Raw genomic sequence first — 57671 nt, 5'->3', positions numbered from 1 at the left:
ATAATATTATTTTAAAGACTTGAGCTTTTAAATTTAAATAAAAAAGACTGCCTTTTTAAAGACAGTCTTTTTTATTGTTATGGAAGAGGGCACAAGGGACTCGTTCCATTTGGACAAGTTTCTGTACATAGGATATAAGATGGATTGTCTGGACAATATCCGTAAGTCGGGCCTTCAGGATTTCCTCCCGGGCCACCTAAACAAGGATCACCAGGTGGAATTTTACATGGACATCCAATCGGTCCTATATCACATTTTCCAACACCTCCTCCCCCTTGGATTTCTCTTAAATCCGTACGATTTAATTTTTTAAGATTTTTTAGCATGATTTATAGTTTTGATTTGCTTTTCGAAGATATGCAATAAAATTATACAAAAGCACTAATTAACGCACATTAACAATTGATTTAATATTTTATGTTAAATAAATAACAAAATATTCTATTTTTATTTTACATTTGATATCAAATCATCAATCATGAAAATAATAAAATTCATTTTATGCTTACTGTTCGGTCTTATGTTTATTAATGCCGGATTAAACAAGTTTTTTAACTATATGCCTATGGAGAAACCTACTCCGGAGCAAATGAAACTCTTCTCTGCTTTCGGAGAAATCAGCTGGCTGATGCCATTAGTGGGTATCGTAGAAGTCATTGGCGGATTACTGTTTATTTTCCCAAAAACAAGAGCATTGGGAGCTATTGTTATTTTACCAGTGATGGTAGGAATTGTTACCCATGTTTTCACTATGGACAAATCTCCAATGGGAATGGGTATTGCCGGGGTGATGTTCCTGATCAACCTTTGGATGATTATTGACAACAAAGAGAAGTATAAACATTTAGTTTCTTAAGATGGCAGATAATAGGTTGCAGGTTGCAGCACCAGTAGTCTTTACTACCTATAACCTATTATCTGCTACCTGCTATACAAAAGCACTGAAACCTGTAATAGAACGCCCTACAATCAATGAATTGATCTCTTTCGTTCCTTCATAGGAATAAATAGCTTCTGCATCTGCAACAAATCTGGCTACATCGTACTCCAGCAAAATTCCGTTTCCTCCCATTACTTCTCTTGCTCTGGAAACAATATCTCTGGTTCTGAGCGTACAGAAAACTTTAGCCAAAGAGGCGTGTTCATCTTTCAAAATTCCTTCATCTTGCATTTCGGACAACCGGAACACCATCGTTTGCATCGCAGTAAGATTGGACAGCATTTCTACCAAATGCCCCTGAATCATTTGAAATGAAGCAATAGGTCTTCCAAACTGTTCTCTTTTTCTGGTATAATCCAAAGCACTTTCATAAGCTCCTCGTGCACAGCCTGTGGCCATCCATGCTACTCCTGCTCTGGTCATTCTCAGTACTTTTCCGGTATCTTTAAATGAGTTGGCATTCTGAAGACGATTTTCTTCTGTTACAATACAGTCTTTTAAAGTAATTAATCCGTTCTGGACAATCCTTAGAGCCATTTTTCCTTTAATCTTTTCTACAGAAAATCCCGGATTATCTTTTTCCACAATAAATCCTTTCACCTCTCCGCTATCCAGATCTCTTGCCCAGATAATAATGATATCAGCAAAAGTCGCATTTCCTATCCATTTTTTCTGACCGTTCAGAACCCAGCCTTCAGGTGTTTTTTTACAGGTTACAGTGAGGCCGCCTGCTGCTCCGGAACCTACTTCCGGTTCTGTAAGCCCGAAAGCACCTATTTTTTCAAATTTCTGCATTTGCGGAAGCCACTTTTGCTTCTGTTCTTCAGACCCGCAGATATAAATAGAACCCATTGCCAGCCCGGATTGTACTCCAAAAAATGTCGCAATGGAGGCATCCACTCTTGCCATTTCCATCGCAATGACTCCTTCCATCAGAAAAGGCATTCCCGGACAGCCATAACCTTCGTAAGTAACACCGCAGATATCCAGTTTCTGGAATTTTGGAATCAATTCAAACGGAAATTCGTCCCTTAGCCAGTAATGGTTTACCAGAGGTTTTACTTCTTTTTCCATGAAAGCTCTTACTTTAAGCTGAATTTCACGTTGTTCGAGAGTAAGGGTATGGTATATATCATAAAAGTCACCATCAATAGGTGGTAATTCTTTCTTTTTCTTTCCCGGATCAAGCATTTTCATAAGCCCGGAAAGCTGTTTATCATCCAGTTTTGAGAAATTATGCATCAGTTTCGGAAGATCCACTTTTTGAGAAATGGCACTCAGCTGATCAAAATCTATGGAGGTGAATAGTCCTATTGCGTTTCTGATTTTGGAAAAGGTATTTGACATAGTGATAGATTATAATTTTGGTTTGTAAAAGATAAGCAAAAATTGCTCCGAAAGCAAAGCACGAAGCCCTTTATTATTTTACAAAACACTTAATTTCAACCAATTAAAATAGAATATTCCGTTTACAAGTTTTTTACTTTTGATTTTCAAGCGTTACAAAACATTCTGACTGAACTTTGACTCAAGGAAAACAACAAAAATCAACGCTATGAAAACGACTTACATTAAATTATCTCTATCTGCTGTGCTTTTATTAGGAATTTATTCATGTAAAAAAGGTGAAGTTGCTGAAACAGATCTTAATGCTTATGCTACAACAGATTCAGCTTCTGCTATTGTTTCAGACAGCATTTCATCTGTTGCCGATATGAAGGTAAAAGACAAACAGTTCATCAAGACAGCAGATGTCAGCATGGAAGTGAAAGATGTATATAACGCAACCATCGCCATTGAAAAATCGGTTCAGGAACTTGGAGGTTTTGTTACCAACAGTAATCTTCAAAGCAATGTAATTTCTGAAGACACTTACAACACTTCCAACGAAGAAGCTATGTTAGTTAAAAAGTACCAGTCGGAAAATAGAATGCAGGTACGTATTCCTACTGAAAAGCTTGGCGAACTTTTAACAGCAATCAATTCAAACAAATTATTTCTTAATTCAAGATCCATCAATGCGGAAGATGTGACGGCCAACATCAAGTATTCTGAACTGGAAGGAAAAAGAAATCAAAAGACTTCTGAGAACATCAACAAATTAAAGACAAATAAAGATAAAGTAACGCTGGATGATGAGAATATGTCTGAAGGAAACCTTCAAAAGCTGGCAAGTATGAATATGACAGACGACCTGAAATACAGCACTATTGATATTTACATCAAAGAACCTCAATTGCGTATCGCTGAAATTGCCGTTGCCAATACCACAAGCATTGATAATAAATATAAATACAATTTCATCTATGATGCAAAAGATGGTTTTGTCTATGGTTTTTATCTGATACAGAGAATTATAGTTGCCCTTATCAATATCTGGCCAATTCTATTAATTGCAGCGGCTCTGATCTATTTCTTAAGAAAAAGAAAAATTTCAAAACCTGAGCAACCGAAAATCCAACAATAAAAAAACTCTACTAACCAATTGGTTATCATCATAATTTTAGATTTTACAACCTCCTGTTTTCGGGAGGTTTTTATTTTTTTTGAAAAAAAACTGTAACGATTGTAATACCTGCTTTACCTACTGTTTAAAAGAACAGAAAATCAAAAAAATTAATATTATGAAAAATTTAGTAAAACTTGGATTCGCAGCGTTATTATCATTGAGTTCTATGACTGCCAATGCACAAAGCAACACCAACAGCAAAGATAACAGCCTGCTTTGGGAGGTTTCCGGAAATGGTCTTTCCAAGCCTTCTTATATTACCGGGACTTTTCATATCTTATGCAGTAAAGATTTTGAAATAAAACCTAAGGTATTAAAAGCTCTGGAGAAATCTGACAACTTTGTTATGGAAATCAATTATACAGATCCTGCTGAAATGATGTCACTACAAAAAATGTATCAAAAAACGGATAAAAAAATTTCTGACCAGCTTTCTCCGGAAGAAGCCAGAGAACTGAATACTATTCTCACCAATTACGGAACGGATCTGAAAAGCGTAGATTCTTCAAATCCTCAGACACTCTATGCACTGCTTTCTACCAAGGCTATTCCTTGTCCCCAGACCGAAGTAAAGCTTTACGAAATGGAACTTCTTCAAAAAGCAATAAAAGATAAAAAAAGTATTAAAGGTCTTGAAAAAGTAGATGATCAGATGAAATCCATCAACGAAGCCTATGATCTGAAAAGCACCATAGCTCAACTAAAAATGGGTAAAGAATATGAAATCCTCTTCAGACAGATGATTGAAGCTTTCAAAAATGAAAATGTACAATCTCTTTACAGTCTTTTTAAAGATGAAAGATTCATGAATGCAAGACAGGAAAAAGCAATGCTGACCAACAGAAATCAAAATTGGGTAAAAATAATGCCGGAAATAATGAAAAAAGAAAGCTCCTTCTTTGCGGTAGGCGGTTCTCATCTGATGGGTGAAAATGGTATTATTCCACTTCTTCAGTCAAAGGGCTATACAGTAAAACCTGTGACGAGTTTATAACAATAACCTAACTATGAAATTATAGTGAGTAATCCAACTGAAACTGCCTTTTTAAAGCTTGTCAACCAGCACAAAGGTATTTTATACAAAGCCTCGCGGATCTATGCAGATTCTGTAGAAGACCGGGAAGATCTGCAGCAAGAAATCCTTATCCAGCTTTGGAAGTCCTATCAGAATTTCAAAGGGAACAGCGAGTTCTCCACCTGGATGTATCGGGTTGCCATCAATACTGCGATTACGTTTTTAAAAAAGGAAAAACAGAGATCCAATAATCATACAGATGCTTCTCATCATTTTGAGGTACTGCAGGAAGATTATAATCCCACAAAAGACAGGCAGCTGGAAATTTTCTACAGCGCAGTTCAGGAGCTGAATTCCTTAGAAAAAGCCGTCATATTTTATTTCATGGAAGGAATGTCACACAAAGAAATCGGAAATAATCTAGGGCTCAGCGAAGGCAATGCCCGCGTAAAACTCAACAGAACAAAAGAAAAAATACAGCAAATCATAAAAAAATCAGGCTATGAATTTTGATCAATTAAAAGAACAATGGAATAAAGAAGACAGTGATGTCCATATTCCTGACACTATAAAGCAATTAAAGGAAAGCAAACACCCTATAGAAAAAATCCAGAAAAATATGAAAAGAGAATTCCCTATGCAGATTCTAGCGATTATTCTCATGGCTTTTTTCCCCCTTCAGTTTCAGTTTCCTTCTTCACAATACATTATTTATTATGTATCCTATACCATGATGGTTGTAATATCTTCATATTATCTCTTTGGATTTTATAAGTTTTACAAACAGACGGAGCTTTACACAGGAAACACCAAAAACAGTCTTTGGAAAATATATCATGAGCTTCGTCTGAATATGGAACGATACCAGTCTTTCGGATTTTTATTGCTTCCTCATTTCCTGGTAACAATAGGACTTATCATCTATAACACAATGGAAGAGCACGGAAAATCTTTGACAGAGCTTACCGCTTCTCATCAGCAGGGATTAATCATCGCCGTACTGCTAGGGACTTTAGGGGTTATCACAAGTATCGTTCTATGGACAAAATATATTTATGGAGGAAGCGCCAAAAAACTGGAAAATATTCTGAACGAAATGGACGAATAAGATCTTAAATTCTTATCACCAAACACTTTTTATACAACCTCAGATGAACTCTGAGGTTTTGTTTTTTAAAAAAATGTTATTTATCGTCTTCAAATTTATCTGAGGTTTTATTTTTCCGTAAATTTGCAAATCAGAAATAAATCATTATGGATTATGAACTATTTTCATCCGATATATGACTTTCTGAACGATAAAAATTCTGTAATATGCTATCAAAAATAAATCCAACACAAACTAATAGCTGGAAAGCACTTGACGAACACTTCGGTGGAAATGACTTTGATCTTAGAAGCCTTTTTCATTACAATCCGAACCGTTTTAATGAGTTTTCCCTGCAAAAGGACAACTATCTTTTTGATTATTCTAAAAATTTAATCGATTCAAGAACGAAGGATCTTTTATTACAACTGGCTGAAGAAAGCCAGCTAAAGGATGCCATTTCCAGAATGTTCTCCGGTGATAAAATAAATGAAACAGAAGGAAGAGCAGTTCTTCATACAGCACTGAGAGATTTCTCAGACCGCGAAATTCTTGTGGATGGCGAAAATATCAAGCCACAGATCAAAAGAGTTCTTGATCATATGAAATCTTTTTCTGAAAAAATCATTTCAGGAGAACATAAAGGTTTCAGTGGAAAAGAGATTACAGATGTAGTAAACATCGGGATCGGTGGATCAGATTTGGGTCCTGTAATGGTTTGTTCTGCTTTAAAACATTTTAAAACAAGATTAAATGTTCACTTTGTTTCCAATGTGGACGGAAATCATATTGCAGAAGTGGTGAAAAACTTAAATCCTGAAACCACTTTATTCATCATTGCTTCCAAGACTTTTACGACTCAGGAAACAATGACGAATGCAAATTCAGCAAAGGACTGGTTCCTTAAGGCTGGAAAGCAAGAAGATGTAGCAAAGCATTTTGTAGCTTTATCTACTAATATTGAAGAAGTTAAGAAGTTCGGAATCGCAGAAGAAAATATTTTTGAGTTCTGGGATTGGGTAGGCGGAAGATATTCTCTTTGGAGTGCTATCGGATTAAGTATCGTACTTTCTGTAGGATATGAAAACTTTGAGCAGCTTCTTAAAGGTGCTTTTGATACTGACCAACACTTCCAGACTGCCGATTTCTCTGAAAACGTCCCCGTATTAATGGGACTTCTTGGAATCTGGTACCGTAATTTCTATGCAGCAACTACTTATGCTATCTTACCTTATTCTCAATATCTGGACAGATTCGCAGCGTATCTTCAACAGGGAGATATGGAAAGTAACGGAAAATGTGTAGACAGAAACGGTGAATTTGTAGAATATGAAACGGGACCAATTATCTGGGGAGAGCCAGGTACAAATGGTCAGCATGCTTTTTACCAACTTATCCACCAAGGTACAGAATTGATTCCGGCAGACTTTATTGCTTATACAAAAAGTCCAAACAAAGTTTCGGATCACCAGGATAAATTATTAGCGAACTTTTTCGCTCAGACTGAAGCACTTGCCTTCGGAAAACTGGAGGAAGAAGTTGAAGAGGAACTTAGAAATGCTGGAAAGTCTGATGAAGAAATAGACAGACTGATCAATTTCAAGGTCTTCCATGGAAACACACCCACTAACTCTATATTATTCAAAGAATTAACTCCTTTTTCATTGGGTCAGCTGATTGCTTTATATGAACATAAGATCTTCGTTCAGGGAGTTATCTGGAATATTTTCAGCTTTGACCAGTTTGGAGTGGAATTAGGAAAAGTATTAGCCAACAAAATCCTTCCTGAGCTTGAAAATAATGAAGCAATAAGCTCTCATGACAGCTCTACCAACGGGTTGATCAATTACTATAAAGAAAATAAATAGTAAGTAAAAAGAAAGTAAAAGTAAATCTATAAAGTAAAAAAGTAAAAATGGCAGAAATTCTTGACGGACTTAAAGTATCCAAGGAAATTAAAGCAGAGATCAAGGTTGAAGTAGAAAAGATTCTCGCAAGCAAAAAAAGAGCTCCACATTTGGTAGCTATTCTTGTAGGGAATAATGGAGCTAGCAAGGCCTATGTAAACTCAAAAGTAAAAGACTGTGAAGAAGTAGGATTTCAATCCAGCTTAATCAAATTCCCAAGCACAGTTTCGGAATCTGAACTATTGGAAAAAATTGACGAGCTTAATAAGTCTAAAGCAGTTGACGGGTTTATCGTTCAGTTGCCTTTACCGGACCAGATAGATCAGGAAAAGATCATCAACGCAATTGATCCAAGAAAAGACGTGGATGGTTTCCACCCTGAAAACTTCGGAAAAATGGCGCTTGAAATGGATACTTTCTTGCCAGCAACTCCTTTCGGTATTTTAACATTACTGGAAAGATACAATATTGAAACTAAAGGGAAAGACTGTGTAATTATTGGAAGAAGTAAAATTGTAGGAAGACCTATGAGTATCCTGATGGGTAGAAAAGATTTCCCTGGAAACTCTACCGTTACCCTTACACACTCTTATACGAAAGACATTGAAGAATATACAAGAAAAGCAGACATCGTAATTACCGCTTTGGGAGATCCTCACTTCTTAAAAGGGGATATGATCAAAGAAGGAGCTGTAATTGTTGACGTGGGTATTACAAGAGTAGACAATGACTCTCCAAAAGGATATTACCTTGCAGGTGACGTAGATTTTGACAGCTGTGCAGCTAAAGCAAGCTGGATTACTCCGGTACCTGGAGGAGTAGGCCCAATGACAAGAGCGATGTTGATGAAAAATACCATCATTGCTTACAAAACTTCGGTCTATAACGACTAATTTTAAAATGAATAAAGAAGAAGATATTTTATTAAAAGAAGGTAAAATGCTCCCTGTAATGGAGCATTTTTACACTTTACAGGGAGAAGGAGCACACACCGGAAAAGCCGCCTACTTTATCAGGCTGGGAGGTTGTGATGTAGGATGTCACTGGTGTGATGTAAAAGAAAGCTGGGATCCGGAACTCCATCCTCTGATGAATGCAGCAGAAATTGCAGAAACAGCTGCAAAACATTGTAAAACAATCGTTCTGACCGGTGGTGAACCTCTGATGTGGAACTTAGACATACTGACTTCCAGATTGAAAGAGCTGGGATGCACAGTGCATATTGAAACTTCAGGAGCTTATCCTATGAGCGGACAGCTGGACTGGATCACCCTTTCGCCAAAGAAAACAGGACTGCCTAAAGAAGAGATCTATCAAAAAGCTCATGAACTTAAGGTGATCATTTTCAATCAGCATGACTTTACGTTTGCACAGGAACAGGCCTCAAAAGTTTCTGAAAATTGTAAGCTCTATCTTCAAAGTGAATGGAGTAAAAGAGATGAGATGTATCCTAAGATCACAGATTTCATCCTGGAACACCCGGAATGGCAGGCTTCAGTTCAGACTCACAAATATCTGAATATCCCGTAAAAAAGCTTAAATTAGCTGGGCTTATCCGCTATAATACCGATAGATGCAGAGAATTCGATACTCTAGATACCTGAAATCGATCATTATGTTGCTTGACCTCATGGTTATTGCATCTATCTTCATATTCTTTTTTATAAGCAGAAACGAAAGTTTAAAATACCATAAAGAAACCTGGTATCAGAATATTTTTTCTCTGATTCTGTTGTTTTTGTTCTGGGTGCTTCTTAGCGGTAGGACAAAAATATACAACATTCCGAGAAACCTTACGTATACCTTGTTTCTTGAACGCCTTTTAATCCACTTCCTCTTTTTTATACTTGGCGTACTGCTTATAGGAAAGGTAAGTAACAATGTATTTTTCAATTCAGATATATACTGGCTCTCGCTTTACCTTTTCATTTTCATTTTTCTTGTAAAATCATTGGTCTATTTTGCGATCAAGTACTTACGTTCCCTTGGAGCTAATTACAGGAATGTGATGTTTTTAGGAGATAATCATTCCACAGAAATTCTAAAGAATATTTTTACAGACCGTAAAGACTACGGATACAGAATATTTGAATACGAAAATTCTGAGATCAATAGTAATGAGCTGGTTACTTTCTGGAAAAAGAATGGGATTCATACCTTATTCTTATCTATGGAAAATTCCTATGGTGAATGGATTCAGAATGAGATTTTTAAATTGGCAGAAGATAATAAGATTCATATTTCACTTATTCCAAGTATCACACAAAGCGATTTTTTCTTGTATGATCTTGGATATATACAAACTCAGCCGGTCCTTAACCAGGCAAGATATCCTCTAGATTATTATTCTAATTTTATAATGAAAAGGACGTTTGATATTTTGTTTTCTGTTGTTATACTGGTTTTCATCTGTTCGTGGGTGTTCCCGATTATTGCGGTTTTAATCAAGGCAACTTCCAAAGGTCCCGTATTTTTTCTTCAGAAAAGGTATGGTTTCCATGAAGAGGTTTTCAATTGTTTTAAATTCAGAACAATGGTTGTAAATGATGAATCAACAACCAAAACCACATCAATAAATGATTCAAGGATTACCAAAGTAGGTAAGTTTTTAAGAAAAACCAGTCTTGATGAGCTTCCGCAGTTTATCAATGTACTGAAAGGGGAAATGTCTGTAGTAGGTCCGCGTCCTCATATGCTTGCCGTAGATAATTATTATAAGCCAAAAATAGGGAGATACAGCTTAAGAAGTGTGGTAAATCCCGGTATCACAGGATTGGCACAGGTAAATGGACTTCGCGGCGACTTCGGAGATGTGGAAGTAGAGATGAAAAAACGAGTTCTGGCCGATGCTTTCTATGTAAGAAACTGGAGTTTTATCCTTGATCTGGTGATTATTTTAAAAACCGTTTTCCTGGTGATAGGCGGAGATAAAAATGCAAAATAAAGAACAGGACCAGACCAATATTGAAATAATTTTAACACAAAACCAGGCTTTAGTCTTCTTCCCGACTGTAGCCCAATTAAATAAAAAAGTCTAATTTAGCAGTATGTTAAAAAAGTTTTTCACAGCAGTAGGGGAATACATGATCCTCTTGGGAAAATCCCTGCAGAAGCCTCAGAAAATGAGGGTTTTCTGGAAGCTGTTCATGAGAGAAATTAATGATTTGGGAGTAAATTCTTTCGGACTTGTCATCTTCACATCCATATTCGTTGGAGCGGTAGTGGCTATTCAGATGTTCAACAACTTTGATGCTTCTTCCTTTCCTATTCCGCCTTCATTTGTAGGATATGCTACGAAAGCGGTTTTGGTTTTGGAATTTGCGCCTACCATTATCAGTCTTATTCTGGCAGGTAAGGTAGGTTCCTATATTGCGTCAAGTATCGGAACAATGAGAGTTTCCGAACAGATTGATGCATTGGATATCATGGGAGTAAACTCACCCAATTTTCTGATATTTCCTAAAATTATTGCCTGTATGCTGTTTAATCCCCTTCTTATTGCTATCAGTATCGTATTTGGTATTGGTGGTGGATATATTGCCGGGATTTTAACCGGAAACTGGACAGAAAATGATTATATCGTTGGTATTCAAATGTATATGCCGAATTTATTTATTTACTATGCATTTACCAAAACTATAGTTTTCGCTTTTATCATTGCAACGGTTCCTTCTTATTTCGGATACAATGTAAAAGGAGGATCACTGGAAGTAGGTAGAGCGAGTACGCAGGCGGTGGTATGGACAATGGTATTCATTATCATTTCTGAATTAATTTTAACCCAATTAATATTAAGCTGATGATTGAGGTAAAAGATCTTAAGAAAAGTTTTGATGATGTTGAAGTATTGAAGGGAATTTCAACTTCATTTGATAAAGGAAAAGTAAACTTAATCATTGGGCAGAGTGGTTCCGGTAAAACCGTTTTTTTAAAAAGTTTATTGAATGTTTATATGCCATCTTCCGGAGAAATTTTATTCGATGGCAGAAATGTCAATACCATGAACAGGGAAGAAAAACAACATCTCCGTTCAGAAATCGGAACCGTTTTCCAGGGAAGTGCATTATTTGACTCCTTAACTGTTGAAGAGAATATTATGTTTCCTCTTGATATGTTTACCAATCTTACCTACAGAGAAAAAAAGAAAAGGGTTTTTGAAGTTATAGGAAGAGTGCATCTTGATAAGGCAGATAAAAAATACCCTTCAGAGATCTCAGGAGGAATGCAGAAAAGAGTTGCTATTGCCCGGGCGATTGTCAACAATCCCAAATACCTGTTCTGTGATGAGCCCAATTCCGGACTGGATCCGTATACTTCAAAGATCATTGATGATCTTCTTTACGAGATCACCAAAGAATATAATACCACAACCATCATCAATACTCACGACATGAACTCTGTAATGACGATTGGCGAGAAAATTGTATACCTAAGACTGGGAATCAAAGAATGGGAAGGGAATAAAGATATCCTGATTACAGCAGGCAATAAAAATCTGATTGATTTCGTTTATTCTTCAGAACTGTTTAAAGAGCTGAGAGAATATTTACTTGAGAATAATAAAACGATTGAAACTACAAATACAAAAATAGACGATAATGAAAAAGGTACTTAGTATAGCGTTAATAGGATTTTCAATGTGGGCTTCTGCACAGATTTCACTGGCAGGTAAGGCTAACTTAATTTTTCCTACCGGCTCTCCTTCCTGGTCTAATATTAAAGGAACAGTGAATGATGCCATTGACGGAACGGGTAAAAACAATGTAGGTTTCAATGTAGGACTTTCATTAAAAGTGGGCCTTCCTACTTCATTGTTTGTGATGCCGGAAATCTATTATACTCACTTTAAAAATGAGTTTACTACAGAGAACACTACTTTTGATGTTAAAAGCAACCGTATTGATGTTCCGGTTCTGTTAGGATACAACCTATTGGGGAATATGTTAGGTGTTTTTGTAGGACCTGTTGGAAGTTTTAATTTAAATAAAGACAATACTTACAACGATTTCAAAGAAAATGCTAAAAATGATTTTACCGTTGGCTATCAGTTTGGAGCACAGCTTGAAATCAAAAAGCTTATTGTAAATGCAAGATATGAAGGAGCTTTCAGTAAGGATGAAAGAAACTTTATCAACAGAGTTTCCGGTTCGGAAATCAGATATGATAACAGACCTAACCTTTTTATGGTAGGTTTAGGATATAAATTCTAATTTAATATCGAAAATAACAACTTTAAACCCTCAAATTAAATTTGAGGGTTTTTATTTTGTTCTTCAAGTTCAGCCTGACGTTTTGCAATATCTGCAGCCTGTTTTTCAAGCTCTTCTTTGTCTTTCTGCAGCTGTTTGAATTCCTTTTTCTTCTGTTCTGCTTTTATAGCGCTTCCTTTACTTACATACCCTACCATTCCTCCAATGATAAGCCCTATTCCTACTCCTGCCATTACTCCCATAATATGAGAGATTTTTATTTGTTCTACGGCAAAATCAGTAGTTAAATAGAAAAGTAATGCAGAAACAGCCAAAAGTATAAGTCCGGTAATTGATAAACTCTTCATAATATTGTGTTTAGGTGGTTACATAAAAAAGCCTTATCAAATTTACTAAAAATTTAATAAGGCCTTATTCAAGATTAAAATTCTAATTATAATTTTCCTCCCGCAGCCTTATAATATTCTAAAGCTTTCGGAAGATCTTTGTTAATATCTGAAATTCTTGTTTCCGGATTCGGGTGGGTGGATAAGAATTCCGGTTGTCTTGCTCCTGTAGAAGCCGCTTCCATTCTGTTCCAGAAAGGGATTGCCGCTCTCGGATCATATCCTGCCATAGACATCAGGTAAAGCCCCATTTCATCTGCTTCAGATTCCTGACCTCTTCCGTATTTCAATAAAGCTACCTGTGAACCAATAGGATAAACCTTCTGGAAAACACTCGCCCATTGTGAATTTGAGATTGTTCCTCCCAGGATAGCACCTCCGTACTGGGCTACCATTGCCTGAGAAATTCTTTCGTTACCGTGGCCTGCCAGCGCATGGGAAACCTCATGTCCCAGTACTACTGCAAGTCCGTTATCGTCTTTTGTAACCGGTAATATTCCGGTATAAACGGCTACTTTACCACCAGGCATACACCAGGCATTCAGTTCATTGCTTTGCAGAAGATTAAATTCCCAGCTATAGCTCGCAAGATCTGCTGATCTTCCAATACTCTGATAATACCTTTCTGCTGCACTTTTAATTCTGTTTCCTACATTTACCACTCTCTTTGCATCTGCCGTACCGGTAATTACTTTACCTTTAGACAATGTCGTCTTGTATTCCTGCGAAGACATTGTTAAAATTTCCGAGTTGTTGGCCAGCTGTAAAGACGATCTTCCGGTAATCGGGTTTGTAGTACAGGCAACAGCCGACAGAGCAATAGCTCCCATTCCTAATAGATGTGTAACTTTCATAGTTTGAGTGTTAATAATTCAACCTTAACAATTTTTATTCCAAAATATTTCAGAAAGAATATATTTGCATACATTTTGCTGTTTAAATTTAATAATTATCTCATTATGAAAAAGTATATTTCTTTACTAATGATTTTTGGATTCCTGTTCTTTTTTCAGAGCTGTGCATCACAGGGCTCATTAGACTCGAAAACAGTGGACACATTAATTGATTCCCAGGAATTTACATTCCACGCAGAAAGAGCCAATCCTACAAATTATGATGTTATCAATGTCATGAACTCAATGCCAAATGCTACTGCAACGAGAATGCTTAATTTGAATGGCGATTATACTATTGATGTGAGTAAAAACACGCTGGACGTAGTGTTGCCATATTTCGGAAGATTATTCAATCCAACTTATGGAAATACAAGTGATAACAGCTACAGATTTACTTCAAAAGATTTTACAGTAACTAAAACTCAGAATAAAAAGGGAAAATGGACTTTAAAGTTTAAGCCAAAAGATGTAAGAACCGTTGAAGAAATGAATATTGAGATCTTTAAAAACGGTAAAGCTTTCGTCTCAATGAGAAGTAATGACAGACAGCCAATCAGTTATGACGGATATGTTTCAAAAACTGAAGTGAAACAGGAAAAAGAGAAACCTTAATCCCTGTTTTCATTCGATAAAAATTTTTCAACAAATAATTTTGCTTCAGTACTTGGATTGGAAACCATCGCTGAAGCATTTTTTTTGTGCATATGATAGGCTTCTTCTACAGCATTGCTCTTTTTCATCAGGGATAAAATATATTCCTGAACCCAATATTCAAATCGCTTCTCTGCCTGCTGAACACGGATTTCTTCAAAACGACCGCTCTTCTTTTTCAGATCAATAAACTCGAAAATTTTATCATAAACGTCCTGTAACCCTTCGTTATGTAGAGCTGATCCTAATAAAACAGGAATTTTCCAGCCTTTTTCTTTAGGTGGAATAAAATCCAGAGCTCTTTTCAGTTCCAGTCTTGTATTTTTTGCTTTCTGAAGATTGTCCTGATCTACTTTATTGATGAAAATAAGGTCTACCATTTCCATGATTCCGCGCTTTATTCCCTGAAGTTCGTCTCCGCCTCCAATGATTTTAAGGAATAAGAAAACATCGGTAATATCAGCAACAAGCACTTCTGACTGCCCTACTCCAACTGTTTCGATCAAAATATAATCGTACCCTGCTGCTTCACAGATCATCATGGTTTCAAAAGTAGTATTGGCTACTCCGCCCAGAAAACCTGAACTTGGGGAAGGACGAATGAAAGCATTTTCTTCTTTGGCTAGTTCTTCCATTCTGGTTTTATCTCCCAGAATGCTTCCTTTATTAATTGCTGAACTTGGGTCGATAGCCAGAACAGCTACTTTTTTACCCTGTGCAATCGCCAATCGTCCAAAGTTTTCTATAAAGGTAGATTTTCCGGCTCCCGGAACTCCTGTCACTCCTACTCTCACAGAATTTCCGGTAAGAGGCATAATCTTCTTCAGAAGGTCTTCTGCCTGTACCCTGTGTTCTGCTTTTTTACTTTCAACCAATGTAATAGCTTTTGCAATCAGGCGTTTGTTTCCTGACTGTATTCCGTCTATTAGCTCTTCTGTAGAAAATTTCATTGATTCAAAATTAATAATTAAAATGGGAATGGTCAATAGCCGGCTTACAATGATGAGACAAAAGGCTTAAATTATCTTCATTCGGGATTACCGATTTCACGTGAATTTAATTTTTATTTCTTCTAAATTAAAACTAGAAAGCCCTGTATCAACGGCTTAAGGAATTTATTACATTTGTTATATATCAAAAAGAAGAAACATGAAAAAACTCATCGCTGCGGCTTCGTTTACTGGTATTTTGCTGGTTTCCTGTACGCCGAAAGCTGCTACATCCACTGCTACTGCAGGTACTTCAACATCTACTGCGGAACAGATCGCTCAGGGGAAAACTATTTTTGAAAACTCTTGTGGAAGATGTCATAAATTACCTGATCCTGCTTCACATAACCCTGTGCAATGGGTAGGAATCATGAATTCTATGGCTCCAAAGGCAAAATTAACGGATGAACAGCACCAATGGGTTTATGATTATATTGTTTCTGTAAAGAAGTAATCATCAAACAAAAATAGGATATGAAAAAATTCATCTTAACTGGTATCGCAGCATCAGCATTTCTGGTATCCTGCGGACCAAAAAGTGTGGCTGTAACAGGGCCAAAGTATACCTCATCTGAGCAGCTGGCACAAGGAAAAACCATTTTTGAAAATTCCTGTGCAAAATGCCATAAGCTGCCAGAACCAACGAAACATGACGACAAGGGATGGATCAACACGTTAAGCAGAATGGCTCCAAAGGCTAAACTGAGTGATGACCAACATCAAATGGTGTATGATTATCTGATCTCTGTTAACAAAAAATAAGACTGCCTCAAAATTGTCATTCTGAACGAAATGGAATGGAGTGAAGAATCTCACGCTTATGATTATCAATGAGATTCTTCCTTCGTCAGAATGACAGAAGTCAAATGATTTGACTCTTGAGACAGTCATACTATTTTTATTATAAGTTAAAAAACAGATTATTCCGTCTTTTTTATAGTTCTGTTTCTGGTTACTTTTCCTTTGACAAGTTTCTCTCTATCTTCAAGTATTTCGAGAGCTGCACGGTTGTAAGCAAATTTTTTGGCTTCTTTAAGTGTTCCTAAGGCCTGTTTATACTCAAAGTTTCTTTCATGAAGAAGGGAGAGACAGTTCAGAATTTCTGATTTGTCAATTCCTTTCAATTTCAGAGCGAATTCAATTAATTTTTCGGCTTCCTTATAATCTTCATTATTCAAAAGACATTCAATGTAATATTTGGGCGTATTGATATTTCCTATGTTACTCTGCATGGCTTCATCAAAGTATTTCTTTGCGGTTTCATAATCTTTCAGTTCTTCGGAATATACTCTTCCCATCAGGCAAAGACTGTCTGCGTCTTCTGGCTCGTAGGATAACGCATAGTTCAGTGCATCCATGCATTCAGAAAGGTTGAATGGAAAGTAGTCTAGTGCTTCAAAATAATATTTACTTTTAGTTAAGGTCATTGTTGTAGTTTTTAAGTTCATTTTTCAAGGCATTCCTTTGTTTTTTGAATGTCTTGTCTTCGTAATTCTTTTTAAAATCTGTTCCTGAAAATGTCCGGACAGGATTCCCGCGTTCTACCTGCATCTGAAGAGACCAGGTTTCTTTCAGTTTTCTTTCCAGCTGTTGGATATAAGCTGCCATTACTTTTTCTTTTAATCTGATAACAGAAAGTTTTTTATTCTCCAGCTGGGAACGTGAGTCCTGTACAAACACTGTTTCTTTGGTCAGAATATGAGTAGCACGAACAGCTGTATTCACTTTGTTTACATTCTGTCCCCCACTTCCCTGACTTCTCGCTGTTTGAAATCTGATATCTTTTTCATTGAAATCAACCATTTTTACATTTTCTAATTCAAAAATTCCAATAAACCAATTACTTCTTTTATGGAGTTTTCTGAATGTGCTTTTTCCTATCCAGCAAATAGTTCCCAACCAGTTTTTAAGGAACAGGTTTATGTCTTTTCCTTTTAAAAGCAGGGTTACTGATTTTAATGTCAGGTTTTCATCACCGTTTTCACGATGAATGATTTCGTACTCTATTGTATTTTGTTTGGCCTCTTCAAGAAAGGTCTTCAGAACCTTTGCGGCTACCCACTGACATTCTAAAGGTCCTCTTCCTGAAGTAATCTGTATTAATTTTTCCATTTTTTTTTGCATTTTACTAAACCTTATAGGTTTTTGAAGCCTATAAGGTTGTAAAGTATTAGATTAATTACCTGTCCATTCTCACAATTCTCGGTTGGAATGTTCCCAGAATATCTACCAGTTCACTCTGTGCATTCATTACTTCATTGATGTCTTTATAGGCCATTGGTGCTTCTTCTGCATTTCCGCCCATCAGTGTGACATTTTTAAGTTTTAATTCTTTTTTGATATCATGCTGAGTGAAAAGGGTTCTGCATTCTCCTCTGGAGTGCGCTCTTCCTGCGCCATGAGATGCTGAATTCAGGGAATCCGGGTTTCCTTTTCCACGAACGATAAATCCTTTCGCTGTCATGGATCCGGGAATCATTCCCAGTTCATTCTCATTGGCAGGTGTTGCTCCTTTTCGGTGAACAATCACTTCTTTTCCGTTATGGATTTCTTTCCATGCAAAATTGTGGTGGTTCTCAATTCTGGCTTTTACTCTTCCGCCGACCGCTTTAACGAGCCTTCTGTGAATATCATCATGACAGGCTGAAGCATAATCTCCGGCGAGATTCATTGCCGTCCAGTATTCCAATCCCAGGTGTGTGCTAAGATCCAGCCAGGCAAAGTTTTGGGCTTCTTTTGGTAACGGACACTGTTCTGCCGCAACTCTTGAGTAATATTGGGCAATTTCTGCTCCAAGGCCTCTTGAGCCACTGTGAGAAAGTATTCCCAGATATTTTCCTTTCGGCAGGCCAATCTGCTCATCTTCTTCGGTGATTTCTACTTCTCCGAATTCGACAAAGTGATTTCCTCCGCCTGAGGAACCCATCTGTTTAATGGCTTTTCCCTTTAATCTTCTTAAGATCGGGATCATATCGAATGTATCTCTTTCAAAAATCTCATGGTCTATGTGAGACTTGTGCGTTTCATACATCCCAAATTTTGTATGTTCGGCAAGAGCTTTTTCATATTTATCTCTTGCTCCTTCAAGATATGAAATGGGAGTATCCAAAATACTGAGGCTCATTCGGCAGCCAATATCCATTCCTACTCCGTAAGGGATTACTGCATTTTCCACCGCAAGAACTCCACCAATTGGAAGTCCGTAGCCGCTGTGGGCATCGGGCATTAATGCTCCCTGAGTAGAAATAGGCAGTTTCAAAGCTGTGTACAATTGATTTTTTGCCTCTTCTGAGATATTGTTACCAAAAATCTGAAATGTAGCACGTTGTGAATTCAACATTCTTTTTTCTGTTTTTTTGGATGAAAGCAGGGTTTCTGCAATTTGTCCGAAAGTGAGATCTTTTTCAAATTCTTCCGGATTCAGCAGAATTTCCTTTAAAAGAGCCTTTACGTGGTGAATATTCTTCGTTGCAAAATTTCTTTTCATGACTTCCAATGCTACGTTTACGCTTTGGTTATTTGGATAGCCCAGTTTTAATATATCTTTTCCTTTTAGTTTTAAATTTCCCATTGTTTTTGTTTTAAATAACAGTTGGACTTATACGTCCTGTAAGCTTTCTGCAATCTCTGTTGCAGACATTGTGCAGGTAACATATTTCCTGCTTTTGATAAGTGGAATATCTTCTCTTTTTCTTCTCCATGAATATGATCTGCCATAAATTGTTTTGTGGATAATTCCTACAATTTTATGCTGTCCTAAATAATCTCCCAGTTCTGCACACTCTTTTTCCAGTTCAAAATCTACAGGTTTATAATGGGTAATCATATTGGGTCTTGTACGTAGGGCAAATCTCCAGGGTTCAATAAATTCGTAGTAAGGAACATAAGACTTCCGGGCCGGGCAATATTCTTCCTGTTTCAAAAAATACTGTCTCTCTCTTGTTGTAAGCCCCAGCTTCGGATCATTCCAGGAATATGAAGAAATATGTTTGAGTTCCTGTACTCTTTCTACATATATTCTCCGCCCGAATTTTCTTTTCTTTTTTAAAAACTGGCGGCTTTCGGAATACATGTAAGTATTAATTTTCTTCAATATTCCTTCAAAGAAATCTCCGTCTTTGGATCTCATTACATCTTCTCTTACCACAAAGAATCTTACAAATCCTCTTTGATAAGGCTTATCCAAAGGAATCCATGGGATATTTCGTCTGATATCCCAAAGCTCATCACTACGTTGATATTTTTTTCTTATCTGTTTTTCTACATCTTTTCTAATTGTTCTTTTTCTGCTTCTCACGCTTCTCAGCCGGGAAAACAGAAGGTTATCATTTTCCATTGTTCACAGAAGTATGATGTGAGATTATAAAGTTTTTTATCTCACACAACTTTTAATCAACTAAAATATTAGTTGAATGGATTAATAATAGACGCCTACAGTGTGAGGATATAATTCACCTGTTTCGTCTGGAATGACACTAAAAAAGATTTCGGGTAAACCTGGGAGTTTGAAATATTGCGCAATAAAAAACCCGAAATCTCTACGACTTCGGGTTTTGATATTTTATTGTACTGTTATTCTAAGAATGTACCAAACCGCGAAGCCTTACCACCATAAGGGGCAATCCAACTGTAGAATTCTGTTTAGTTCTGAACATTGCTTCGTCGTTTTTTTATTGGTTAAACTTGATTTTCAGGTGCAAATATATAAATTTTTTTGAGAATCAAAATTATTTTTTTCACTTAAGGTGAATAATACTGAGAAAAACAGCATCAATAACTTTTGTCATTCTCTTGGTATCGAGGGTTTCCAGAGTGTCTGTGGGTTTGTGATAATTTTTATTTCTGAAAAAAGATGAATCCGTAATCATGAGTGCCGGAAAATCAAAATTCCAATAGTTGAGATGGTCGGAAAAGTCTATTCCAGCCATAAATTTAGGTGCTGAAAAGGTTTCTGTTTTGATCTGCTCAGAGCCTTTAAAGTTGTTGATAAAGTTTTTTACAAACGGACCTGCCCCATTGAACTTTTTAGCCAAAGTAATAAAGTCTCCTTTATCACCGTAAAACCATGAAAGAATCCCTAAAGGAAAGCTCTGCGATCCCTTTTCATCTCTGAAATATCCAATCATTTCCACGCTGGCCATTCCATATACATCGATATTATTGTCTTTTAAGTATTTTGCATGGACATAACTTCCCATATTTTCAGTCCTGAAATAAGGAGGTTCTTCTAAGGTGTAAGCTACAAGATCTACTCTGTACTTCAACTTTTGTCCTTTAAGCATTCTTGCCAGTTCCAAAAGGGCTGTAACTCCGGTTGCATTGTCGTCTGCACCCTGCTGATCTCCGCAAACGTCGTAATGGGCCCCTATGATGATTCGCTTTTTGTTTTCTGTTCCAAAGGAAGTAATTACATTCTTATATATTTTTCCATCTACTTTATATTCCTGATAAGCAGTACTGTCACCATAAGTATTGAAAGTCTGATGGATATAGTCTGCAACTGCATTCAGCTGCTCTATATTTTTATGATTTCTAAATTGTGGGGTTTGGGTAAGTACTGTTAAATGCTTTTTAACCAAAGATGTATCTGCAACGACCTTCGAGCTTTGCATGGATATATCTTTCTTCCCTGAAGCTAACAGGAAAACACCAGCGATAATAAATAAGCCTACGAGAAGAAACAGTTTTTTCCTCGTAGGCTTTATTATATTTTTCAGATTCATAGGCTGCGTTTTAATTTCAAATTGAAATTAAAGCTTTTCTGTTTATTTTTCTAAAAATCTCTCTAAAATTTCTACTGCACATTTTGGAAGGTTGGTCCCAGGTCCGAAAATAAAGTCTGCACCGTTGGCATAAAGGAATTCATAATCCTGTTGAGGAATTACTCCTCCTACCACAATGGTGATATCATCTGCCCCCAGTTTGGATAGTTCTTCCACGACCTGAGGAACTAATGTTTTGTGCCCTGCAGCCAGTGAAGAAACTCCTAAAATGTGAATATCATTCTCCACAGCTTGCTTAGCCACTTCTTCCGGTGTCTGGAACAATGGAGCAACATCGACATCAAATCCCATATCAGCAAATGCTGTGGCTACTACTTTTGCTCCTCTGTCGTGCCCATCCTGTCCCATTTTGGCTACCATTAGTCTTGGGCGGCGTCCTTCTTCTTCTTCAAATTTCTGAGTCAGATTCAGGGCTTTTTCAAAGTATTCGTTTTTACCGGCATTCATTGCGTATACACCAGAGATTGTTTTAATATTTGCTTTATATCTTCCAAAGGTTTCTTCCATGGCATCACTCATTTCGCCAAGGGTAACTCTTCTTCTTGCAGCTTCAATACATAATGCAAGTAGATTTCCTTTTCCTGTTTTCGCACTTTCACGGATATCATTCAGAATTTGTTCAACAGCATCAGCATTTCTGTCTGTTTTGATTGTGTTTAATCTTTCAATCTGCTTTCTGCGAACTTCTGTATTATCAATATCTAAGATTTCTATCTGATCCTGTTTTAATGAAGATTTAAATGAATTAACACCAATGATGAATTCTTCTCCACTGTCAATCTTAGCTTGTTTTTTAGCAGCAGCTTCTTCAATTCTCATTTTTGGAATTCCGGCTTCGATGGCTTTCGTCATTCCTCCTTCCTGCTCTACCTCATCGATGTATCTCATCGCTTCTTCGATCATTTGCTGAGTAAGGCTTTCTACCAGATTACTTCCTCCCATCGGATCTACCACATCACATATTCCGCTTTCCTGCTGAAGAATGATCTGTGTATTTCTTGCAATTTTTGCTGAATAGTCTGTAGGAAGAGCAATGGCTTCATCCAGTGCATTGGTGTGAAGAGATTGTGTTCCTCCTAAAGCTGAAGACAAAGCTTCAATGGCTGTTCTTGTAATATTATTGAAAGGTTCCTGCTCTGTCAGAGACCATCCGGACGTCTGAGAGTGGGTTCTTAATGCAAGAGATTTTGGATTCTGAGGATTAAACTGCTTTAAAAGGGTTGCCCAGATGTATCTTGCAGCACGCATTTTAGCAATTTCCATGAAGTGATTCATTCCGATTGCCCAGAAGAATGATAGTCTTGGAGCAAAATCGTCTACATTCATTCCTGCTTTTATTCCTGTTCTTACGTATTCAAGCCCATCGGCCAAGGTATATGCCATTTCAAGTACCGGTGTGGCACCTGCTTCCTGCATATGGTATCCTGAAATAGAAATTGAGTTAAATTTTGGAATGTTTTGCGAAGTATATTCAAAAATATCTGCGATAATCTTCATGGAAGGTGCAGGCGGATAAATATAAGTATTTCTTACCATGAACTCCTTGAGAATATCATTTTGAATAGTTCCTGAAAGCAGTTCCTGTTTTACTCCCTGCTCTTCTGCTGCTACGATATAGAAAGACAAAATAGGAAGCACCGCGCCATTCATGGTCATGGATACTGAAATCTGATCTAATGGGATTTCATTGAAAAGGATTTTCATGTCTTCCACAGAGTCGATGGCAACTCCTGCTTTTCCTACGTCTCCTACTACTCTTGAGTGATCAGAGTCATATCCTCTGTGCGTTGCCAAGTCAAATGCCACTGAAAGTCCTTTCTGACCTGCGGCAAGATTTCTTCTGTAAAAAGCGTTAGATTCCTCTGCAGTGGAAAATCCGGCATATTGACGAACCGTCCAAGGTTTCTGTACATACATCGTAGAATACGGTCCTCTCAGATAAGGAGCAATTCCTGGAGAAGTCTGCGTTAATGATTCATCTTTTACATTTTTTTTCTCATAGGATGATTTGAGTTCAAGGCCGTCTTTTTCAAAATTATAAATCTCTCTTTCCTGAGGTAATACATTAAAATCCGGGGTTTTCACAGAAATTGTCTTTCGCATTCCAATTATTTTTGTCCCTGTAAAGTTAATTTTTTTGAACGAAACATGAAACTTCTGTTAACCTTCTGTTTTACTTCAATTTAGCAAAAGAAAAAGGCCGGACAAATGCCCGGCCTTTCTTATTGGTATATCGTCTGCTTATTTTTTGATAAGCTTCGTATTGTAAGTATTTTTGTCATCTTTTATCGTGATCACATACATACCTTTGATTAATGAAGCAACATTAATTCTTTGTCCATCAATCTGACCTTCCTGAGCTAATCTTCCGTCAGCAGTATAGATTTTGTAATCTGCCTTACCTTTAAGATTTTTCACTTCTACGAAAGTATCTGCAGGGTTCGGATAAATTGAAATTTCAGTTGATTTAACGTCTTTTGTTTCATTTACCGCAAGAGTTTCTGTAATTTTTACAGAGAAATCTTTGAACGAACCTTGTGAAATAACACCACCTCCCTGTACCGGAACTGATGGGCTGCCACATGGTCCTGTAGCTGCATTAAAGAAAGTATTTGCGACTCTCATTCTTAGGAGTTTATCCCCTGCATATGCAGTAGCTGGTACAGTGAATACCATAGTTCCTGTATATTGTCCATTGGCTGGAGGAACAGTTGTTTTAGTACCTATTTTCTCTGAAGCTTCAAAAACTCCGTTTCTGTTAAAGTCAATCCAAACTTCCATTTTGTCGTTATAACCTGCTGTGTTACCAACATTGAAATAAGACAATGTATATTGTGTTCCTTTGGTTAAATTAACTTGTTTAGTTACATCTTCAGTAAAATCCTGATAAGTACTGAAAATAGTTTTATAGGTTAATTGAGAATATGCTAAGTTCGCTAAGTTTAATTGAGCTAAACCACTGTTAAAGCTAAAGCTTGCAAAGCTATTTCCACCTGTTGTCATTAAACAATAGTCTGAACCAGTTCTTAAGCCTTTTGTTTTGAATGCATAAGTAGAAGAGAATGTTCCAGGAACTGTATTCACTACTGCAGCCACCTGAACTTCATAGTTAGTCTCATCTTCAAGGGAGCTTAACGATACAAAATTAGTAGCGCTTGTAGTATTTGTCCAGTTAGTCTCTCCCAGTTTTCTATATTTAATAGCATATGTAGCACCTGGTACACTATTCCATCCGATAGTAGCAGATGTTTTCAAAATCCCTGAAGCTATTGAACCTACTCCTGTTGGAGCGTCTGTAGTTGAAGTAGGAGCAGCTCCAACTATAATCTTAGGAGATACAGCGTAGAATACATTTCCAATGGCAGAAATTCTCAATTTAACAGGACCTGTTAAACCTGAAGGCATTTGAGCTGTATAACTTCCTGTGTTAGGAGTAGAAGCTACAAGTTCTGTCCATGTTGATCCGTTAACAAGATCTGTTGTATATTCAATTTTTACATTAGCCGCATTATAAGGCGCAGCATTGGTATTAGCTACATCCCATGAAATTGTATTGGCTGCATTGTTATATAACGTAGTATTATCAATAAGACCACTAAATTTGAAAGGCCCGTCATTGGTAACAGTTACTGTAGTTTCAGCAGATACCAACATTGGTTTGGCAGCATTCTCATCTCTAACAGTTACTGCATATTTAAGTACTCTTGGAATATAAGAAACAGTTTCCCATTTCGTTTTATCAGTTAAAGCTCCTCCCATTACTACAGGAAGACTTGGAAAGTATCTTCTTCCACTTGCTGTACCAAAATAAGATCTTGTTAAAGCACCTTGAGCACTATACCCCCAACCGCTGTCTCCTGAGATTGAGTTGTAAGAATCAACACTATCATACTGTTCCCATGTATATTTAATAGGATCAGCATCTGTAGCTGAAGCATCAAGATAATATGCTGTTCCTTTTGGAATACTGTAAGCAGGAAGAGCTGAAATTACCGGAGCAGTATTTGTTGTAATATTTTCTGATGTTCCACAGCCAGGCTTGCTGTCTAAGCTGTTAAGAATCTGATTAACGGAAGAATAATGGAAATAAGCATCAGTAAAATCCTGAACATTATCTCCTGTAATTCCGGCATATCCCATAATAGTAGTTCCTCCTCCAGGCTCGATATTTACTCCTGAACCTTCTGAAACATGTGAGAATGTATGGTTACCTCCCAGCTGATGTCCCATTTCATGAGCAACATAGTCAATATCAAAAGAATCCCCTACCGGGTTTGTATTCTGTGTAAATGCAGATCCTTTTGCCAATGAAGTAGATGTTGCAGGATCAACACATGTAGATCCGATAGATCCAGCGTTTCCGTTACCTCCGGAAGCATTGAAAACATGCCCCATATCGTAATTAGCATTTCCTACCGCGCTTGTTAAAGTTTGCTGAAGCTGTAGGTTTAAATTTCCTGTATAAGGATCGGTTGCAGGGTCAGTATAGATAATATTCTGAAGATCCTGAATAATAAGCTTGATGGCAAAATCTTTCTGGAAAATACCGTTTACACGGGTCATCGTAGCATTCATCTGAGTAACCGTATTGGTTATTCCTCCAGACGGATCAAATTTCTTTGTATACTCTCCTGTTGTTGAAAGTGCTAATCTATACGTTCTGTATTTTGTACTTGCCGGTCTGTTTGTAATTCCTACATTAGAAAGATTCTTTTTCCCGAAAGCTTCTAAAGACTTGATATCTTTTAAGCTTTTTTCTTCTGTAGAACATTCAAAGCCGTGGTCAGCATCTGTTCTTTTCGTTTTGTAAAAAACTCCATACACCTGCTTATCTGTAGTAATAGGCTCTATAAACTGGAATTTTCCGTCTTTTATAATCATTGACTGCATTTCAGTAGGTGCAGTACTGAATCTTACATATTTGCCTGGATCATCAACTCCTACTCCTATATAAGATCCCAATTGGTATCTGTCAGCCATAGATTTTTCCATAACAGGATCACTATATACCGCAAACTTTTCAATCTTTCCTTCTGCAGTAGGAAGAGATACAATAACAGCCTGAGCTCCTTTCCCTGTTTCTACAGCATCTTTTAGAATGTTTCTAAGCGACTGCAAATCAAATCTGTAAGAATACTGAACTTCTACTTCTTTTCTGATTTGTGACGTCCTTTGTGAGGCCGGTTCCCACCTCTGTGCATTAAAGCTGGACAGCCCAGCAGCCAATGCACAAACCAGTAAAATTCTTTTTTTCATAATTACTTAATTAATTTAGAATTAATAAACTTTAAATATCCGGCATAAAAATAAGAATTATAAACACAACCGCATAAAAAAAACAGTCAATTTTAAATAAAATTGACTGTTTTTTTAAATATTATTCTTTTTTAGAGTTATTTCTTTATTCCCATCTCAAATAAAGCAAATGATATAAGATCTGCATTTTCACTGATGACCTGATCTGTTGATCTTCCGGCTCCGTGACCTGCGTTCTTTTCAATTCTCAAAAGAATAGGATTTTTACATGCCTGCTTTTCCTGAAGTTCTGCTCCAAATTTGAATGAGTGCGCCGGAACAACCCTGTCATCATGATCACTGGTGATGATCATTGTTGATGGATAGCAAGTTCCTGCTTTTACATTGTGTACTGGAGAATATGATTTAAGATATTCAAACATTTCCTTACTGTCTTCTGCCGTACCATAATCATAAGACCAGCCTGCTCCTGCTGTAAATTTGTTATATCTCAACATATCCAACACTCCTACTCCCGGGAATGCTACTTTGGCAAGATCCGGTCTCATCGTCATTGTTGCACCGACCAATAATCCTCCATTTGATCTTCCTGAAAGGGCCATGTATTCTTTTGAAGTATATCCTTTGCTTTGAAGATATTCCCCGGCAGCGATAAAGTCTTCAAAAACATTTTTCTTCTGTTGTTTTGTTCCTGCGTCATGCCATTTTTTACCATATTCACCTCCTCCACGGATGTTTGGAACGGCATAAATACCACCATTTTCCATCCAGATCGCATTGACTACAGAGAACGAAGGCTGTAAGCTGATGTTAAAACCTCCGTAAGAATATAGGATCGTAGGGTTTTTACCGTTAAGTTTAGTTCCTTTCTTATAATTGATCATCATAGGAACTTTTGTCCCATCTTTTGAAGTATAGAATACCTGTTCTGAAACATAATCATCCGGGTTAAACTTCACTTTAGGTTTTTGATACACTTCAGATTTCCCTGAGTCTACATTAAATTTATAAGTGGTTCCCGGTGTAATATAATTGCTGAAGGAAAAATAAACATCTTTCTCTTTTTCTTTTCCTCCAAATCCTGAAATATTCCCTTTACCAGGCAGTGTAATCTCTCTAACCAGTTTTCCTGTTTTATCAAATTGTTTTACCTGATCTATGGCATCAATCATATAGGTTGCAAAGAAATATCCTCCACCGGAAGAAATTCCCAATACATTTTCAGTTTGTGGGATTACATCTTTCCATGTTGCCGGTGCCGGATTGCTTATCGTAGTTTTTACAAGACGCATATTCGGAGCATCCTTATCTGTGAAAATGAAAAGGTCATCACCTTGTGTATCTACAATACTGGCATTGATATCAAATCCGTTTACAATCTGTACAAAATCTCCTCCTTTCTGAAGGTCTTTGATATATAATTCATTACCATTCGTAGCGTTAGCAGCGGAGATGATCAGGTATCTCTGGTCTTCAGAAACTCCGGCTCCTAAATATCTTCTTGGTGTTTTATCTCCTCCGAAGATCAATTTATCTTCAGACTGTTTTGTACCTAATTTATGAAAGTATACTTTATGCTTGTCGGTCATACCGGAAAGCACTGTTCCTTCTTTCGGTTTATCGTAGCTTGAATAATAGAATCCTTCGTCTCCCTGCCATGAAATCCCGCTGAATTTCACGTCCAGTAAAGTCTCATCAATCTGTTTTTTGGTAACAGCATCAATGATGATAATCTTGTTCCAGTCACTTCCTCCTTCAGAAATAGAGTAAGCTGCAAGGTTTCCTTTTTTATTGAATGAAAGATTGGAAAGTGAAGTTGTTCCCTTTTCTGAGAATTTATTAGGATCTAAAAATACTTCTGTGGTATTGGTCTTGTTGTTTGTTCTGTACAAAACAGACTGCGCCTGCAAACCATCGTTTTTATAATAATAAGTATAATCTCCTTCTTTGAAAGGAGCTGAAATTTTTTCATAATTCCAGATTTCCTTTAGCTGATTTTTAATTTTATCCCTGAACGGAATTTTAGAAAGGTAATTCTGACTGTAAGCTACTTCTTCATCTACCCATTTTTTTGTAGGTTCAGAATCGTTTTCCAGATCTCTGAAAGGATCAGAAACAGCAGTTCCGAAATAGGTATCTGTCTGGCTTCCTTTTAACGCTTTAGGATAATTCATTTTCTGAGAATAAAAAGATGCTGAAAATAAAACTCCAGCTGTTAACAATATAGGTTTAAAATTCATACTGATCGGTTTTTCTCAAAAATACGTAAAGTATATTAAACAAAAAAACAGACCTTATTTCCTTGTAATCTATATTAAAATAATGTTAAATTTCATCTTTTTTTAAATGTAATAAATATTGTTACATTTAAAATTCTATATTTGTTTTTTTTATGAATTCAAATTTTTATTAACCAACCAAAAAAACACAATGATAAAAAAAGTTTTTGTAATTCTTATTACAAGTATTATTGCTCTATCATGCAATAATGAACAGGATAATACTAATACTCCTGAACAGGCAGAAATGAATGAAATTCAACGGCTTTATAATGAAGCAAAGACCGTGGACAAAGAAATAACAATATGGGGAGGTGGAGATGCACCTGGCCGGTTAGATTGGATAAAAAATGAATGGGAGAAAGATTTTCCCGATATTAAAATAAATGTAAGAGTTGATCTTTCAAAATTTTTAGATGCAGAGGTTGACCAACAGCTTGCTAGCAATACATTAGTCCCAGATGTTGTACAATTACAGACTGTTCACGATTTCCATCGTTGGAAAAGTGAAGGTGTTCTTGAAAATTTCAAACCATTCGGGGGAGAGCAGATTCCCAATAATATAAAAGATCCACATGGTGCATTTACCCCAGTCTATATGGTAACATTTGCCATGATCGCCAACAGATCACTTGTATCGAATATACCTCAGTCCTATGCAGATTTATTAACTCCTCAATATAAAAACAATCTGATATTAACTTATCCTCATGACGATGATGCTGTCTTATATCTTTATAAGAAAATTGTAGATCAATATGGCTGGGAATATATTGATAAACTTATTCAGCAAAAACCTCAATGGATAAGAGGAACCGCAGCACCAACTGCTCAAGTAAGAAAAGGAAACAAGCTCGCCACTATGGGAACTGCAGGTATTTTTGATAAATCTTTAGACGGAGGAGCACAGGTAGTACTTCCTGTGAAAGATCATTTTTTAACATGGGCACAAACGGGAGCCATCTTCAAAACCACGAAGCACAAAGCTGCCGCTAAGCTGTACATGACATGGATCCTTTCTAAAAAAATGCAGGGATTATGGGGAGAATGGTCAGTAAGAGATGATATGCCTGATAAAGCAGAGTACAAAAGTTACAAAACCTATCCAAATACTTCTCCAACTGAATTTATCAATTTTATGCTAGATAGAGATGCACTTAATAATTTTTCAAAGCAGATAGAAGCCAAAATAGGTCCTGTACAAGGAGGCTCTCCATTAACAGATCCTGCAATTCTCGAGCTTTTATAATTCTATTAAATAGATAACAAAAAAGTCCCGATCTATCGGGACTTTTTTTCTTTAAAAGAGCTTTCAGCTATTCATTGGCTCCGAAGCTTTCAAAATAGAAATCAGTAAGATTGGTAACAATCTCATCGGGGCTTCCGTTCCAATAGTATATTTTATCACCTTCTTTAAGTTCGTAAAGCGTAAAATTTTGGTCGGTTGTTACTGTTTTATCAGCATTCTTAAAATCCTGAACTGCCTGAATAAGGTACTTTTTAAGATCTTCAGCTTTTATTTTATTCAGATCACCTTTTGGTCCGGAGGTTAGTTTTGAGGGAACCAGGAAACTTACAGAGTAACTTATTTCTGCAATTTTTTGACCTTCAACATATTCATTCGGAACAACTTTTACATTTTTAACAGTCAGTTTGCCAGTTTTAAAATTTCCAAACATTGCGGTGAAATATTCCTCCGCCTCTTTTTTACATGCAGCGGCTGTTGCTTTAGGGAAAGCAGACAGAAAATTCTCTACGCTGCCGTTCATCATTTCTTTTGAAGTTTCTTTAAAATCTACCTGGTAAGCATTCTGCCCTTCCACTGTGGGTTTTAAGTAATCATTCAGCTTATTCAATGCGGCTTCGTCATTATTCACAAAAGTTCCGAAAAATAATTCAAAGGCTTCTTTAGGCTTCTTCACCTCAGTTTGCGCGATAAGTTGCTGTCCCATCATGGTAAGCAGCAGGAAAATAATTTTGTAGTTTTTCATAGTTGATATTTTTATGTTGAGTCATTTGCAAAAACAAAGCCCCTGAAGGATCAGAGGCTTTGTTTTTATTTGTTTTAATTTTAATAATTTTCTTCTTCTCCCTTCATTTTCTCTGCATTTTCCGCCATGATTACGGCATCAATCATTTCAGAAATATCTCCGTTCATATAAGCGTCCAGATTGTACATAGACTTGTTGATTCTATGATCTGTAACTCTTCCCTGAGGGTAGTTGTATGTTTTAATTTTTGCAGAACGGTCACCGGTAGAAACCATAGATTTACGTTGTGCAGCAATATCTCCCTGTACTTTCTGCAATTCGATATCGTATAATTTTGTTCTTAGCATTTCCATAGCCAATTCACGGTTAGCTAACTGAGAACGAGCCTGTTGACAAACTACAACAAGTCCTGATGGTTTGTGGGTAAGCTGAACTTTCGTTTCAACCTTATTTACGTTCTGACCTCCGGCACCTCCTGAACGGGAAGTCTGCATTTCAATATCAGCAGGATTCAGTTCAAAATCTACTTCTTCAGCTTCCGGAAGAACAGCAATGGTAATGGCAGAAGTGTGTACTCTTCCCTGAGATTCTGTTTCAGGTACACGCTGTACACGGTGAACCCCTGACTCGAATTTCATGATTCCGTAAACACCTTCTCCTTCCACTTTCATGATCAGTTCTTTGTACCCTTTAGCTGCTTCATTAGAATCTGTTACTTCATGTCTCCATCCTTTTGTTTTGAAATACATGGTATACATTCTGTAGATATCTTCTACGAAAATAGCCGCTTCGTCACCACCTGTTCCGGCACGTAATTCTACGATAACGTTTTTGTCATCAGCAGGATCCTTAGGAATCAATAATACTTTCAGCTCTTCTTCCAATCCCGGAAGTTTAGCCTGAGCTTCCAGCTTTTCTTCTTTAGCCAGATCTACCAGATCTCTGTCTGAACCATCTGCAATGATCTCTTCAGATTCTGCAATACTGTCCAGCGCTCCTTTGTACTGATCGTAAACTCTTACAATTTTTCCCAAATCACTATATTCTTTGTTCAAAGAAGAATATCTTTTTTGGTCTGAAATGACATCAGGCTGTATAATAAGGTCTGCAACCTCATTATATCTTTGTTTTATAGCTTCTAATTTTGGAATTAATGATTTAGACATTGTAGAAATTTTGTGGGTGCAAAGATAAGGATTATTAATTCAAAATTAAAATTACTGATGATCATAAATTTTTGAGCATTAGGGATAAAGGGAGCAAAACTGTAAAAAGGTGGATTTCCAAATTTACCTATCAGTCTTTCTGGGCAGTTAAGACTTGTTCTGATATTGTCTGGAAAGTCTCCTGTCAACCCAATATAAAATAATTCCTACCGCAATAATTCCCACTCCTATAAGGCTTTCTTTAGGATTATGAATAAATGTAAAATAGAGAATATAGATGCTGAACAATAGAAAAACAGCCGGAAAAATATGAAAAGTATTCGACTTAAAAATTTTCCTGTCTTTTTTCTTCAGGAAGAAAACAGTAGAAATTGCCAGACTCGCAAAAAGCTGTAAAATAAAAGCCGTGTAAACAAAAATTTCTTTAAAGCTTCCCGTTAGAATAATAACCGTCGCAATGACTGCATGGGCAAAAATGGCTCTTACAGGAATTCCTCTTGTATTGCCCGCTGATAATGGCTTCCAAATGTAGGTATGCTTTGCAAAAGCCTGTGTCAATCTAGAACCTACCCATAAATATCCGCTAATTGTTGCAACCAGCTGCAGAGCAATAAAAACATTGACAATCTTTCCAAAAGCAGGGCCTAACATATTGACAGCCGCTTCTCCCATCACATCTTCTTTTCCCGCCAACTGACTTACAGGGGCATGTTTCAGCATAATATAATTTACCAGAATATAGCTTATCGTCACAAAAACAGTTCCAATGATCAAAGATTTGGGAAGGTTCTTCTGAACGTCTTTTATTTCTCCTGCAATATAAGAAGCGGAGTTCCAGCCTGTGTAAGAATAGGTAACAAATACCAGAGAAGTAGCAAAAGCAGGAAGCATGATCTCATTCTGCCAGCTGTCATTGAAATTCAAACTGTTGCCAAACTGTGGAGATTCTGAAAGTCCAACACCAAGGATAATCAGAACAATAATAAAGGCTGTTTTAATGAAGGTAAAAAAGTTATGAAACCTGCTGGATGTTTTTAAGCTGAATGATAATGACACCGCCACGAGAAAAATAGCGGCAATCGCAAAACCATTTCCAAAGGTATAATCAAATACGGAAAGGTATTTTGACATCGCCAGTGCTGCCAGTGCGACCGGAGAGGAAAATCCAATAATCAGAGAAACCCAGCTGATCAGATATCCGAACAATGGATGATATGTTTCTTTAAGGTAAATAAAATCGCCTCCGTTTCCTTTGAAATGTGAACCTAATTCGGCATAGCAAAAAGCCCCGAACAAAGCGAGAATTCCTCCGATAGCCCATAACAGGAAAATACTGTAGGTATTGGTAATATCAGATAACTGAAAACCGAGAGTGGTAAAAATCCCGGTTCCAATCATATTGGAAACTACGATGGCGGCGGCCGTTTTCCAGCCAATCTGATGTGAGGTAGTACTCATTTAATGATTAAAAGTTAAAATTAAGCCTTCCGAAGAAATAATTCCCCAGTGTTCCCATCTGAACCGGTGCATATTTGAATACTCCATAGTATGAATTTTCATAAATCTGGCGATCCGGAAAGACATCAAACAGATTATTGGCTCCTACCGTAAAGTTGATACTTTTGGTGATATCATACTCAATACTGACGTCTGTAACTATTTTTGGAGAGAATTCCTGTACTCCTCCAAATGGATAACCATCTCTTATTACTTTACCAAAATAAGTATTTCTTACGAGAAAATTGAATTTCCCGATTCCATAATTTAACCCTAATGAAGCTTTGGTTTTTGGAGACAGTGTTTCAATGATATTGATCTGATCGGGACCAAAAAACTGATCCTGAGGCGTTTCTAAGTTTTCCGGAAAATGAAAGTCTGTAATTTTTGTTTCTGTGTAATTTCCGGCAAGATTCATATTTAATTTTCCATTCCCAAGAATCCAGTCATAGGAAACCACTACATCTACTCCTTTTGTTTCTGTATCAATAGCATTGGCGAAAAATCTTCCGCTTTCTACCTTAAACTGATCCAGCCTTGAGTCTGTAATATTGCTGGTAATCACAATTCTGTCTTTCACTTTAATCCAGTATCCATCAATGGCGATCGTCAAGTTGTTTAAAGGTTTCAGCGTAAATCCAGCACTCGCGTTGATAGAAGTTTCCTGTTTGAGTTTATCAAATCCAAGAATTCTGGCAGCTTCGCTATCATTACTGAATATTCCTTTAGTAACAATCTTTGAGCCGGAAGTAGAAATATCTGCGTACGAATTATTGAAATACTGCTGCTGAAGCGAAGGCGCTCTGAATCCTGTCCCAACCGCAGCTCTTACTGCATAATTTTTTACAAATTCATATCGCACAGCAAGTTTTCCATTCAAGGTATTTCCGAAATCTGAATAATTTTCAAATCTGGCAGCGGCATCAATATTTAATTTTTTATCTAAATCATACGACACATCTGCATATACAGCCGTTGAATGCCTGTCTTTTTTCAAAGCATTGTTTGGAGAAAATCCGATAAAAGATTGAGACCCTCCCGCACCAAGCACTGTTGATCCTTCCGTCGCAATGTTTCCATTGATGTCATATTGGGTGTAAGAAGCTTCATCCCCTGCTTTGATCTGGTATTGTTCAAATCTGAATTCACCCCCGAAAGCGATATTAAAACGGTTTATATTTTTGGAAACATCAAGATTCACAGTATTTTGAAGGAAGCTATGCGCTCCTGCATAAAACCGGGTTGGTGATTTTGCTCCCAGAGAAGCATTATTGGTGTTGCTTACGTTATAATTGAAGGTATTGCTGCCGAATGTATTGCTTAGGTCAAACAGCCAGTCATTGACATTATATTTTGCACCTACAGCATAGGAAACATCATATACCTGAGATCCAAGAGCGGCCTGAAAACCATTCGGATAAATGGATGAAACTACATTAGATTTTTCGCTCGGCAGTCTTCTGAAACCAAATCCTTTTCCTTCTTTAATACTGAAGCCTCCGAAAGAATATACTTTAAAATTATCGTTAAAAGGGTATTCTGAATTGAAAAACAACTGCCCTTGTCTGATCTGGGCATCTCCGATTTGAAAATTAAAATCATCACGGGTTAATCCTCTTTTTGCAATTTCTGCATCATCCGCAGCTCTGGCAGCTTTTACGGCTTCAGCATCACCAGCAAATTCATAAGCGAAATTATCTCCGAAAATATCCAGATCGTGATTTTGAGTTCTTGTAGTTTTTCCTCTGTGGCTTAATTGCAGGGAAAGGTTGATATACCCGTCTTTTTTTCCTAATGAAGTTCCATAATTGACTCCCGCCTGATAAGTATCCCCATCATTTCTCCCGGTCAATCCGTAAGTAAGGCTTGCTGAAGCTCCTGCATTTTTTTTAAGAATAATATTGATGACTCCTGCAATGGCGTCAGATCCGTATTGTGCTGCCGCACCGTCTCTTAACACTTCTATCCTATCAATAGCAATGACAGGAATTGTGCTCAGATCTGTTCCTACAGAACCATTTCCCACGGTATTCTGATAGTTGACCAAAGAGGTTGTATGTCTTCTTTTCCCATTCAGCAATACGAGAACCTGATCAGGGCCCATTCCTCTTAAAGTTACAGGATCAATATGTTCTGTACCATCAGAAGCAGACTGCCTCACTGCATTAAAGGATGGGATCACATAATTCAGAAGATCCTGAGCCGTCATTTGCGGAGAACTCCTTTGGATTTTGTCAATATTGATAACATCTACAGGAACGGGTGTTTCCAGTTTTGTTCTTTTGACATTACGGTTTCCAACGATGATAATATCTTCGATTTGTTTTCCTTTTTCCTCGTTTTCCTGAGCAGCCACCAAAATTGCCCCGAGCAATAATACCGCTGTACTTAATTTTTTCATTTTTGTTCTTGCCAATTAATAATAACAGTCTGACGGATATTTCCGCAGATATACAAGACTTCAAGAAATGGAATTCATATAAGAATATTGACTTCACTTATCTCCCCCTCAGGGTTGGAATTAGCACCTTTACACTTCTGGAATCGTGCAGGTTGCTAAGGTTTCTTTGGGCCAAATCCCTCCACCTTTCTTGATAAATCTACTGCAAAAGTAGACTAATTTTTTAAATATACAAAAAAGCAGATCTGCTGTACTGCAAATCTGCTTTCTTTTTTACTTAACAATCATCTTTTGAATGGCAGTTCCTGTTTCTGATTTCAGCTGAACCAGATAAGTTCCTGCAGGATAATTGATTTTTACTTCATAAGTTCCGTTTTCTTTATTCAGTTTGAATGAATCCAGTTTCTTACCGGTCATATCAAAAATCAAAATTTCTCCGTTTTTCGCTTTATTATAAACTAATTTTACAGATCCGTTTTGTATCGGATTATCCGCAATCTGAAGCGATAATTTATATACAGCGTTTGGATCTGTTGTGGAAAGTGCTCCTGCATAATTTCCAAAGATTCTGAATTCTCCCGGTTGCAAAGTTATCGGAGTCGTGGTAGAAGCTACATTCAGGGTACTGTCATCCATCAGATTCTGCCATTGCCCTGTGTAAGGAAAGTATGGAACAACATTTTTTGCAGAGGTATCATAATTGGCCAATACCACTACATTTTTTATTCCGGTTGTTATAGCCGGATCATACAGATAAATTCTCGTGATCAATCCATTTGGATCATTAGTCAGGTTATTGGATTCTATACTGTACGTTTTAGTTTTAAAAATCTGATGGCTATTTCTGATCGTGATTATCTTCGCCCATGTATCATACACGGCTTTTCTGTTTACGTTCGTATCATAGTTTAAAGTAAATGCAACAGGTTTTTCATCGGTTCTGCATCCGTTGTTAATGGTACCATCTGCACATCTGTTGATACTGAACTCATATCCCAATTCGCCAAACTGCCAGATCATTTTCGGACCTGGAATGGTAAAGAAAGTTGCTCCGAAGGTCTTCATTCTTTCAAGAGCTGTATTAAGGTTTTTAACATCGTAACTTCCATTAACAGCTCCGTAAGCAAGGTTTTTAAACATCAGCCTTTCTTCATCATGACTTTCTCCATACCCTACAGCGCGCATATTGGTAAAACCATGAAGACTATGATTCATTCTGTCATAATTACTGTTGTCTTTATATCCCATGGTATTCTGGTTATAAGGATCTGTTTGTTTATTCCAAAGCATTACTCCTTTTCCTTCTGCTACTCTGTAGTTGGCCCATTGCTGCTCTTCTGCATCCGTTCCAAGATGTTCAAAGATCATATATGAATTGGGATCAATGGCCCATTGCCTGTCTGCATAATATTTCATAATATCAACCCTGTCCTGCTGATAAGCATTGGTGCAGGCTTCATCATTTTCAGAGCAGCTTTGGGTAAATCCTTTGGTTAAATCCCAGCGGAACCCGTCAATATGATATTCTGTAAGCCATTGCTGAAGACATCTTTCAACGTAATATTGAGTTGAAAGGCTTGTATGATTAAAATCGTTGAATACATTGTATGAATGTTTCGGAACCTGATTGAAATAGGGATTGTTTGCGGCAACGTCTCCGTAACCGTCTCCATCCGGATCTACGTTCCAAAGCCTTACCAGAGGAGAACGTCCTGTTGCATGGTTAAACGCTACATCCAGAATCACTGCAATTCCATTTTGGTGGCACAGATCTACAAATTCTTTGAATTTTTCCGGAGTTCCGTAGGCTTTGTCCAGTGCATAATGGAAAGAGGTGTTGTATCCCCATGAAAGGTTTCCATCAAATTCCATGATGGGAAGTAATTCTATAGCATTGATCTTTAGATTTTTTAAATAAGAAATTTTATTGATCAACGACTGCCAGTTCTTTTCCTGTGTAAAATCTCTCAATAATAATTCATAGACCACCAGATCTTCTTTCGCTGGTCTCTGAAAATTGGTTGTCTGCCAGTTATAAGCGTTCTGACCTGTTTTAAATGTTGAAACCTCAAAACCTTGTCCGGCAGGGAACATTGGTAAATTCGGATAAGTTGAAGCTGAAATCCACGGATCATCATAAGACGATAAGATCTGTGGTGAATAAGGGTCTGCTACTTTTCTCAGATCATTTGTTCTGTACTGGAAAGTATAGAGCTGCTGAGGAGTAATTCCGTTGAGTTCAATCCAGTAAAGATCCGGGTTTGCAGTATCTTTCTTCATTAAATACATATCATTCACCGTCCAGCTATTAAAACTTCCGATGACATGTACAAAACTTTTACCTGGTGCATATATCGCCAGCCCTACCTTGGTCTGATCTGTAGGATGATAATTAATTCCTTGTTTAATCCAGTTTGGAACGGCTTCTGAAACAACATTTCTTGGAACCTGTACAATGAATGTTGCAGCTTTAGAATTGGATCCCTGTGTTGCCACAAGTTCCATACTCGCATCCTGAGTGACGGTATAACTATAAGAATAGGTCTGTGAAGGAGTTGTCGTTGAGTTAACAACAGTTCCGTTTGCTTTTAGCTGAAATGTTGCGTTGGTATTTGTCGCAGCTGTAATATTGATAGCGTTCCCTACTGGAACAGAAGTCAGGCTATTAGCCAGCGGATTGGTAAGATTTAAACTTAAAGTACCCACATTCACAAAAATGTCCGGAGAAGTCTGATGGGATCCTGTTTTATCTTTCAATAAAAATCCAAACCTTCCGATTCCTGTTCTGCCATAAAAAGAAGTGGGTGTAAAAGTGAGTGAATAACTGTCTGTAGCAGCATTATAATTCAGCTTATTCAGATCATTGGAATTGTTCCAGCTGCCATTGGTAGGGCAATCCTGGCTGTTCTGATAATTGGTATCAAAAGACCACGTCCAGATATAAATGGCATTGTTAGACACGCCCCATGCAGACTCATCAATCTGATCTCCTGGAACAGTAAGGATAACAGCATCTGTCTCATTAAATGGATTTGGGCTGATGGAGTAATTGATCTGTCCAAAAACAGCCATTGCAATCAACAGAAAAACAACGGAATAAAGCTTTTTCATTTCTTATTTTTTATCGAATATAGTATAAATTTTTCTTCATAACGATTATACTTGTCCACACAGCATCAAATATTTCAATTTTTCGGGAAAAAATAAAATAAAAAAAGGCTCATGAAAATTTCATGAGCCTCCCAATAAAAGTAATTGTAATGAACTATTTTTTGGACGAAAATCTTTCTTATTGCAATTCTGTTAGTCTTTTATAATCTTTTTAGAAACGGATTGTCCGTTCTTTAATTTTAATTCCACGATATATAGCCCTGAAGGAAGTTCAGTCATATTGATCTGATTATCTGAGAACTGTATATTCATTTTTTGTCCTACTGCATTGACAACGTTTACTTTGTCAATCGCGGAGTCTGATTTAACAGAAAGAGTTCCTTTTGTCGGATTAGGATACATTCCTGTTACTGCATTATTCAGTCTGATATCTGATGTACCTAAAGGAGATGAAGGTTTAATACATCTTACTGAAGACCCCTGCCCTCTCATAGCTCCAGCCGATGGATTGGCAATAGTTGATCCGATATACAGATATTTCGCTCCTAAACTTGATGTATCTGAACTCCAGAAATATCCTCTCTGACCTACGAAAGTAAAGTTACCATCACTGGAGCTTCTGTATCCACCTGCCGGTAATTTAAGATTGCTGCTATAAGCTGTTGTCGGGTTACCAATACTTTCAGCACCTATTAAAATAGTCCAATCTGCCTGGGAAGGCATTTTCCAGTCTGCTCCAATAGCTTTACAAGGATCTACCCCAGTAGATGCATTAGCCTGCGAAGCTGTTATTCCATTCCATGTATCTGAACTTGCAAAGCCTGCCCACCATGCCGGAGATCCTACAATATATGCACCTCCTGCGGCAGCAATTCCTTCTGGTGTATTAAGTGAAGGCGCTTGTGCTGTCTGTGAATTTCTAAGCTGGTGTCCGTCATCCCATCTCCCCCACTGGAAAAGATCTCCATATGAATTCGCATCTGCTATTGATGATGCAACCTGTGTACTTCCAAGATTCTGCTGAAGCCATATTTTTCCGTCGGCACCTCTTACTGTGGAATAAGCAACCTGCTGACCACGATACATAAAGCTTACACACCCCACATCTCCTACATTGGTTCCGGGGTCTGTATTGCTGCATGTCTGAGGATTTAACGTCAAAGAAATTCTTTTCACTTTTGTAGTATTTTCAGAATAAGCAAGAACAAGATAATTGTTTGCCTTATCTATAGCAAGATCGTTGTATTTAGCTTCACCATCCGAAATAAAGTCACCTCCAAAAGCAACCCAGTTTTGTGAATCATCTAATTTATAAACCGTATTTCTCAGGAAATTGTCATTTTCAAAACGGCTGGCAACGACATACGGTTTTCCGGATTCCGTCACTGCCAAAGCAATGTGCTGAACTTTTCCGTCTGAAAAATTAGCATTTCCAACCTGAACCCAAGCGTTTCCGTCGAACTTTTTTACATTCACTTTTTTACCACCTGCTGAATTTGAAACATAGGCTACATAAATCGTATTAGATCCATCTAAAGCGATATCAGCATTGTATTGTTCTCCTGAAGAAGAAGCATCTGCAGCAGCAGCACCTACCAGAGTCCAGTTTTGTAAAGGACCTGCGCCAGTACTGTTCTGATATACTTTTAAACCTCCGGAAACATTACATGTATATACCATATCATTGGTGCCAATCACCATTTCTGCAAATTCTGCACCTCCTGAAAACCCGACATTTCCTACCTGCTCCCATGAGCCTGCAGCATATCTTTTCACAGTTCCTGATCCATAAGATCCATACGTAAAGAGAATATTATCAGAGGATACCGCAGAAGCCTGATAATTAACTGTATTATCGGTTACATTAGGAAGCTGAGACCATAAGGATCCTGTAAACAGACGAACTTCCATTCCTGAGCCTGGATAACCAAGCTGATTGGTATAATAAAGACTGTTTCCATTAGGGCTTATAGACAGTGAATTGTAAGTTGCGGTTCCTGTTGTAACTCCCGCACTTCCTCCTAAATATGACCATGAATTTCCGTTAAATTTCTGAACAGAACCTCTGGCTACGGAAACATCATAATATGACAGATAATAATTTCCTGAGTTGTCAATAACTAAATTGTTAAAACTACTTCCTCCTGCAGATACATCCTGAATGCCTCCAACATTTTCCCATTGCTGAGCATACAAGCAGCTTCCCGCAATAGTCAGCAACGTTACTCCCGTTCTGATTTTCTGTATTGCAAAATGTAAATCTCTAAACATATAAAATATTATTTTTAATTATTCTAAATTTAATTTAATTTTGCGCAAAAGTACCTCACATAATTAACCCCGAGTTATCATTTCCGAACTTTTGGTTATCCTGTAAAGGTCTTTTACCTTAAGTAGTTGTACCATGGTTGTAAAAATGTGTTGTATGAGGAAATTATCTAAAAGTGGACTTTTGTTCAGATCCGAAGACATCAAAATTATCATGCAGGAAGACCTGTGCCCTGATCAAACTTTCAGATCTCATATGCTGGAAGGGAAGGCAAGCTTTAATCTTCTTTTTCTGTTGAGTGATGAAATCAATTTGGAAGCTCATGACTGCGGAACCCAATTTTCTTTTAAGAAAAATCAGTACATCCTCCATTATTCACCCCAAGAAAGTGTTGCCGAACTATGGACAGAAAACCAGGAAATTCTGAAATATCTTCAGATTCAGATCAATTATCAATATGTTTTCAACCTCATCAATCCGGAACTTAATGGTGAGAATGCAGAAATTCTGGAAAACATGACCCACAATAATTTCATATTCCTTCATAAAGAAACACCACCTGACATGACCGTCGAAATGCATATGATCGTAAAAGAAATTCTGGGGTATACTAAAAAAGGAATTATGCAGAAGTTATTTATAGAAGCCAAGATCATCAAACTTCTTATATTGATTTTTGAGCAGTTCAATGAGAAAAATATTCTGGAATCCACTCCCAAAACTCCTGAAATGATCAGAAAATTCATTGATGAAAATTACCACAGGAGTATAAAAGCAGAAGAGATTGGAAAGTATATGGGTATGAATCAGAGTGTTATCAGAAAGGAATTCAAAGCTCAGTATCATACAACGATTGCTCATTATATATCGGAACTCAGAATGCTGAAAGCAAAGAAACTGATTACTGACAAAGAGATTATGATCAAAGAGATCGCTATTGAATGCGGTTATGAATATCTTCAGAACTTTACACGGGCTTTTAAAAAGAAATTCGGAGTGTCTCCGGAAAGCCTCAGGAATAATAAATAGAAAAACCGCCTAACGAATTAAGCGGTTTTGTATATGTTGTTTTGCTTTGATATTACTTTTTCAGAATTCAGGTGAAAAAGCAATGACAATCAATTAATGATGATGTCCGTGATCGTGAAGGAAAGGTCCGTTTCCTTTAGGCTCGCTGTAGATAACCTCTACACCTTCCTGCTCAGTAATAAGCTTTCTTCTGATATCTTCAGGATCGAAAGGCTTTACTTTTCCGAAATACTCTTTCAAACCTTCAGTTAGCCACATTGGGATTACTAATCCGAAGAACATAAAAATACACCAGAATCCTACTAGGAACATAGTAATGAAGAATACAGTCCAAAGGAACTGGTAAAACGGCCAAAATGCTGATAATATCGTTATCATTCTCTTAAAGATTTTAGGCAAAAATAAAGCTTTTTTCTTTTTTACACAAAAGATCAGTGCTCTATTTTATTATTTATTTTCATTTTAAACTAATTAGTGAGCAAGATTTGCGAAGAAATCATTGCCTTTATCATCGGAAATAATGAATGCAGGGAAGTCTTTTACTTCGATTTTTCTTACCGCTTCCATTCCCAATTCCGGGAAGTCTACTACATCTACAGACACAATATTGTCTTTGGCAAGAATAGCAGCCGGTCCTCCGATAGATCCAAGGTAGAAACCTCCGTATTTATGGCAAGCATTGGTAACATCTTTACTTCTGTTTCCTTTTGCCAGCATGATCATACTTCCACCGTGACTTTGGAATTCATCCACATAAACGTCCATTCTACCTGCTGTAGTAGGCCCGAAACTTCCTGAAGCCATTCCTTCCGGAGTTTTTGCAGGTCCTGCATAGTAGATTGGGTGGTTTTTGAAATATTCCGGCATTGGTTTCCCGCTGTCAATAATTTCTTTGATTTTTGCATGGGCGATATCTCTTGCTACGATCAATGTTCCGTTTAGTTTCAATCTTGTTTTGATTGGATATTTGGATAGTTCTGCAAGAATTTCCGGCATTGGTTTATTCAGGTTAATCTCAACTGCTTCTTCCAGGTGTGGAGGAGTATCAGGTAAGAATCTTTTTGGGTCTTGTTCCAATTGCTCAAGGAAGATCCCTTCTTTTGTAATTTTTCCTTTGATATTTCTGTCCGCAGAACAGGAAACCCCCATTCCTACAGGACAAGATGCAGCGTGTCTTGGAAGTCTGATTACTCTTACATCATGAGTAAGGTATTTTCCTCCAAACTGAGCTCCGATAGCACTTTCCTGGCAGATTTTCTGAACTTTTGCTTCCCATTCAAGATCTCTGAATGCCTGACCGGCCTCATTTCCTTCTGTTGGAAGATGGTCATAATATTTTGCGGAAGCTTTTTTCACTGCCGCAAGGTTAGCTTCTGCTGAAGTTCCTCCAATTACTAATGCTAAGTGATAAGGCGGGCATGCAGCTGTTCCAAGGTCTGAAATTCTTTCTTTAACGAACTCTTCAAGAGATTTTTCGTTCAATAAAGATTTCGTCTTTTGGTATAAGAATGTTTTATTGGCTGAACCTCCTCCTTTTGTTAAGAATAAAAACTCATAATAATCTCCTTTTTTAGCATAGATATCAATCTGTGCAGGAAGGTTAGATCCTGAATTCTTCTCATCAAACATGGTCAAAGGAACTACCTGAGAATATCTTAAGTTTCTTTTCTGATAGGTATTGAAAATTCCTTTGCTCAGGTATTCCCCATCCTCTACTCCTGTGTATACATTTTCTCCTTTCTTTCCCATTACGATAGCTGTTCCCGTATCCTGGCATGAAGGAAGAGCTCCCTCAACGGCTACTGCAGCGTTTTGTAAAAGGTTATAAGCAACGAATCTGTCATTATCTGTAGCTTCAGGATCATCAATGATTCTTCTAAGGCTTTCCAGGTGTGAAGAACGAAGCATGAAAGAAACATCTGCCATAGCTTCTTCAGCTAATAATTCCAGTCCTTTCGGATCAATTGTTAAAATTTCTCTGTCACCCAGTTTTTCAACCTTTACATAATCTGATGTAAGCTTCTTATACACCGTATCATCTTTCTGAATTGGATACGGATCCTGATATCTAAAGTCCATTCAATTTTTGTTTGTGCAAAAATACGGCTCATTAAAAAAATATGAGTAAAATCAGTCATTTAAATTGATATTTATAATGATTATAAATTGGAGGTTTCTGAGTTTATAAGTACCTTTATAGAAGCTAAATAAATAAGTCCAAAGCATTATTTTTTCATCAAAGTTGAATAATGTTTAAAATTTTTATGGCTTTAGAATCAACAGATCATACAAATTTCAACCACTATGAATTACAGAATAGAAAAAGACACCATGGGAGAAGTGCAGGTACCTGCAGATAAACTTTGGGGTGCACAGACGGAACGTTCCAGAAACAATTTTAAAATAGGACCTGAGGGTTCAATGCCACATGAGATTATTGAAGCTTTTGCTTATTTGAAAAAGGCTGCAGCATATACCAATACTGATCTGGGAGTACTTCCTGCTGAAAAAAGAGATATGATCGCCAAGGTATGTGATGAAATTCTTGATGGAAAACTTAACGACCAGTTTCCTTTGGTGATCTGGCAGACGGGCTCCGGAACACAGTCGAACATGAATGTCAATGAAGTAATTTCAAACAGAGCTCACGTCAATAACGGCGGAACTTTAGGTGAAAAATCTGAAATTCACCCGAATGATGATGTCAACAAATCCCAGTCATCCAATGATACCTATCCTACTGCCATGCATATTGCCGCTTACACAAAAGTAGTGGAAGTAACGATTCCGGCAGTGGAAAAATTAAAAAATACGCTGGCTGAAAAGTCAAAGGCCTTCAAAGATGTTGTAAAAATCGGGAGAACCCATTTAATGGATGCAACACCGCTTACTCTGGGACAGGAATTTTCCGGATATGTGGCACAACTGGAATTCGGATTGAGAGCTTTAAAAAATACATTACCTCACCTTTCCGAGCTTGCCTTAGGCGGAACAGCTGTAGGAACAGGATTGAACACTCCTAACGGCTATGATGTAAAAGTTGCTGAATATATTGCCCAGTTTACGAAACACCCCTTCATTACTGCTGAAAACAAGTTTGAAGCGCTTGCAGCTCACGATGCGATTGTAGAATCTCACGGAGCATTAAAGCAACTGGCTGTTTCTTTATATAAAATTGCTCAGGATGTAAGATTACTGGCATCAGGACCACGTTCCGGCATCGGGGAAATTCATATTCCTGAAAATGAACCTGGATCTTCTATCATGCCTGGAAAGGTAAACCCTACTCAAAATGAAGCTATGACTATGGTTTGTGCACAGGTTTTAGGAAACGACACTACGATTTCGTTTGCAGGAACTCAGGGAAATTATGAACTGAATGTTTTCAAACCGGTAATGGCTTACAATTTCCTGCAGTCTGCCCAATTGATCGCTGATGCATGTATTTCTTTCAATGATCACTGTGCAGTAGGCATAGAACCGAATCATGAGAGAATTAAAGAGCTCGTAGACAAATCTTTAATGCTTGTTACGGCTTTAAATACTCATATCGGATATGAAAATGCCGCTAAAATTGCTAAAACTGCCCATAAAAATGGAACAACCCTAAAAGAAGAAGCCATCAATCTTGGTCTGTTAACTGCTGAGCAGTTTGACGAATGGGTAAAACCAGAAGATATGGTAGGAAGTTTAAAATAATGATTCTATAACTGATACAATGCAAAAACTCCGGGAGCCTTCCCCGGAGTTTTTCGTTTTGCAATCAAAATATATTTAATTTAATCTAATCCGATGGCTAATCCGAATATGAGTGCTTTATCATCTTTGAAATAACTGTCTTTGAAGAAATTGCTGAAATCCTTCTTCACAAAGACACTGAAACTATTGTATGAAAAAGTAACCTGTGCTCCATACACAAAAGGATTCACCTGATAATTTCCGCGGTCTCTGGTTTCGCCATCAATTCCTTTTACAATATTGTTGGTGGACATTTTTACACCTCCATATACATTGGCTCCAATTTTAAATCCTGTATAATAACTTCTGTACTGGATATCCATTCCAGCATTTTTAAGCTTGGAAAAATTATACTGCACCCCAAGAGGAACCATTATATATCCAGTTCTCAACTTGCTTTTCTCAAGATTTTCGCTGTATTGGGCCAGAGCAACTCCCTGATTAGCATTTCTTATAAACATCATATTGTTATCCGCTCTTACTGTTCTCCATGAGAATCCTAATCCTGAAGTAATGGCCCATGGACTTGTTCTGCTAAGCTGGTAGTTCAGCTTAAGGCCAAATTCAAGGTTATTGGCATATCCTATGTTTTTATCCAGCAGATTATCGGGAGCACTGTTTGTCAGCGTCATAATTCCGTATGAGAAATATCCTGTAAAGCTTCTGCTGGGACGGAATTTTTTCAATAATTTTTCTTTAAGCTCTTCTTTGGAAGTAACATCTGTATTCAAAAGAGAATATCTTACCTGCTTCTGAATAACATCATCCAGATCAAATCCAAGTTCTTCAATTCTTTTATCCATTTTCTCAGAATAGCGGTCTGCAATCTGAGCTTTCTCTCTGTCAAAATCTGCTTTATCGAGGTTTCTTGCTTGCAAAACTACCAGTTCTTCTTCCATCAGCTTTTTTTCTTCCTGGATGATAGTATTGATCTTGGTAGCATATTCTTCTACTTTCTCTTTTACAATCGGACTTACTTCCGTGTCTTTTTTAGAAGACAAATTAATATTCAGTGCCTTTTGTGCCTGTAATGATGCTGAAATAGAGCACAGCATTCCCATTACGATTAATTTCTTGATCATATTATTAATTTTTAAATTTTCACAGGTAAATTATCTGGAATTCAAGTCAATAGTAGTAGCTACATTACTTCCATCTTTTGTTTTTTCAATCACATCTTTATGCTCTACTGAGAAAAGCAGTGTGGAAGGATCTACATATTTTTTCTTTTTAACCGGAGTTTTTAAAGAATCGGCTTTTGCCATCAGTTTAGGATTCGAAAGCTGAGGAATTTCCGGCTTCTTTACTGTGGTTTCTCTGGTAATAAGCTTATTTTGACCTATGGCCACTGCAGAAATCACTTCTTCTTTATTTTGGGAAGGTGTTGTCATCTTTACTTCCTTATTATCATTGTTCTGAATAGCCAGTGGAGCATTATTCTGAACCGGATCTTTTATAATTTCTTCTGAAGTATTTTTTTCTGTTTGCTTTACCATTTTCGGTTGAGCTTCGGAAGGTTGATTAAGGAAAAACAGAACACTACCCAAACTGAATAATAACATGAAACATGCTGCCACCAAAAACCAGTTTATTTTTGATTTAGGACGAGTATTACTGTTATGAAGTTCAATTTCAGACCACAGATCACGTGAAGGAGCAATTTCTCTTTCCTCAATCTGCTTTTTGATCTGATATTCAATATTATCTTTAAACGTTTTCATTTTTCACTTTTTTTTGTTGTTGAAAGTAGATCTTTCTTAATTTTTCTTTTGCTCTGAACAGCTGAGTTTTGCTGACAGTGATTGAAATCTGTAAAGTATCAGCAATTTCCTGGTGAGAATATCCTTCCAGCACGTACAGGTTAAAAACCATTCTGTAGGCATCGGGAAGCTGATCCAAAAGGTCTTGCGCATTAAAGTCACAATCAATCTCCGGTTCATGGATATCTTCATGAAAGGATTGGTTGATCTCATCCAGATAGAATACTGTTTTATGGCTTTTGATAAAATTCAGGCATTCATTCACGACAATTCTTCTTGCCCAGCTATCCAGGTTCGACTCTCCTCTGAAGCTTTCTATGTGCTTAAAAATTTTACAGAATGCTTTTATGAGACAATCTTCCGCCTGATACAAATCGCTTACATAGCTTTTGCTTACACTCAGAAATCTCTTTACATTCTGTTCATAGAAAATCTTCTGTGCAGCCGGATCCTGTTTTTTCAGGAGGCTCAACAAATCATTCTTTTTATTTCCGAACAAAAGTTTCATGCTTATGCTGTTTCTATACTAAAGACAATCAAAACAAAAAAAGGTTACAATGTTTTTGAAAAAAATTTATTTGTACTACTCAACAAATAAAAAAAGCCGCCTCAGATTGAGACAGCCTTTTCAGTTTTATCCTGAGAATTCATCAAGCATATTTCTGGTAGGAACAAAGAAAAGCGTTCCTGTAACTGCTGTGCTGAAATCTAAAATTCTGTCATAATTTCCCGGTGGATCACCTATAAACATATTGGTCAACATCTTTTTTGTTGTCGAAAATGTACTTGAATAGGCAATAAAATAAGTTCCAAACTCATTTGTGGAAGGATTTCCGAATGGCATATTATCTCTTACAATTTTCAATTCTTCCCCATTCTCCCCTTCGATATTGGCTAAGGCAATGTGTGAGTTGGAAGGTTTTACATCATCAGACATTTCAATATCATTTTCTTTTGATCTTCCGATTACTTTTTCCTGATGTTCTGTTGACAATCCTTTCCAGGCATCCATATTATGAAGATATTTCTGAACAAAAAGATAGCTCCCTCCTTTGTACTGAAGGTCTTCATCTCCAATTTTTGCAAAATAATCGCGGTCGTCTCCATGTGGATTTTCAGTTCCGTCCACAAAACCAAGAATGGAACGTGCATCCCAATATTTAAACCCATGAATTTCCAGAATACTTTCGGCCACTGAACTCAATAGTTTTGATATTTCAACAGCCATATCGAAAATCAGGCTTTTGTTATCCGCTCTCAGGTGAAAATGAAGATCTCCGGGAGTGGAAACAGCCGTGTGTTTTATTCCTTTTATTTCTTCAAAATTGATTAGCTCCTTTGGCAGTGGTGTCGGAAGTTCAAGTTTTCTCCATGCTTCAGCACCAATTCCCATTACACAGCTTGCCCTGCTGTCCGGAAAACGGTTGAAAACTGAGTTATTAAGATTTAAAACTAAAGCACACAATTCCTGAAAAATGTCATTCAGCTGTGGGCTGTCGTTAAGTTTCCACACCATGAAAATAGTGTTGCTGTTTGGATAGTCTGTAACATTTTGCGATTCTATCGTATTCATACCTCTTTTTTGTGGTATTAAATATCCGAAACAGAAACCTGATCTGCAAAATATTGTTCCAAATCTTTCAGTGTTTCCGGATTAGTCTGAATATCTTTTACCAGAAGACCTTTGTTCACTACCACAATTCTGTTGCAAACTTCCGTTGTATGGGAAAGATCATGACTGGAAATCAAAAAAGTAACACCATCCTGTTTTGATAATTCTTTGATCAGATTTTTCAGTTTGATCTGTGTGGATGGATCGAGGTTAGCAAAAGGCTCATCCAGGATAATAATCTCAGGATTTCCAATAATTGCCCCTACGATTCCTACTTTTTTCTGATTACCCTTTGAAAGGTCACGGACATATTTCCCTGATTTAAGGATTTCTCCATTAAAAAAATCATGGAAAGGTTTCAGGAATTCATCTACAGATGCTTTGTTCTGCCCTCTCAACTCTCCAATGAAGTAAAAATATTCCTCAGGAGTAAGATAGCCAATGAGAAACGTATCGTCTACAAAGGCTGAAACTTTATTTTTCCATGCTTCAGATTCAGCTACTTTAATTCCGTCAATGCTTACAGATCCTGTGGTAGCTTGAATCAGATCCAGCATAAGGCTGAAAAGGGTTGTTTTCCCGGCTCCGTTATTTCCTACGAGACCGAATGTTTCCCCGTTTGAAATTTCAAGATGTTCAATATTAAGAACTGTTGCTGTTCCGTATGTTTTAGATAAATTTTGTATGTTGATCATGGCTTAACTTATATTTTTAAATGCATCCAGTGTGCTGTATTTTTCTTTTTTGTAAAGTTTTACGATAATATCGAAGATTTTCTCTCTCAGGAAAAATCCTACAATCCCAATAATTGCAATACTTAATACTCCTCCTGTAATTCCCCACAAATATTTTGTTAAGGCAAATACTCCCATGGGAAGAAGCATTTTAGGAATCAGCAAAAACATAGTGATCATATTGAAACTCCCTTTCTGTCCCAATCTTTTTTCTTTTGTATTAAGATCAATCTGGGTTTTATTGAAAGCTCCGGACCACAAGGTAAATTGAGAATTCACGCCAATATTATATAATCCTGCGGCAAAAAATGTAACGTAGACTTCCCATCCGAAATAGGCATAGCAAAGCGCTATAATGATAGAAATTCCTGTTACAATATTCATCAGCCACCATTTCGCTTTTAAATATTCTTTATAGGGAACATTCAGGGTCATCATCAACGGATAATATGAGCTGTCAAAAGCGGGAACTCTCTGCCCAAACAGAAACTGAAAGCCTCCTGTTACAAAAAGCCCCATCACCATCATCATTGCCGGTGTTTTGTACATTGAAGAAGTAAACATCAGCAATCCGTAGAACAGAAACATAAAGCTTCCTAGTAAAATTCCTCTGGGTACTTTATTACGTCTCAGCATTTTAATATCATTATTGATAAATGTTCCAATAACTCCATATTTATTCAGGAAAGCAATATTCTCTGTTTTCCCGATTGTTTTTTTCGCTTCAAGACCTTGGTCCAGGTAAAATTCATTACGCAGGTAACGGAAACAAATCCACCACAGCACTACAAACAAAGCAACAGGAATCAGTGCAAAGTATGGTTTCTCATAGAAACTGAAGAAAACAGATTCCGAATAATACAGAACCGGAATTATTTTATAGTATCCCAACATTCCTATACCCAAAAGGAATACTCCTATAATCACCGCCAACGTTTCTTTACCGTTGAAGAAAATATTGAGAAAATTATTCAGGTAGAGTAACGAAATCACCCCTATCAGCCACACCAATACTCCTAAGATACTATATCCGTTGAATAAAGCAATCAATGAAAATGTGATAAAAAATAAAGAACTCAGCCAGCTGAATGCTGAAAGAAAAGTTTTGGCCAGCATATAATTGACCAATGTATTCTTCCGGATATTCATCGTGAGGAATGGCTTGATATTCTGTGTAGGAATTTCCTGCCAGAGATATTTGAGAACAAGATCAATAATCCAGGCAACAATCATGAATTTTGAAACCACCCTTACAGGATTCTGATGCATTTCCTCCTGCACGTAGAAAAAAGCAATAAAAGCCCCACCTACAAGACAGCCCACGAAATAAACTATTCCAATAAAGCGGAGGATTTTCATGGTCAGATTGATCCCTAAAGATGTACCACGGAAAAAGCTTTTTATTTCAAGCTTAAGGAACTTTAGAAACATATGTTAGTTTTTTTACATTAGTAAATATAATGTAAAATATGTTACAAGTTTTTAAAGAAAAATAGATTTATGTAGTTATCCAATAAGCTCTTTGGCCTGTGCCAGAGCAGCTTCCGTAATTTTGCTTCCGGAAAGTAACTGGGCAATTTCGTTCAGCTTTTCTTCGTTGCTCAAAGGAATTATAGTAGATTGTGTTCTGCCGGAAATATCCTGCTTTACCACTTTATAGTTATCGTTTCCTTTTGCAGCAACCTGCGCCAGGTGTGAAATAACGATCAGCTGCATGTCTTCAGACATCTCCCTCATAAGGTTTCCGATCTCTTCGGCAACTTTTCCTGAAACTCCGGTGTCAATTTCGTCCAGAATAAGGGTTGGAAGCTCATCGCTTTCAGCAATAATCTTTTTTACAGCCAGCATCACCCTTGATCTTTCTCCTCCGGAAATAGCTGTTTGAATTGGTTTTAAAGGGAATCCGGAATTAGCCTGGAATAACAGCTGAATATTTTCTTTTCCAAATGGATTGAATTCCTCAGCATCCTGCAGTTCTATATCAACTTTAGCTTTTTCAAGACCTAATTTTTTCAGAAGACCTTCAGCTTTCTTGATGAAGACAGAAATATTTTTGTGTCTGTTCTTTGAAAGCTTTGCAGCAAGACTTTGAAGTGTTTTTTCTTTTTGAGCAATATTCTCCTCGGTTTCTTCAATCTGAAGCTCCAGGTCTGAAGCTCCTTTCTGATCTCCTGCCAGCTGATTTCTGATCTCAATGAGTTCATTAAGATCTGAAACATTATGTTTAAGAAATAAAGCGTTGATTTTATTATTAAGATCGGTAAGATATACCAGATTTTCAGGATTGATTTCAACTCTTTCGGCAGCATGCTCCAATTCAGAAATAATATCTTTTAACTCTACAAAAGACGTTTCCAGCCTTTCATCAAGCTCTGCGAAACTGGTAGAAACTTCAGAAATTTTTGAAAGCTTATGGGTAGCTTCATTAAAGAATGACAGAATTCCTATTTCTTCCTGATGAAACCTGGACAGAATTTGGCCAACATTCTCTGATATCATTCCTGCATTTTCCTGAATGGAAAGCTGATTCTGAACATCTTCATAATCAACATCATCAAGCTTTAACTCTTCTAACTCGTTAAGTAAAAATTCTTTATAATCGCTTTCTTTATTGCTTTCTGAAAGTTGAGTCTTCAGTTTTTTCAACAGCAGTTTCAGGCTTTGAAAGTCGGAAAACTCCTTCTGATACTCTTCAATAATTTTTTTATTCTCAGAAAGTCCGTCGATAATTTTAAACTGATATTCTGAAGTGAAAAGATTGGATGTCTCAAACTGGGAATGAATATCGATCAGCTGTGAAGAAAGTTCTTTAAGAATATCCAGCGTTACCGGCACATCATTGATGAAGGCACGCGATTTCCCCGATGGAAGGATTTCTCTTCTTATAATCGTCTGTAGCTCGTAATCCAGATCATTTTCAATAAAGAATTTCTTAAACTGGTTGTTCAGGGAGAATTCAGTTTCAACGACGCTTTTCTCTTCAGCTTTGGCAATGGATTTTACATCTGCTCTTTCTCCTAAAATAAGTCGGAGCGCCCCTAAAATAATAGATTTACCCGCCCCTGTTTCACCGGTAATAACCTGTAAACCATTTTTAAGAGATACGTCAAGGGTATCAATCAGGGCAAAGTTTTTAATATATATTCTCGAAAGCATTGATAATCCGGGTTATGATCCAATTTCAGTTTGAACTGTAAAAGTAAGTTTTTTTTTAATGAATTGAGAATATGTTTAAGTGCTTTCTGCTCATTAACATTTTTTCAGGTCCAACTTCTCAAAAAACTATTTCTCAAAAATTTTTAAAGTTTATTAATGAATTTTGATCTTATACTTTCCACTTATTCCACTTATTGTCAATGTTTTTTGGCGAAAGAATAATCATTGTCTGTTTAAGATCATTAAGAATCAAACCTCCGTTATTCCCGGAATTGAATATATTGAAGATCTCATCACTTTTTGTATCCATGAACAGGTTAAAGAAAAATGCCTGTTGAAATGTATTCTCGTACATTTTCAATTGCATCAGGGCATCAAAGATCACTTTTTTTCCGGCAGTCTGATCCTGATTGAAAAGATTATCCATTCCGGCTCTGTGATAAGTATAAATAGTAGAGCGTAACTGGTTCCAGTTAGGATTCATCACTTCATTGATTAATATAGAGCGGCTTCTTGGTTCATTGATGGTATTCCATCCTTCATAATTTCTGTTCTGAGAATTCTGGGCTATCTGTTGTGCTTTTGCGTACCATTGAGACCCTCCCATAGACTGGAAACTATCTCCATCTAATCCCAAAATAAGATAAATGTAGAAACTGACTACATCCGTAAGGTTTTTCCCTGAAAATTGTCTTTCATTAAAAATAAGACTCTCATTTTCAATATATTCAAAGCCAAATCTCTGATCCTGAAGGTTAATTAAAGGGGATTCGTAAGTAGTATTGTAAACAGGACGCATAGCCTGAACAACAATAGATCCTTTGAATCTGTTTCCATCTCTTTCTCCAATAACAACGGAAAAACCACATTTTATTTTTTCAAAATTCTGAAGCTTTTTTCCTGTCCAGCTCGTATTATTGATAAAATCTCTGAGACTTTTCTCCAATGCTTTAAATGCCTGCTGGTTACTTCCTCCCAACTGTTGAGCGTTTACCTGAACGGTTGCCAACAGCTCTTGGGAAAAACTTTGGGTATATATAAAAAACAGAAAAAATAAACTTATAATTTTTTTCATTGTCTATTAAAAATTGAGAACGGAAATTTATTAAAATTATTTTAAAAGTTGAGACTCAACAAAATTGAGAATATCTTTCGCTACATCATCTTTTGATTTCAGATCGAATTCTTTTTTCTCTGTTTTGGTAAAGATCCTTATTTTATTGGTATCATTCTTAAACCCGGCACCTTCGTCACGCAAAGAGTTTAAAACAATCATATCAAGGTTTTTCTTCTCCAGCTTTCCTTTTGCATTTTCTTCTTCATTTTGGGTTTCCAGAGCAAAACCTACCAGAAACTGGTGAGTTTTCTTTTCCCCCATCGTTTTAAGGATATCAGGGTTTTTAACCAGCTCAATCGTCAGGTTATCATCATTTTTCTTGATCTTTTCTTTCGCCACTTCTTTTGGAGCATAATCTGCCACCGCAGCACTTGCGATACCAATATCTATTTTGTCATAAAATTCAAATACTTTTGTCAGCATTTCTTTTGCTGAAGTTACTTTATGAAGTTCAACATTGGGATCATTAATGTTTTGGAAACTTGGTCCTGAAATCAGAATCACTTTTGCACCTCTTTTTGAAGCTTCTTCTGCCAGAGAAAATCCCATTTTTCCCGATGAATGATTTCCTATAAATCTTACAGGATCTATCGCTTCATAGGTAGGGCCGGCAGTAATTAAAACCGTTTTTCCTTCAAGACTTCCGGAATGATTGCTTTGTGTAAAATAGTTTTCAACAGTACTAAAAATCGTTGACGGCTCTGCCATTCTTCCCTGCCCGATCAGTCCACTAGCAAGCTCTCCGTTTTCTGCAGGAATTATCATGTGTCCAAAACTTTCTGCAAGCTCCAGGTTCTTCTTTGTGGAAGGATGTACGTACATATCAAGATCCATTGCCGGGGCTATGAAAACAGGGCATTTTGCAGACATATAAGTTGCAATAACCAGATTATCACACATCCCGTGAACCATCTTAGACAGTGTATTAGCAGTACAGGGCGCTACGATCATAACATCTGCCCACAGTGCCATTTCCACATGGCTGTTCCATGTTCCGTTATCGCTGTAAAATTCTGAATACACTGGTTTTTTGGATAGTGTAGATAAGCTTAGTTTCGTTACAAAATGCTCTGCATCGGGCGTCATAATGACCTGCACTTCAGCACCTTTTTTCACAAAATCCCTTATCAAAAAATGAATTTTGTAGGCCGCAATTCCCCCAGAGACGGCGATAAGTATCTTTTTACCGGAAACACTCATTGAGTTTTAATTTTTTGAAATACTAAAATACTTATTTTTTCCCACACAATCAGGCTTTAAAACAACAAAGGTCATAAAAGAACTGATTTCTTTTATGACCCTCATTTATAAAAAACACAGATGATTATTTTCTATCTTCTGTTTTTCTGAAATAAACATCTTCGTTTAACCACTCTTCAATAGCAATTGAAGTTGGCTTTGGAAGCTTTTCGTAATGTTTAGAGATCTCAATTTGTTCTCTGTTTTCGAAAACCTCTTCTAATGTAGAATTGTGAACGGCAAATTCATCCAATTTGTTGTGAAGTTCCGTACGGATCTCCGCATTGATCTGCTCTGCTCTCTTTCCCATGATAACAATAGCTTCATAGATTGAACCTACTTTATCTTCAATCTTATCTTTATCGTAAGTAATTGTATTTACTTCTGCTTTTGTATCTTTTACACTCATTTTGAGAAAATTATTTTTATTTTAAGATGGCAAATTTACGAATTATCTTTGAATTTTGAAAGTCGCTGCAGGAGGAGGGGTCTTAAGTGCTGCACTGTCCCTCTGTAACTGCATTGCTTTCTTTTCATTGCTGATCTGATCTTTAATTTGCTGCTCGGTTTTACCTTGGTCAGCCAATTTTTCAGCTTCTTTTTTCTGTCTTGCTGTTAAAGCTGCAATTTTAGCATCTGTTTCTTTTTTAACAACAGCAAAATGCTCTTTTTCCTTTTCCAGTTTTTCTTTCAGATCTGTAGCTGTTTTAGAATATTCTGTATTAGGAAGTTCTTTTTCTACAAATCTTGTATAAGTTAATGCACTTTCAATACGCTCAGCTTTAAGATTATAAACAGATTTCATCGCCAGTTCATAGCGTGACTTCAAGATATAATCATAAATTTTTGAACGAAGTTTTGTACTTGGGAAATCCTCCAGAACGTTTTCCAATGCTACATTGGCTGCTTTATAATCTCCCATTTTGAAGTATTGTCTTCCATTTTCATAGGCTTTAAATTCAAGCTTATAAGACAATTCATCAATCAGTTGGCTGATATTTTTAGATCTCTCAGAGTTTGGGTAGTTGTTCAGGAAATCCTGAAGTTCATTGATTGCCAATTCTGTACTGGACTGATCCAAGTTGTAATCCATAGATCCTTCATAATAGCATAATGCAGACATGTAAGCCGCCTCTTCAGCTCTTGGATCTTTCGGAAAGCTCACTGCAAAGTTTTTAAACTGGTGACCTGCCAATTTATAACTCTTGTCATAATAGTTGGCATAAGCAGTGTTGAAACCTACATTAGGAAAATCATCTGTTCCTGCCACAAGATTTGCAAGTCTGTCATAAAGAGCCAATGCATTTTTCCACTTTTTCTTAGCAAAGTTTTCATTAGCTGCTTTCAAGATAAATTCTTTATCAGCACTCCTCATTGCTCTTTCCTGCTGGCTTACACAAGATGAAATCACCGCTACAGCAAAAAGACCTAAAATATATTTTTTCATATAAAAAGTTCAACAGTTTTCGGATTATACAGCCGATTTACTAATTTGCAAAAATATAACTTTTTTGCCAATAGATTTTTTTTTATGAATATTTAACGTAATTTTAGTCTGCAGCGTATCCCAAAATTGCAAAAACACTTAATAAAAGATTCATTCTTACCTTTTTCTCCGCTTCCTTAGTATATGTTTCTTCGTTTTTACTCGGAACATACAGTTCATAAAAATTTTTATTTCTGATAACAAATAAAGTGGAGCCAATAATCATGGTAAGGATATCTTCAGGTTTGGGGGTAAAAGTAAAAACACCGGAAGCTACTCCTTTTTTAATTACTTCATCCAGCTTTTTTACAAATAGCTGGTAGAAATCAAGCAATTCATCTTTCAGGTTTTCTGTATGGCGAAGTTCCTGGGTAACGAACCCATGAAAATAATTATATTTGAAGAGTTGAGAAACGATATATTTGATCATCTCTCTCATCTGCATTTCGGGCTTCCC

Annotated in this window: 51 protein-coding genes and 1 riboswitch (1 of these 52 only partly in view); of the genes, 18 read left to right on the top strand and 33 right to left on the bottom strand. The window is 37.0% G+C overall.

The window, feature by feature from the left end; all coding sequences use genetic code 11:
* Positions 1 to 77 precede the first annotated feature (77 nt).
* Complete coding sequence (locus tag LC457_RS19615; protein WP_223601360.1) at positions 78 to 326, bottom strand: hypothetical protein; 249 nt, start codon at positions 324 to 326, stop codon at positions 78 to 80.
* 152 nt (positions 327 to 478) lie between these two features.
* Here LC457_RS19615 and LC457_RS19610 point away from each other — a divergent pair, with 152 nt between their 5' ends.
* The gene (locus tag LC457_RS19610; protein WP_223601359.1) at positions 479 to 856 is read left to right on the top strand and encodes a DoxX family protein; all 378 of its coding nucleotides are present in this window, start codon (positions 479 to 481) and stop codon (positions 854 to 856) included.
* A gap of 72 nt (positions 857 to 928) precedes the next feature.
* Here LC457_RS19610 and LC457_RS19605 read toward each other — a convergent pair whose 3' ends face one another.
* Positions 929 to 2287, bottom strand: coding sequence for an acyl-CoA dehydrogenase family protein (locus tag LC457_RS19605; RefSeq protein ID WP_223601358.1), 1359 nt, complete (start codon positions 2285 to 2287; stop codon positions 929 to 931).
* A gap of 208 nt (positions 2288 to 2495) precedes the next feature.
* Here LC457_RS19605 and LC457_RS19600 point away from each other — a divergent pair, with 208 nt between their 5' ends.
* From LC457_RS19600 to LC457_RS19550, 11 genes are all read left to right on the top strand, one after another.
* Positions 2496 to 3407: a DUF4349 domain-containing protein gene (locus LC457_RS19600; protein WP_223601357.1), complete on the top strand. Its 912-nt coding sequence runs from the start codon at positions 2496 to 2498 to the stop codon at positions 3405 to 3407.
* Between the two features lie 157 nt (positions 3408 to 3564).
* Positions 3565 to 4443, top strand: a complete 879-nt coding sequence (locus tag LC457_RS19595; RefSeq protein ID WP_223601356.1) for a TraB/GumN family protein — start codon at positions 3565 to 3567, stop codon at positions 4441 to 4443.
* A 24-nt stretch (positions 4444 to 4467) separates the two neighbouring features.
* Positions 4468 to 4977 (top strand): RNA polymerase sigma factor, encoded by a 510-nt coding sequence (locus tag LC457_RS19590; protein ID WP_223601355.1) that lies wholly within the window; start codon positions 4468 to 4470, stop codon positions 4975 to 4977.
* Entirely contained in the window at positions 4967 to 5572 is a 606-nt protein-coding gene (locus LC457_RS19585) for a hypothetical protein (protein ID WP_223601354.1), read from the top strand. The genes LC457_RS19590 and LC457_RS19585 overlap by 11 nt, the downstream gene beginning before the upstream one ends.
* A gap of 206 nt (positions 5573 to 5778) precedes the next feature.
* Positions 5779 to 7419 (top strand): glucose-6-phosphate isomerase, encoded by a 1641-nt coding sequence (pgi, locus tag LC457_RS19580; protein ID WP_223601353.1) that lies wholly within the window; start codon positions 5779 to 5781, stop codon positions 7417 to 7419.
* 47 nt (positions 7420 to 7466) lie between these two features.
* Positions 7467 to 8351 carry a bifunctional 5,10-methylenetetrahydrofolate dehydrogenase/5,10-methenyltetrahydrofolate cyclohydrolase gene (locus LC457_RS19575; protein WP_223601352.1) on the top strand — a complete coding sequence of 295 codons (885 nt, stop codon included), beginning with the start codon at positions 7467 to 7469 and terminating at the stop codon, positions 8349 to 8351.
* A gap of 7 nt (positions 8352 to 8358) precedes the next feature.
* On the top strand, positions 8359 to 8988 hold the full coding sequence (locus LC457_RS19570) for a 7-carboxy-7-deazaguanine synthase QueE (protein ID WP_223601351.1): 630 nt from the start codon (positions 8359 to 8361) through the stop codon (positions 8986 to 8988).
* Between the two features lie 43 nt (positions 8989 to 9031).
* A complete protein-coding gene (locus LC457_RS19565; protein ID WP_374200566.1) occupies positions 9032 to 10402 on the top strand; it encodes an exopolysaccharide biosynthesis polyprenyl glycosylphosphotransferase in 1371 nt (456 codons plus the stop codon).
* A gap of 103 nt (positions 10403 to 10505) precedes the next feature.
* Positions 10506 to 11258 (top strand): ABC transporter permease, encoded by a 753-nt coding sequence (locus LC457_RS19560; protein WP_047381748.1) that lies wholly within the window; start codon positions 10506 to 10508, stop codon positions 11256 to 11258.
* On the top strand, positions 11258 to 12073 hold the full coding sequence (locus tag LC457_RS19555; protein ID WP_223601349.1) for an ABC transporter ATP-binding protein: 816 nt from the start codon (positions 11258 to 11260) through the stop codon (positions 12071 to 12073). The genes LC457_RS19560 and LC457_RS19555 overlap by 1 nt, the downstream gene beginning before the upstream one ends.
* Positions 12057 to 12668, top strand: a complete 612-nt coding sequence (locus LC457_RS19550) for an outer membrane beta-barrel protein (RefSeq protein ID WP_047377301.1) — start codon at positions 12057 to 12059, stop codon at positions 12666 to 12668. The genes LC457_RS19555 and LC457_RS19550 overlap by 17 nt, the downstream gene beginning before the upstream one ends.
* Positions 12669 to 12703: 35 nt before the next feature.
* On the opposite strand, the gene LC457_RS19545 is transcribed toward LC457_RS19550, so the two are convergent.
* Together LC457_RS19545 and LC457_RS19540 are read right to left on the bottom strand one after the other, a co-directional pair.
* Positions 12704 to 13015, bottom strand: a complete 312-nt coding sequence (locus tag LC457_RS19545; protein ID WP_047424626.1) for a hypothetical protein — start codon at positions 13013 to 13015, stop codon at positions 12704 to 12706.
* Positions 13016 to 13101: 86 nt separating this feature from the next.
* Positions 13102 to 13908: a M48 family metallopeptidase gene (locus LC457_RS19540; RefSeq protein ID WP_223601348.1), complete on the bottom strand. Its 807-nt coding sequence runs from the start codon at positions 13906 to 13908 to the stop codon at positions 13102 to 13104.
* Positions 13909 to 14013: 105 nt separating this feature from the next.
* On the opposite strand from LC457_RS19540, the gene LC457_RS19535 reads away from it, so the two are divergent.
* Positions 14014 to 14562, top strand: a complete 549-nt coding sequence (locus LC457_RS19535) for a DUF4251 domain-containing protein (protein ID WP_223601347.1) — start codon at positions 14014 to 14016, stop codon at positions 14560 to 14562.
* Here LC457_RS19535 and meaB read toward each other — a convergent pair.
* Complete coding sequence (gene meaB / locus LC457_RS19530; protein ID WP_223601346.1) at positions 14559 to 15551, bottom strand: methylmalonyl Co-A mutase-associated GTPase MeaB; 993 nt, start codon at positions 15549 to 15551, stop codon at positions 14559 to 14561. The two genes, LC457_RS19535 and meaB, sit on opposite strands and share 4 nt — an antisense overlap.
* 199 nt (positions 15552 to 15750) lie before the next feature.
* Between meaB and LC457_RS19525 the strand changes: the two genes are divergently transcribed.
* Positions 15751 to 16044, top strand: a complete 294-nt coding sequence (locus LC457_RS19525; RefSeq protein ID WP_213277385.1) for a cytochrome c — start codon at positions 15751 to 15753, stop codon at positions 16042 to 16044.
* A 20-nt stretch (positions 16045 to 16064) separates the two neighbouring features.
* The gene (locus tag LC457_RS19520) at positions 16065 to 16352 is read left to right on the top strand and encodes a c-type cytochrome (protein ID WP_047424621.1); all 288 of its coding nucleotides are present in this window, start codon (positions 16065 to 16067) and stop codon (positions 16350 to 16352) included.
* A 158-nt stretch (positions 16353 to 16510) separates the two neighbouring features.
* On the opposite strand, the gene LC457_RS19515 is transcribed toward LC457_RS19520, so the two are convergent.
* The 8 genes from LC457_RS19515 to LC457_RS19480 form a co-directional block, all read right to left on the bottom strand.
* Positions 16511 to 17017, bottom strand: a complete 507-nt coding sequence (locus LC457_RS19515; RefSeq protein ID WP_223601345.1) for a hypothetical protein — start codon at positions 17015 to 17017, stop codon at positions 16511 to 16513.
* Positions 17004 to 17702 carry a peptide chain release factor H gene (prfH, locus tag LC457_RS19510; protein WP_223601344.1) on the bottom strand — a complete coding sequence of 233 codons (699 nt, stop codon included), beginning with the start codon at positions 17700 to 17702 and terminating at the stop codon, positions 17004 to 17006. Before prfH ends, LC457_RS19515 begins: the two co-directional genes overlap by 14 nt.
* Before the next feature lie 67 nt (positions 17703 to 17769).
* Positions 17770 to 19161: an RtcB family protein gene (locus LC457_RS19505; protein ID WP_223601343.1), complete on the bottom strand. Its 1392-nt coding sequence runs from the start codon at positions 19159 to 19161 to the stop codon at positions 17770 to 17772.
* A 27-nt stretch (positions 19162 to 19188) separates the two neighbouring features.
* Positions 19189 to 19926 (bottom strand): hypothetical protein, encoded by a 738-nt coding sequence (locus LC457_RS19500; protein ID WP_223601342.1) that lies wholly within the window; start codon positions 19924 to 19926, stop codon positions 19189 to 19191.
* A gap of 400 nt (positions 19927 to 20326) precedes the next feature.
* Positions 20327 to 21313 (bottom strand): M28 family peptidase, encoded by a 987-nt coding sequence (locus LC457_RS19495; protein ID WP_223601341.1) that lies wholly within the window; start codon positions 21311 to 21313, stop codon positions 20327 to 20329.
* A 42-nt stretch (positions 21314 to 21355) separates the two neighbouring features.
* Positions 21356 to 23476: a methylmalonyl-CoA mutase gene (gene scpA / locus LC457_RS19490; RefSeq protein WP_223601340.1), complete on the bottom strand. Its 2121-nt coding sequence runs from the start codon at positions 23474 to 23476 to the stop codon at positions 21356 to 21358.
* 138 nt (positions 23477 to 23614) lie between these two features.
* Complete coding sequence (locus LC457_RS19485) at positions 23615 to 26629, bottom strand: reprolysin-like metallopeptidase (RefSeq protein ID WP_223601339.1); 3015 nt, start codon at positions 26627 to 26629, stop codon at positions 23615 to 23617.
* Positions 26630 to 26766: 137 nt separating this feature from the next.
* Complete coding sequence (locus LC457_RS19480; protein ID WP_374200565.1) at positions 26767 to 28869, bottom strand: prolyl oligopeptidase family protein; 2103 nt, start codon at positions 28867 to 28869, stop codon at positions 26767 to 26769.
* A gap of 190 nt (positions 28870 to 29059) precedes the next feature.
* Between LC457_RS19480 and LC457_RS19475 the strand changes: the two genes are divergently transcribed.
* Positions 29060 to 30157, top strand: a complete 1098-nt coding sequence (locus tag LC457_RS19475; protein ID WP_223601338.1) for an ABC transporter substrate-binding protein — start codon at positions 29060 to 29062, stop codon at positions 30155 to 30157.
* 67 nt (positions 30158 to 30224) lie between these two features.
* On the opposite strand, the gene LC457_RS19470 is transcribed toward LC457_RS19475, so the two are convergent.
* The 6 genes from LC457_RS19470 to LC457_RS19445 all read right to left on the bottom strand — a co-directional run bounded on the left by LC457_RS19470 (position 30225) and on the right by LC457_RS19445 (position 41345).
* Positions 30225 to 30899: a hypothetical protein gene (locus LC457_RS19470; protein ID WP_223601337.1), complete on the bottom strand. Its 675-nt coding sequence runs from the start codon at positions 30897 to 30899 to the stop codon at positions 30225 to 30227.
* An 80-nt stretch (positions 30900 to 30979) separates the two neighbouring features.
* Complete coding sequence (gene prfA / locus LC457_RS19465; RefSeq protein WP_047424606.1) at positions 30980 to 32065, bottom strand: peptide chain release factor 1; 1086 nt, start codon at positions 32063 to 32065, stop codon at positions 30980 to 30982.
* A 147-nt stretch (positions 32066 to 32212) separates the two neighbouring features.
* Positions 32213 to 33523 (bottom strand): APC family permease, encoded by a 1311-nt coding sequence (locus LC457_RS19460; protein ID WP_223601336.1) that lies wholly within the window; start codon positions 33521 to 33523, stop codon positions 32213 to 32215.
* A gap of 7 nt (positions 33524 to 33530) precedes the next feature.
* A complete protein-coding gene (locus LC457_RS19455; RefSeq protein ID WP_223601335.1) occupies positions 33531 to 35963 on the bottom strand; it encodes a TonB-dependent siderophore receptor in 2433 nt (810 codons plus the stop codon).
* Positions 35964 to 36057: 94 nt separating this feature from the next.
* Positions 36058 to 36163, bottom strand: a riboswitch (SAM riboswitch).
* A 73-nt stretch (positions 36164 to 36236) separates the two neighbouring features.
* Positions 36237 to 39074: an alpha-amylase family glycosyl hydrolase gene (locus LC457_RS19450; protein WP_223601334.1), complete on the bottom strand. Its 2838-nt coding sequence runs from the start codon at positions 39072 to 39074 to the stop codon at positions 36237 to 36239.
* 192 nt (positions 39075 to 39266) lie between these two features.
* Positions 39267 to 41345 (bottom strand): T9SS type A sorting domain-containing protein, encoded by a 2079-nt coding sequence (locus LC457_RS19445; protein WP_223601333.1) that lies wholly within the window; start codon positions 41343 to 41345, stop codon positions 39267 to 39269.
* A gap of 154 nt (positions 41346 to 41499) precedes the next feature.
* Between LC457_RS19445 and LC457_RS19440 the strand changes: the two genes are divergently transcribed.
* Positions 41500 to 42372, top strand: a complete 873-nt coding sequence (locus tag LC457_RS19440) for a helix-turn-helix domain-containing protein (protein ID WP_223601332.1) — start codon at positions 41500 to 41502, stop codon at positions 42370 to 42372.
* 93 nt (positions 42373 to 42465) lie between these two features.
* Here LC457_RS19440 and LC457_RS19435 read toward each other — a convergent pair whose 3' ends face one another.
* Both LC457_RS19435 and LC457_RS19430 read right to left on the bottom strand, forming a co-directional pair.
* A complete protein-coding gene (locus LC457_RS19435) occupies positions 42466 to 42750 on the bottom strand; it encodes a hypothetical protein (protein ID WP_223601331.1) in 285 nt (94 codons plus the stop codon).
* Positions 42751 to 42843: 93 nt separating this feature from the next.
* On the bottom strand, positions 42844 to 44451 hold the full coding sequence (locus tag LC457_RS19430) for a fumarate hydratase (protein ID WP_047377280.1): 1608 nt from the start codon (positions 44449 to 44451) through the stop codon (positions 42844 to 42846).
* A 225-nt stretch (positions 44452 to 44676) separates the two neighbouring features.
* Here LC457_RS19430 and fumC point away from each other — a divergent pair, with 225 nt between their 5' ends.
* On the top strand, positions 44677 to 46071 hold the full coding sequence (gene fumC / locus LC457_RS19425; protein ID WP_223601330.1) for a class II fumarate hydratase: 1395 nt from the start codon (positions 44677 to 44679) through the stop codon (positions 46069 to 46071).
* A gap of 80 nt (positions 46072 to 46151) precedes the next feature.
* Here the strand turns inward: fumC and LC457_RS19420 are convergent, their stop codons facing one another.
* From LC457_RS19420 to LC457_RS19365, 12 genes are all read right to left on the bottom strand, one after another.
* Positions 46152 to 47192 (bottom strand): outer membrane beta-barrel protein, encoded by a 1041-nt coding sequence (locus LC457_RS19420; RefSeq protein ID WP_223601329.1) that lies wholly within the window; start codon positions 47190 to 47192, stop codon positions 46152 to 46154.
* 30 nt (positions 47193 to 47222) lie between these two features.
* The gene (locus tag LC457_RS19415) at positions 47223 to 47831 is read right to left on the bottom strand and encodes a hypothetical protein (RefSeq protein WP_223601328.1); all 609 of its coding nucleotides are present in this window, start codon (positions 47829 to 47831) and stop codon (positions 47223 to 47225) included.
* The gene (locus tag LC457_RS19410) at positions 47818 to 48378 is read right to left on the bottom strand and encodes an RNA polymerase sigma factor (RefSeq protein WP_223601327.1); all 561 of its coding nucleotides are present in this window, start codon (positions 48376 to 48378) and stop codon (positions 47818 to 47820) included. The genes LC457_RS19415 and LC457_RS19410 overlap by 14 nt, the downstream gene beginning before the upstream one ends.
* A 126-nt stretch (positions 48379 to 48504) precedes the next feature.
* The gene (locus LC457_RS19405; protein ID WP_223601326.1) at positions 48505 to 49443 is read right to left on the bottom strand and encodes a Dyp-type peroxidase; all 939 of its coding nucleotides are present in this window, start codon (positions 49441 to 49443) and stop codon (positions 48505 to 48507) included.
* Between the two features lie 17 nt (positions 49444 to 49460).
* Positions 49461 to 50177 (bottom strand): ABC transporter ATP-binding protein, encoded by a 717-nt coding sequence (locus tag LC457_RS19400; protein WP_223601325.1) that lies wholly within the window; start codon positions 50175 to 50177, stop codon positions 49461 to 49463.
* 3 nt (positions 50178 to 50180) lie between these two features.
* Positions 50181 to 51647 (bottom strand): DUF5687 family protein, encoded by a 1467-nt coding sequence (locus tag LC457_RS19395; RefSeq protein ID WP_223601324.1) that lies wholly within the window; start codon positions 51645 to 51647, stop codon positions 50181 to 50183.
* 75 nt (positions 51648 to 51722) lie between these two features.
* A complete protein-coding gene (locus LC457_RS19390; RefSeq protein ID WP_223601323.1) occupies positions 51723 to 53372 on the bottom strand; it encodes a DNA repair protein RecN in 1650 nt (549 codons plus the stop codon).
* A 169-nt stretch (positions 53373 to 53541) separates the two neighbouring features.
* Positions 53542 to 54447 (bottom strand): DUF4835 family protein, encoded by a 906-nt coding sequence (locus LC457_RS19385; protein ID WP_223601322.1) that lies wholly within the window; start codon positions 54445 to 54447, stop codon positions 53542 to 53544.
* Positions 54448 to 54483: 36 nt separating this feature from the next.
* Complete coding sequence (gene coaBC / locus LC457_RS19380; RefSeq protein WP_223601321.1) at positions 54484 to 55689, bottom strand: bifunctional phosphopantothenoylcysteine decarboxylase/phosphopantothenate--cysteine ligase CoaBC; 1206 nt, start codon at positions 55687 to 55689, stop codon at positions 54484 to 54486.
* A gap of 124 nt (positions 55690 to 55813) precedes the next feature.
* Positions 55814 to 56137, bottom strand: a complete 324-nt coding sequence (locus LC457_RS19375; RefSeq protein ID WP_047424579.1) for a DNA-directed RNA polymerase subunit omega — start codon at positions 56135 to 56137, stop codon at positions 55814 to 55816.
* Positions 56138 to 56179: 42 nt separating this feature from the next.
* Entirely contained in the window at positions 56180 to 57175 is a 996-nt protein-coding gene (locus tag LC457_RS19370) for an outer membrane protein assembly factor BamD (protein ID WP_223601320.1), read from the bottom strand.
* A 103-nt stretch (positions 57176 to 57278) separates the two neighbouring features.
* Positions 57279 to 57671, bottom strand: the 3' portion of a protein-coding gene (locus tag LC457_RS19365) for a TetR/AcrR family transcriptional regulator (RefSeq protein WP_027372956.1). Its footprint extends 237 nt past the window's final position; only the last 393 of its 630 coding nucleotides appear in the window; the start codon falls outside the window, past its right edge; it ends in the stop codon at positions 57279 to 57281.

The sequence above is a fragment of the Chryseobacterium sp. GVT01B genome (genome assembly GCF_019970045.1).
Lineage (GTDB): Bacteria > Bacteroidota > Bacteroidia > Flavobacteriales > Weeksellaceae > Chryseobacterium.
Note: the sequence above shows the minus strand (reverse complement) of the source record. Positions and strands in the feature narration are given on the sequence as shown.

Coding starts and splice junctions, on each gene's coding strand:
- LC457_RS19615 (WP_223601360.1), bottom strand. CDS start 326: ATGCTAAAAAATCTTAAAAAATTAAATCGTACGGATTTAAGAGAAATC.
- LC457_RS19610 (WP_223601359.1), top strand. CDS start 479: ATGAAAATAATAAAATTCATTTTATGCTTACTGTTCGGTCTTATGTTT.
- LC457_RS19605 (WP_223601358.1), bottom strand. CDS start 2,287: ATGTCAAATACCTTTTCCAAAATCAGAAACGCAATAGGACTATTCACC.
- LC457_RS19600 (WP_223601357.1), top strand. CDS start 2,496: ATGAAAACGACTTACATTAAATTATCTCTATCTGCTGTGCTTTTATTA.
- LC457_RS19595 (WP_223601356.1), top strand. CDS start 3,565: ATGAAAAATTTAGTAAAACTTGGATTCGCAGCGTTATTATCATTGAGT.
- LC457_RS19585 (WP_223601354.1), top strand. CDS start 4,967: ATGAATTTTGATCAATTAAAAGAACAATGGAATAAAGAAGACAGTGAT.
- pgi (WP_223601353.1), top strand. CDS start 5,779: ATGCTATCAAAAATAAATCCAACACAAACTAATAGCTGGAAAGCACTT.
- LC457_RS19575 (WP_223601352.1), top strand. CDS start 7,467: ATGGCAGAAATTCTTGACGGACTTAAAGTATCCAAGGAAATTAAAGCA.
- LC457_RS19570 (WP_223601351.1), top strand. CDS start 8,359: ATGAATAAAGAAGAAGATATTTTATTAAAAGAAGGTAAAATGCTCCCT.
- LC457_RS19565 (WP_374200566.1), top strand. CDS start 9,032: ATGCAGAGAATTCGATACTCTAGATACCTGAAATCGATCATTATGTTG.
- LC457_RS19560 (WP_047381748.1), top strand. CDS start 10,506: ATGTTAAAAAAGTTTTTCACAGCAGTAGGGGAATACATGATCCTCTTG.
- LC457_RS19555 (WP_223601349.1), top strand. CDS start 11,258: ATGATTGAGGTAAAAGATCTTAAGAAAAGTTTTGATGATGTTGAAGTA.
- LC457_RS19550 (WP_047377301.1), top strand. CDS start 12,057: ATGAAAAAGGTACTTAGTATAGCGTTAATAGGATTTTCAATGTGGGCT.
- LC457_RS19545 (WP_047424626.1), bottom strand. CDS start 13,015: ATGAAGAGTTTATCAATTACCGGACTTATACTTTTGGCTGTTTCTGCA.
- LC457_RS19540 (WP_223601348.1), bottom strand. CDS start 13,908: ATGAAAGTTACACATCTATTAGGAATGGGAGCTATTGCTCTGTCGGCT.
- LC457_RS19535 (WP_223601347.1), top strand. CDS start 14,014: ATGAAAAAGTATATTTCTTTACTAATGATTTTTGGATTCCTGTTCTTT.
- meaB (WP_223601346.1), bottom strand. CDS start 15,551: ATGAAATTTTCTACAGAAGAGCTAATAGACGGAATACAGTCAGGAAAC.
- LC457_RS19525 (WP_213277385.1), top strand. CDS start 15,751: ATGAAAAAACTCATCGCTGCGGCTTCGTTTACTGGTATTTTGCTGGTT.
- LC457_RS19520 (WP_047424621.1), top strand. CDS start 16,065: ATGAAAAAATTCATCTTAACTGGTATCGCAGCATCAGCATTTCTGGTA.
- LC457_RS19515 (WP_223601345.1), bottom strand. CDS start 17,017: ATGACCTTAACTAAAAGTAAATATTATTTTGAAGCACTAGACTACTTT.
- prfH (WP_223601344.1), bottom strand. CDS start 17,702: ATGGAAAAATTAATACAGATTACTTCAGGAAGAGGACCTTTAGAATGT.
- LC457_RS19505 (WP_223601343.1), bottom strand. CDS start 19,161: ATGGGAAATTTAAAACTAAAAGGAAAAGATATATTAAAACTGGGCTAT.
- LC457_RS19500 (WP_223601342.1), bottom strand. CDS start 19,926: ATGGAAAATGATAACCTTCTGTTTTCCCGGCTGAGAAGCGTGAGAAGC.
- LC457_RS19495 (WP_223601341.1), bottom strand. CDS start 21,313: ATGAATCTGAAAAATATAATAAAGCCTACGAGGAAAAAACTGTTTCTT.
- scpA (WP_223601340.1), bottom strand. CDS start 23,476: ATGCGAAAGACAATTTCTGTGAAAACCCCGGATTTTAATGTATTACCT.
- LC457_RS19485 (WP_223601339.1), bottom strand. CDS start 26,629: ATGAAAAAAAGAATTTTACTGGTTTGTGCATTGGCTGCTGGGCTGTCC.
- LC457_RS19480 (WP_374200565.1), bottom strand. CDS start 28,869: ATGAATTTTAAACCTATATTGTTAACAGCTGGAGTTTTATTTTCAGCA.
- LC457_RS19475 (WP_223601338.1), top strand. CDS start 29,060: ATGATAAAAAAAGTTTTTGTAATTCTTATTACAAGTATTATTGCTCTA.
- LC457_RS19470 (WP_223601337.1), bottom strand. CDS start 30,899: ATGAAAAACTACAAAATTATTTTCCTGCTGCTTACCATGATGGGACAG.
- prfA (WP_047424606.1), bottom strand. CDS start 32,065: ATGTCTAAATCATTAATTCCAAAATTAGAAGCTATAAAACAAAGATAT.
- LC457_RS19460 (WP_223601336.1), bottom strand. CDS start 33,523: ATGAGTACTACCTCACATCAGATTGGCTGGAAAACGGCCGCCGCCATC.
- LC457_RS19455 (WP_223601335.1), bottom strand. CDS start 35,963: ATGAAAAAATTAAGTACAGCGGTATTATTGCTCGGGGCAATTTTGGTG.
- LC457_RS19450 (WP_223601334.1), bottom strand. CDS start 39,074: ATGAAAAAGCTTTATTCCGTTGTTTTTCTGTTGATTGCAATGGCTGTT.
- LC457_RS19445 (WP_223601333.1), bottom strand. CDS start 41,345: ATGTTTAGAGATTTACATTTTGCAATACAGAAAATCAGAACGGGAGTA.
- LC457_RS19440 (WP_223601332.1), top strand. CDS start 41,500: ATGAGGAAATTATCTAAAAGTGGACTTTTGTTCAGATCCGAAGACATC.
- LC457_RS19435 (WP_223601331.1), bottom strand. CDS start 42,750: ATGATAACGATATTATCAGCATTTTGGCCGTTTTACCAGTTCCTTTGG.
- LC457_RS19430 (WP_047377280.1), bottom strand. CDS start 44,451: ATGGACTTTAGATATCAGGATCCGTATCCAATTCAGAAAGATGATACG.
- fumC (WP_223601330.1), top strand. CDS start 44,677: ATGAATTACAGAATAGAAAAAGACACCATGGGAGAAGTGCAGGTACCT.
- LC457_RS19420 (WP_223601329.1), bottom strand. CDS start 47,192: ATGATCAAGAAATTAATCGTAATGGGAATGCTGTGCTCTATTTCAGCA.
- LC457_RS19415 (WP_223601328.1), bottom strand. CDS start 47,831: ATGAAAACGTTTAAAGATAATATTGAATATCAGATCAAAAAGCAGATT.
- LC457_RS19410 (WP_223601327.1), bottom strand. CDS start 48,378: ATGAAACTTTTGTTCGGAAATAAAAAGAATGATTTGTTGAGCCTCCTG.
- LC457_RS19405 (WP_223601326.1), bottom strand. CDS start 49,443: ATGAATACGATAGAATCGCAAAATGTTACAGACTATCCAAACAGCAAC.
- LC457_RS19400 (WP_223601325.1), bottom strand. CDS start 50,177: ATGATCAACATACAAAATTTATCTAAAACATACGGAACAGCAACAGTT.
- LC457_RS19395 (WP_223601324.1), bottom strand. CDS start 51,647: ATGTTTCTAAAGTTCCTTAAGCTTGAAATAAAAAGCTTTTTCCGTGGT.
- LC457_RS19390 (WP_223601323.1), bottom strand. CDS start 53,372: ATGCTTTCGAGAATATATATTAAAAACTTTGCCCTGATTGATACCCTT.
- LC457_RS19385 (WP_223601322.1), bottom strand. CDS start 54,447: ATGAAAAAAATTATAAGTTTATTTTTTCTGTTTTTTATATATACCCAA.
- coaBC (WP_223601321.1), bottom strand. CDS start 55,689: ATGAGTGTTTCCGGTAAAAAGATACTTATCGCCGTCTCTGGGGGAATT.
- LC457_RS19375 (WP_047424579.1), bottom strand. CDS start 56,137: ATGAGTGTAAAAGATACAAAAGCAGAAGTAAATACAATTACTTACGAT.
- LC457_RS19370 (WP_223601320.1), bottom strand. CDS start 57,175: ATGAAAAAATATATTTTAGGTCTTTTTGCTGTAGCGGTGATTTCATCT.